The sequence below is a fragment of the Longimicrobiales bacterium genome (assembly GCA_035764935.1).
Taxonomy (GTDB): domain Bacteria; phylum Gemmatimonadota; class Gemmatimonadetes; order Longimicrobiales; family RSA9; genus DASTYK01.
Map to the genome: position 1 here is coordinate 1 of DASTYK010000034.1, position 57,294 is coordinate 57,294.

General features: G+C 68.5%; 50 protein-coding genes (1 of these 50 only partly in view). 30 read left to right on the forward strand and 20 right to left on the reverse strand.

The annotated features are described in order from the left end of the window. Positions 1-100 precede the first annotated feature (100 nt). From VFU06_02440 to VFU06_02450, 3 genes are all read left to right on the forward strand, one after another. A complete protein-coding gene (locus VFU06_02440) occupies positions 101-697 on the forward strand; it encodes a hypothetical protein (protein ID HEU5208246.1) in 597 nt (198 codons plus the stop codon). Between the two features lie 370 nt (positions 698-1,067). After that, positions 1,068-1,694, forward strand: coding sequence for a porin family protein (locus VFU06_02445; protein ID HEU5208247.1), 627 nt, complete (start codon positions 1,068-1,070; stop codon positions 1,692-1,694). Positions 1,695-1,766: 72 nt separating this feature from the next. After that, positions 1,767-2,405, forward strand: coding sequence for a hypothetical protein (locus VFU06_02450; protein HEU5208248.1), 639 nt, complete (start codon positions 1,767-1,769; stop codon positions 2,403-2,405). 11 nt (positions 2,406-2,416) lie between these two features. On the opposite strand, the gene VFU06_02455 is transcribed toward VFU06_02450, so the two are convergent. The 4 genes from VFU06_02455 to VFU06_02470 form a co-directional block, all read right to left on the reverse strand. Continuing rightward, on the reverse strand, positions 2,417-3,256 hold the full coding sequence (locus tag VFU06_02455) for a glycerophosphodiester phosphodiesterase (GenBank protein ID HEU5208249.1): 840 nt from the start codon (positions 3,254-3,256) through the stop codon (positions 2,417-2,419). 143 nt (positions 3,257-3,399) lie between these two features. Continuing rightward, positions 3,400-6,603: an efflux RND transporter permease subunit gene (locus VFU06_02460; GenBank protein HEU5208250.1), complete on the reverse strand. Its 3,204-nt coding sequence runs from the start codon at positions 6,601-6,603 to the stop codon at positions 3,400-3,402. Next, positions 6,600-7,733 (reverse strand): efflux RND transporter periplasmic adaptor subunit, encoded by a 1,134-nt coding sequence (locus tag VFU06_02465; GenBank protein ID HEU5208251.1) that lies wholly within the window; start codon positions 7,731-7,733, stop codon positions 6,600-6,602. Before VFU06_02465 ends, VFU06_02460 begins: the two co-directional genes overlap by 4 nt. Continuing rightward, entirely contained in the window at positions 7,730-9,043 is a 1,314-nt protein-coding gene (locus VFU06_02470) for a TolC family protein (protein HEU5208252.1), read from the reverse strand. Before VFU06_02470 ends, VFU06_02465 begins: the two co-directional genes overlap by 4 nt. Before the next feature lie 241 nt (positions 9,044-9,284). Between VFU06_02470 and VFU06_02475 the strand changes: the two genes are divergently transcribed. The 4 genes from VFU06_02475 (at position 9,285) to VFU06_02490 (ending at position 14,989) form a co-directional block, all read left to right on the forward strand. Further along, on the forward strand, positions 9,285-10,754 hold the full coding sequence (locus VFU06_02475) for an ATP-binding protein (GenBank protein ID HEU5208253.1): 1,470 nt from the start codon (positions 9,285-9,287) through the stop codon (positions 10,752-10,754). Further along, entirely contained in the window at positions 10,751-12,142 is a 1,392-nt protein-coding gene (locus VFU06_02480) for a sigma-54 dependent transcriptional regulator (protein ID HEU5208254.1), read from the forward strand. The genes VFU06_02475 and VFU06_02480 overlap by 4 nt, the downstream gene beginning before the upstream one ends. Before the next feature lie 280 nt (positions 12,143-12,422). Further along, positions 12,423-12,845: a universal stress protein gene (locus VFU06_02485; GenBank protein ID HEU5208255.1), complete on the forward strand. Its 423-nt coding sequence runs from the start codon at positions 12,423-12,425 to the stop codon at positions 12,843-12,845. A 170-nt stretch (positions 12,846-13,015) separates the two neighbouring features. After that, a complete protein-coding gene (locus VFU06_02490; GenBank protein ID HEU5208256.1) occupies positions 13,016-14,989 on the forward strand; it encodes a transglycosylase SLT domain-containing protein in 1,974 nt (657 codons plus the stop codon). A gap of 206 nt (positions 14,990-15,195) precedes the next feature. On the opposite strand, the gene VFU06_02495 is transcribed toward VFU06_02490, so the two are convergent. From VFU06_02495 to VFU06_02515, 5 genes are all read right to left on the reverse strand, one after another. After that, entirely contained in the window at positions 15,196-18,453 is a 3,258-nt protein-coding gene (locus VFU06_02495) for an efflux RND transporter permease subunit (protein HEU5208257.1), read from the reverse strand. After that, positions 18,450-19,607 (reverse strand): efflux RND transporter periplasmic adaptor subunit, encoded by a 1,158-nt coding sequence (locus VFU06_02500; GenBank protein ID HEU5208258.1) that lies wholly within the window; start codon positions 19,605-19,607, stop codon positions 18,450-18,452. Before VFU06_02500 ends, VFU06_02495 begins: the two co-directional genes overlap by 4 nt. A 35-nt stretch (positions 19,608-19,642) precedes the next feature. After that, positions 19,643-21,118, reverse strand: coding sequence for a TolC family protein (locus VFU06_02505; protein HEU5208259.1), 1,476 nt, complete (start codon positions 21,116-21,118; stop codon positions 19,643-19,645). Further along, complete coding sequence (locus tag VFU06_02510; GenBank protein ID HEU5208260.1) at positions 21,115-21,588, reverse strand: hypothetical protein; 474 nt, start codon at positions 21,586-21,588, stop codon at positions 21,115-21,117. Before VFU06_02510 ends, VFU06_02505 begins: the two co-directional genes overlap by 4 nt. 203 nt (positions 21,589-21,791) lie before the next feature. Beyond that, positions 21,792-22,313 carry a hypothetical protein gene (locus VFU06_02515; GenBank protein ID HEU5208261.1) on the reverse strand — a complete coding sequence of 174 codons (522 nt, stop codon included), beginning with the start codon at positions 22,311-22,313 and terminating at the stop codon, positions 21,792-21,794. 188 nt (positions 22,314-22,501) lie between these two features. Between VFU06_02515 and VFU06_02520 the strand changes: the two genes are divergently transcribed. Both VFU06_02520 and VFU06_02525 read left to right on the forward strand, forming a co-directional pair. Further along, positions 22,502-23,746: a hypothetical protein gene (locus VFU06_02520; GenBank protein HEU5208262.1), complete on the forward strand. Its 1,245-nt coding sequence runs from the start codon at positions 22,502-22,504 to the stop codon at positions 23,744-23,746. 45 nt (positions 23,747-23,791) lie between these two features. Then, complete coding sequence (locus tag VFU06_02525; GenBank protein HEU5208263.1) at positions 23,792-24,172, forward strand: VOC family protein; 381 nt, start codon at positions 23,792-23,794, stop codon at positions 24,170-24,172. Positions 24,173-24,197: 25 nt separating this feature from the next. Here VFU06_02525 and VFU06_02530 read toward each other — a convergent pair whose 3' ends face one another. Continuing rightward, a complete protein-coding gene (locus tag VFU06_02530) occupies positions 24,198-25,784 on the reverse strand; it encodes an amidohydrolase (protein HEU5208264.1) in 1,587 nt (528 codons plus the stop codon). A gap of 198 nt (positions 25,785-25,982) precedes the next feature. On the opposite strand from VFU06_02530, the gene VFU06_02535 reads away from it, so the two are divergent. The 8 genes from VFU06_02535 (at position 25,983) to VFU06_02570 (ending at position 32,665) form a co-directional block, all read left to right on the forward strand. Beyond that, positions 25,983-26,369, forward strand: a complete 387-nt coding sequence (locus VFU06_02535; protein ID HEU5208265.1) for a TonB-dependent receptor plug domain-containing protein — start codon at positions 25,983-25,985, stop codon at positions 26,367-26,369. 127 nt (positions 26,370-26,496) lie between these two features. Then, positions 26,497-27,057, forward strand: coding sequence for a sigma-70 family RNA polymerase sigma factor (locus tag VFU06_02540; GenBank protein ID HEU5208266.1), 561 nt, complete (start codon positions 26,497-26,499; stop codon positions 27,055-27,057). Then, positions 27,057-27,410 (forward strand): hypothetical protein, encoded by a 354-nt coding sequence (locus VFU06_02545; GenBank protein ID HEU5208267.1) that lies wholly within the window; start codon positions 27,057-27,059, stop codon positions 27,408-27,410. The genes VFU06_02540 and VFU06_02545 overlap by 1 nt, the downstream gene beginning before the upstream one ends. Then, positions 27,407-27,838, forward strand: coding sequence for a hypothetical protein (locus tag VFU06_02550; protein ID HEU5208268.1), 432 nt, complete (start codon positions 27,407-27,409; stop codon positions 27,836-27,838). Before VFU06_02545 ends, VFU06_02550 begins: the two co-directional genes overlap by 4 nt. A 1-nt stretch (position 27,839) precedes the next feature. Continuing rightward, positions 27,840-29,207, forward strand: coding sequence for a TolC family protein (locus tag VFU06_02555; GenBank protein ID HEU5208269.1), 1,368 nt, complete (start codon positions 27,840-27,842; stop codon positions 29,205-29,207). Then, a complete protein-coding gene (locus VFU06_02560) occupies positions 29,204-29,947 on the forward strand; it encodes an ABC transporter ATP-binding protein (GenBank protein ID HEU5208270.1) in 744 nt (247 codons plus the stop codon). The genes VFU06_02555 and VFU06_02560 overlap by 4 nt, the downstream gene beginning before the upstream one ends. Beyond that, the gene (locus VFU06_02565; GenBank protein HEU5208271.1) at positions 29,944-31,449 is read left to right on the forward strand and encodes an efflux RND transporter periplasmic adaptor subunit; all 1,506 of its coding nucleotides are present in this window, start codon (positions 29,944-29,946) and stop codon (positions 31,447-31,449) included. The genes VFU06_02560 and VFU06_02565 overlap by 4 nt, the downstream gene beginning before the upstream one ends. Positions 31,450-31,456: 7 nt before the next feature. Further along, a complete protein-coding gene (locus VFU06_02570; protein ID HEU5208272.1) occupies positions 31,457-32,665 on the forward strand; it encodes an ABC transporter permease in 1,209 nt (402 codons plus the stop codon). Between the two features lie 39 nt (positions 32,666-32,704). Here VFU06_02570 and VFU06_02575 read toward each other — a convergent pair whose 3' ends face one another. Further along, on the reverse strand, positions 32,705-33,952 hold the full coding sequence (locus tag VFU06_02575) for a sialidase family protein (GenBank protein HEU5208273.1): 1,248 nt from the start codon (positions 33,950-33,952) through the stop codon (positions 32,705-32,707). A 155-nt stretch (positions 33,953-34,107) separates the two neighbouring features. On the opposite strand from VFU06_02575, the gene VFU06_02580 reads away from it, so the two are divergent. Then, positions 34,108-34,719 carry a hypothetical protein gene (locus VFU06_02580; GenBank protein ID HEU5208274.1) on the forward strand — a complete coding sequence of 204 codons (612 nt, stop codon included), beginning with the start codon at positions 34,108-34,110 and terminating at the stop codon, positions 34,717-34,719. 102 nt (positions 34,720-34,821) lie between these two features. Here the strand turns inward: VFU06_02580 and VFU06_02585 are convergent, their stop codons facing one another. Both VFU06_02585 and VFU06_02590 read right to left on the reverse strand, forming a co-directional pair. Continuing rightward, positions 34,822-36,108, reverse strand: coding sequence for a tetratricopeptide repeat protein (locus VFU06_02585; GenBank protein HEU5208275.1), 1,287 nt, complete (start codon positions 36,106-36,108; stop codon positions 34,822-34,824). Positions 36,109-36,269: 161 nt separating this feature from the next. Further along, positions 36,270-37,631, reverse strand: coding sequence for an MFS transporter (locus VFU06_02590; protein HEU5208276.1), 1,362 nt, complete (start codon positions 37,629-37,631; stop codon positions 36,270-36,272). A gap of 303 nt (positions 37,632-37,934) precedes the next feature. Between VFU06_02590 and VFU06_02595 the strand changes: the two genes are divergently transcribed. The 5 genes from VFU06_02595 to VFU06_02615 all read left to right on the forward strand — a co-directional run bounded on the left by VFU06_02595 (position 37,935) and on the right by VFU06_02615 (position 42,720). Further along, the gene (locus VFU06_02595) at positions 37,935-39,029 is read left to right on the forward strand and encodes a DUF5715 family protein (protein HEU5208277.1); all 1,095 of its coding nucleotides are present in this window, start codon (positions 37,935-37,937) and stop codon (positions 39,027-39,029) included. A 152-nt stretch (positions 39,030-39,181) separates the two neighbouring features. Beyond that, positions 39,182-39,673: a ferritin-like domain-containing protein gene (locus VFU06_02600; GenBank protein ID HEU5208278.1), complete on the forward strand. Its 492-nt coding sequence runs from the start codon at positions 39,182-39,184 to the stop codon at positions 39,671-39,673. Positions 39,674-39,818: 145 nt separating this feature from the next. Next, positions 39,819-40,955 (forward strand): polysaccharide deacetylase family protein, encoded by a 1,137-nt coding sequence (locus VFU06_02605; protein HEU5208279.1) that lies wholly within the window; start codon positions 39,819-39,821, stop codon positions 40,953-40,955. Further along, on the forward strand, positions 40,955-42,235 hold the full coding sequence (locus VFU06_02610; protein HEU5208280.1) for an NAD(P)/FAD-dependent oxidoreductase: 1,281 nt from the start codon (positions 40,955-40,957) through the stop codon (positions 42,233-42,235). Before VFU06_02605 ends, VFU06_02610 begins: the two co-directional genes overlap by 1 nt. After that, entirely contained in the window at positions 42,232-42,720 is a 489-nt protein-coding gene (locus VFU06_02615; GenBank protein ID HEU5208281.1) for a DUF456 domain-containing protein, read from the forward strand. Before VFU06_02610 ends, VFU06_02615 begins: the two co-directional genes overlap by 4 nt. A gap of 39 nt (positions 42,721-42,759) precedes the next feature. Here VFU06_02615 and VFU06_02620 read toward each other — a convergent pair whose 3' ends face one another. Then, a complete protein-coding gene (locus VFU06_02620; GenBank protein HEU5208282.1) occupies positions 42,760-43,257 on the reverse strand; it encodes a nuclear transport factor 2 family protein in 498 nt (165 codons plus the stop codon). 220 nt (positions 43,258-43,477) lie between these two features. On the opposite strand from VFU06_02620, the gene VFU06_02625 reads away from it, so the two are divergent. Next, the gene (locus tag VFU06_02625) at positions 43,478-45,733 is read left to right on the forward strand and encodes a GGDEF and EAL domain-containing protein (GenBank protein ID HEU5208283.1); all 2,256 of its coding nucleotides are present in this window, start codon (positions 43,478-43,480) and stop codon (positions 45,731-45,733) included. Here the strand turns inward: VFU06_02625 and VFU06_02630 are convergent. Together VFU06_02630 and VFU06_02635 are read right to left on the reverse strand one after the other, a co-directional pair. Next, on the reverse strand, positions 45,705-46,343 hold the full coding sequence (locus VFU06_02630; protein HEU5208284.1) for a hypothetical protein: 639 nt from the start codon (positions 46,341-46,343) through the stop codon (positions 45,705-45,707). The genes VFU06_02625 and VFU06_02630 overlap by 29 nt on opposite strands. A 31-nt stretch (positions 46,344-46,374) precedes the next feature. Then, a complete protein-coding gene (locus VFU06_02635) occupies positions 46,375-47,676 on the reverse strand; it encodes a DNA polymerase ligase N-terminal domain-containing protein (protein HEU5208285.1) in 1,302 nt (433 codons plus the stop codon). 185 nt (positions 47,677-47,861) lie between these two features. On the opposite strand from VFU06_02635, the gene VFU06_02640 reads away from it, so the two are divergent. Genes VFU06_02640 through asd form a run of 3 tightly spaced genes read left to right on the forward strand, consistent with a single transcriptional unit; the run spans position 47,862 to position 51,154 of the window. Then, positions 47,862-48,779: a tetratricopeptide repeat protein gene (locus VFU06_02640; GenBank protein ID HEU5208286.1), complete on the forward strand. Its 918-nt coding sequence runs from the start codon at positions 47,862-47,864 to the stop codon at positions 48,777-48,779. Further along, positions 48,766-50,247 carry a glycosyltransferase gene (locus tag VFU06_02645; protein HEU5208287.1) on the forward strand — a complete coding sequence of 494 codons (1,482 nt, stop codon included), beginning with the start codon at positions 48,766-48,768 and terminating at the stop codon, positions 50,245-50,247. The genes VFU06_02640 and VFU06_02645 overlap by 14 nt, the downstream gene beginning before the upstream one ends. Continuing rightward, positions 50,240-51,154: an archaetidylserine decarboxylase gene (asd, locus tag VFU06_02650; GenBank protein HEU5208288.1), complete on the forward strand. Its 915-nt coding sequence runs from the start codon at positions 50,240-50,242 to the stop codon at positions 51,152-51,154. Before VFU06_02645 ends, asd begins: the two co-directional genes overlap by 8 nt. 1 nt (position 51,155) lies before the next feature. On the opposite strand, the gene VFU06_02655 is transcribed toward asd, so the two are convergent. Then, a complete protein-coding gene (locus tag VFU06_02655; protein HEU5208289.1) occupies positions 51,156-51,836 on the reverse strand; it encodes a 4'-phosphopantetheinyl transferase superfamily protein in 681 nt (226 codons plus the stop codon). 238 nt (positions 51,837-52,074) lie between these two features. On the opposite strand from VFU06_02655, the gene VFU06_02660 reads away from it, so the two are divergent. Both VFU06_02660 and murB read left to right on the forward strand, forming a co-directional pair. After that, positions 52,075-52,611: an SWIB/MDM2 domain-containing protein gene (locus tag VFU06_02660; GenBank protein ID HEU5208290.1), complete on the forward strand. Its 537-nt coding sequence runs from the start codon at positions 52,075-52,077 to the stop codon at positions 52,609-52,611. Positions 52,612-52,770: 159 nt separating this feature from the next. Further along, positions 52,771-53,706: a UDP-N-acetylmuramate dehydrogenase gene (gene murB / locus VFU06_02665; GenBank protein HEU5208291.1), complete on the forward strand. Its 936-nt coding sequence runs from the start codon at positions 52,771-52,773 to the stop codon at positions 53,704-53,706. A gap of 4 nt (positions 53,707-53,710) precedes the next feature. Here murB and VFU06_02670 read toward each other — a convergent pair whose 3' ends face one another. Together VFU06_02670 and VFU06_02675 are read right to left on the reverse strand one after the other, a co-directional pair. Further along, entirely contained in the window at positions 53,711-53,968 is a 258-nt protein-coding gene (locus VFU06_02670) for a GlsB/YeaQ/YmgE family stress response membrane protein (GenBank protein ID HEU5208292.1), read from the reverse strand. A 135-nt stretch (positions 53,969-54,103) separates the two neighbouring features. Further along, positions 54,104-54,298 carry a hypothetical protein gene (locus tag VFU06_02675; GenBank protein HEU5208293.1) on the reverse strand — a complete coding sequence of 65 codons (195 nt, stop codon included), beginning with the start codon at positions 54,296-54,298 and terminating at the stop codon, positions 54,104-54,106. A 250-nt stretch (positions 54,299-54,548) separates the two neighbouring features. On the opposite strand from VFU06_02675, the gene VFU06_02680 reads away from it, so the two are divergent. Then, complete coding sequence (locus VFU06_02680) at positions 54,549-56,678, forward strand: penicillin acylase family protein (GenBank protein HEU5208294.1); 2,130 nt, start codon at positions 54,549-54,551, stop codon at positions 56,676-56,678. 27 nt (positions 56,679-56,705) lie between these two features. On the opposite strand, the gene VFU06_02685 is transcribed toward VFU06_02680, so the two are convergent. Continuing rightward, positions 56,706-57,294, reverse strand: partial view of an SIMPL domain-containing protein gene (locus tag VFU06_02685; GenBank protein HEU5208295.1) — the 3' portion only. It continues 167 nt past the right edge of the window; only the last 589 of its 756 coding nucleotides appear in the window; its start codon lies off the right edge, out of view; its stop codon occupies positions 56,706-56,708.

The following is a 57,294-nucleotide window of genomic DNA, read 5'->3' on the forward strand; positions in this document are numbered from 1 at the left end:
CGAACACGCTGCGCGTGATCTTCGCCGTCGTCCTCGTGCTGCTCGGCATCCACTACCTGCGCGGCTACCGGCGCGCGGTGCGCGCGCGCGCGGCGCTGCCATGACCGCGCTCACGCTGGCCCGGCTGGTCATCGGCATCGCGCTGCTGGTGCTGGGCGCGGAGCTGCTCGTGCGGGGCGCCAGCCGGCTCGCGCGCATGCTCGGCATCACGCCGCTCATCATCGGCCTCACCGTCGTCGCGTTCGGCACGAGCGCGCCCGAGCTCGCGGTGTCGATGAGCGCCGCCTTCTCCGGCCAGGCCGACATTACGATGGGCAACGTGGTCGGCAGCAACATCTTCAACATCCTCTTCGTGCTCGGCATCACCAGCGTGCTGTCTCCGGAGACGCTGCGGGTCGCGACGTCCGCGCTCACCTTCGACCTGCCGTTCATGATCGCAGTCGCGGTGGCGTGCCTGCCTATCTTCTTCACTGGCTACACGATTGACCGCTGGGAAGGCTTCGTGTTCCTGCTCTTCTACGTCGCCTACACCGTGTACCTGGTGCTCCACGGCATCGCCCACGATGCCGCGCCCGTGCTCGGCCACGTGATGCTGCTCTACGTCGTGCCCCTCACCACCCTGACGCTGGTTCTCGTCGCATGGCGCGAGTGGTACAGCCACCGTGCCGGCAGCAGACGCGTCCCATTCGACCGGTAACGATCCGTTAGAGTTTTCCACGGCTGAAACAAAAGTTCTGTTCGTGAGGTACCTCGTGCGGCACTGCAGGGAGCAGGGCGTGCGCGCGACGCCACGTTCCCGCACGGTGCAGGGGCCGGCATTCCGCGATTTGTCGCGATTGCCGTAAGTCGCAGGAAACGCGTGACTAACGCCATTCGAACAGCATGGCGGAAATCCGCGGGCGGTTTATCTTGGTCGCGCTTTGCGTACTGCGACGCGAGTGCAGCCGTGGCATCGGATCGGAAGTTGCCACGGGGCCGGCGTCACGCGAAGCGAAGGGCAGTCGGTTGTGGGGATGTGCAGCTGTGCGCACGCACCGCTGCACGGGAAAACAGCGAACGAGGTAACAATGCGTAAGCTCTTTGCGGTGGCGGCAGTCGCTGCCACGCTGGTCGCTGCGGATGACGCCGCGGCGCAGTCGTTCCAGTTCGGCCCGGTCGCGGGCGTGAGCATCGCGAACGTCTCGGGCGATGACGCGGGTGACACGGATTCCCGCACCGGCTTCTTCGGCGGTGCGCAGGTGGTCTGGCAGGCGCCGGGCTCCCTTTTCGGCTTCGAGACGGGTGCCGTGTACGTGCAGAAGGGCGCCAAGTTCTCGGACACGGACGGCGAAGGCACGATCGAGCTCGACTACATCACGGTCCCGCTGCTGCTTCGTGTCGCCCCCCCGATGGGCGCATCGTCGTTCACGCCGGTCTTCGGACTCGGTGGCGAGGCAGGCTTCGAGGTCGGCTGCTCGGCATCGGGTGAGGCCGAGGGTGTGGAAATCGACGTCGATTGTGAAGAATTCGGTCTGGAGACGAAGTCGTTCGATTTCGGACTGGCAGCATCGGTCGGTGTGGACTTCCCGATCGGTCGCATGACCCTGGCGCCGTTTGCGAAGTACACGCTCGGCCTGACGAGCATCGATGACTCGGAGTCCGAGGACGACGTCAAGAACAGCGGCTTCCTCGTTGGCGCTGCGCTGCGGTTCTGATCGCAGGCAGCATACACGTCACGGCGCGGGGCAGGGTGTCCCGCGCCGTGTCACTATCACAGAGAGAAAGACATGAAGGCAGTCAAGGTGATCGCGCTGGCCGCGGCCGGCGTTCTCGTTTCGGCAGGCTCGGCATCGGCGCAGGCGTACTTCGGCGCTCCGATCGGTGATGCGGGCTTCGCGGTCCGTGCGGAAGTCGGCCTGCCGGACGGCAGCAAGACGTATGACCTGGTTCTCGATGCCAACCTCATGGGCCCGATCTCGTTCCAGCTCTTCGGCGGCCTGTGGGACATCGATGACGTGGAGGACAACGGCGGTCGCTTCGGCGGCAAGCTCGGTTACGAGCTGCCGGTGACGGGCTTCTCCGTCGGCCCGTTCGTCGGTGCGGAGTACACGACGTTCAGCGCGGGCGAGGGTGATGAGGAAGTCTCGACGTCCCTGCTGACGATCCCCGTCGGCATCGGCATCGGCACCACGCTGGCTGTTGGCCCCACGGCTGACGTCGCGCTGTTCGCACAGCCTGCCTACTACTACATGAAGGCTGACGTCGAGATGCTGGGTGCCGAGTTCGACGAGTCGACGAACGAGTTCGGCGCAGAGGCGGGTGCGCGCCTGGGCTTCGGCCGCTTCCTGGTCGGCGGCTCGGTCGAGTTCACGACTGTCGAGGATTCGGACGCGGTGTTCTCGCTGACGGCGGGCGTGCGCTTCTAGTCCGGCGCCGTTCAGTCAGTTGCAGTCTGGCGGCGTGCGGCTTCGGCCGCACGCCGTACTGCTTCCAGCCCCCGCAGCTCGTTGTCCGGCCGCAGCCGCAGCAGCCGGTCCGTGAAGTTGGTGAACATCCCGTCCACGCGTGCCTCGGTCATCCGCCGCATGTCCGCTTCCTCGTCTACCGTATAGGGGTGCACGTGCAGCCCGTGGCGATGCGCGGCTCCCACCACCAGCCGGTCCACGTCCGTGAACGCAGGACCGACTCCGACCGCGTACTCGGCAACGCGCGGCAGCATCTCCTCGAGTGCGCCGCTCTCCGTCCCTTCCGGAATGAGCTGAACGAGCGGCAGCGCAGGGTCGCGCCGATGAATCAGCCGCAGGCTGCGTTCACTGAACGACTGGATGACGACGCGCCACTCCGCGCGTGCAGCGTCGCGCAGGTCGAACCTGTCGAGCAGGTCGAGCAGTGCCGCCTCCATGCCGGGTGCGGACTCGGGGGTCTTCGTCTCGATGTAGAAGGCGGCTCGATCACGGTAGCGCGCGAGCACCTGCTCCAGCGTCGGGATCCGCTGGCCGGTGTAATCGGTGCGCGCCCGTGAAGGGAACGTGTCGTTGAACCAGGTGCCGACGTCGCACGGCTCCAGCTCATGCCAGGAGTGGTCGATGACGCGGCCGCTGCAGCCCTGCGCGGTGCGGTCGAGGGTGTCGTCGTGCATGCAGACGAGCACGCCGTCGCGGGTCATCTGCAGGTCCTGCTCGAGGAAGTCGCAGCCGAGCTGGAGCGCGAGGTCGTAGGCGGCGAGCGTGTGCTCGGGCGCGTGGCCGGAAGCACCGCGGTGGGCGATGACGAGCATGCGGCCAAGCTATGCATGCTGCCGGGGCAGGGACAGTACGGCAGACGGCGGTTGACGCGCCGCAACGCCGCTGCACACGTGCAGGCGCCGCGTCCTCCACCACACTTCTCAGCTGGCGGCTGACGGCCCGAGCCCCCTGGCCGTCAGTCGCCGTGTGCCTCGACCGGCTCGCGTACCGGCTCGGCGCGTGGCTCGCCGCGACCGCCCGTCAGGAACGTCATGGCCCGTTCGGCTGCGCCGTTCAGGATCACGTAGGCGCCGGGCACCACGAACAGCGTGAGCAGCGTCGAGACCATCATGCCGCCGACCACGGAGATCGCGAGCGGCTGCATCATCTCCGATCCCTGGCCGATTCCGAGGGCGAGCGGGAACATGCCGATGACCGTGGTGAGGGTGGTCATGAGGATCGGGCGCAGGCGTACTGCGCCCGCGTCGATCACCGCCTGCTCGCGGGTGAGGCCCCTTTCGACCCGCGCATTCTCGGTGTACTCCACCAGCAGAATCGCGTTGTTCACCACGATCCCGGCCAGCAGGATGACGCCGAGCAGCACAGGCGCGCTCATGGGCAGCTGCGTGACCCAGAGTGCAACGCCGACGCCGATCAGCGACAGCGGGATCGCCAGCAGGATCACGAGCGGGTTGATGAAGCTCTCGTACTGCACCGCCATGACGACGAAGACGAGGAAGATTGCGAGCCCGACAACGATCGCCAGCTGGCGGTTGTTCTCCGCAATCGCCTCCTCCTCGCCGCCGAAGACGATCGAGTAGCCTTCGGGCACGTCCAGTGTCGCGATGCGCGCGCGGATCGAGTCGTTCACCGCGCTGATGGATGCGACCTCATTGATCACGTCGCCGGTCACGCGGAAGATCCGGTTCTGGTTCTCCCGGTTGATCGTGGTCGGGCCGAGCGACGAGCGCACGGTCGCGACGTCGCGCACGTAGATCGGTGCGCCGCGTGCGCCGCCGGGGAACAGCGCGATGGAGTTGATGTCCTCCGGGCTGGTGAAGCGCTCGCGCGGGAACATCACGCGCAGGTCGTACTCCTGGTTGCCGCTCGTGAAGCGGGTGGCGACCGTGCCGTCCAGGGCGGTGCGCAGCGTCTGCCCGACGGTTGCGACGTTCAGGCCGAGGTACGATGCGCGCTCACGGTCCAGCTCGATGGTGAGCTGCGGGCTCGCCTCGTCGGCGGACGCCTCCATGTTCTCGAGCCCCGGGATCCCGCGGGACAGCAGGGCGATCTCCTCGCCCAGCCGCTGCAGTGTGCCGAGCTCGTCGCCCTGGATGATGATGGCGACGTCGGAGCCCGACGTGTTCGTGCGCAGTCCGCGGATCCGCGGGGGGCGCACGAAGACGCGCGCACCGGGGAAGCCGCGTTCATCGATCCGCGCCTGGAGCATCTGCACCCATTCCTGCGCGCTCATGTCGCGCTGGTCAGAGCCCGCGAGCACGATGTCGATGCTGCCGCGGCCGGCGTTCTCGCTCGTCGAGCCGCCGAACAGGAAGCCGCCGGCGACCGCGAAGACGCTCTCCACGTGCGGCATCCCGTTGATCATCTCCTCGACTTCGAGCGCGATGCGGTTCGTCTCCTCCGCGGATGCGCCGGGTGAGAGCCGGACGAACACGCCGACGTTGCCGTCGTCGACCTGCGGCAGGAACTCGTTGCCGAGGTTGCGCGTCAGCAGGAACGCACCGGCCAGCCCTGCGACGGCGGCCCCGAGCACGTACCAGCGTTTCGCGAGCACCCGCGGCCCGACCTTGCGGTACCATGTCCGCGCGCGGGAGATGCCGTTGTCGAAGGCGACGAGCGGCTTCCACTCGTCGGCGCCGCTCTGGAAACGCACCTTGGCAAGCTGCGCCGCGAGCATCGGGACCAGCGTGAGCGCGACCGTCAGCGACGCAAAGATCGCGAACGAGATGGTCAGGATCAGCTCGCGGAAGATCAGTGCAGCCAGTCCGCTGATCAGCAGGAACGGGACGACCGCGGCAAGGTTCGTCGCGGTGGATGCAATGACGGCGCTGCGCACCTCGTTGGCGCCGACGTGTGCGGCCTCCTCGGGATCCTCGATGCCCTCCTCCCGGCGCCGGAAGATGTTCTCGAGCATCACGATCGAGTTGTCGATCAGCAGGCCGACACCGAGGGCGAGACCGCCCAGCGAGATGATGTTGAGCGTCAGGTTGCTCAGGCCCATCATCACGAACGTCGCCAGCATGGCGAGCGGGATTGCCGTACCGATGATGAACGTCTTGCGCAGTGAGCCCAGGAACAGGAACACGACGATCATCGCCAGCACTGCACCCGTCAGTGCGGCATCCCGGACCGAGCTGACCGACGACTTGATGAACGAGGACTGGTCCTGGATGACCTGGTAGCGGATGTCGGCGGGGATGAAATGATCCCGCTGCAGCCGCTGCAGCGTCGCATCGACCTCCTCGGCAACGGAGACCGTATTCGCGTTCGGCTGCTTGCGCACGGACAGCTTCACGGCGGGCGTGCCGTCGAGGCGCGCCCACATGCGCTGCTCGACGTGCGTGTCGCGCACGTCCGCGACTTCCGTGAGCGGGATGCGCCCGCCGCCCGGCACGGTGAGCAGCACGTTCTGCACGTCGGCGATCGTGCGGAACTTGCCCGCGGTCTTGCCCACGACCTCGCGTGTCGGTGAGGCCACGCGGCCAGCGGCCACGTCCTGGTTCTCGGAGCGCAGCGCTTCGATCACCTGCGAGACGGTCAGGCCATAGGAGCGCAGCCGCTCCTGGTCCAGGACCACCTGGATCTCGCGGATCAGGCCGCCGGCAATATCGACCGACGCGACGCCCTCGATGGTGAGGAGCTGCGGGCGCAGCCGGTACTCGGCCCAGTCGCGCAGCGAGACCAGGTCGCGCGTCGGAGAAGAGAATGCGACCTCGTAGATCGGTGACTGCGACGGGTCGAACTTGAAGATCGTGGGCGGGTCCGCTTCCTCGGGCAGCCGGCCGCGCGCACGCTCCAGGTTCTTGGCGGCATCCTGCAGCGCGAAGTCGATGTCCGTTCCGTACGCGAAGTGCAGGTTCACACCGACGCGCCCCTCCTGGACGTCCGTCTCGATGCGGACCAGGTCCTCCGTCGTCGCGAGTGCTGCCTCCAGCGGCTTCGCGACGGTCTCTTCCAGCACCTGCGGCTCGACGCCGCGGTTGGAGACGTTCACACGGATGTTCGGGTAGACGATCGTCGGCAGCAGGTCGAGCGGCAGGCGCGCGAGGAAGAACACCCCGAGCACCACGATCACGCTGCACAGCATCAGGGTGCCGATCGGCCGAACGATCGCGAGACTCGAGATGCCGCGGTGATGCGGCTTTTCCTTGATGCTCATGTGTCGCTCTGCGGTGCCTGTGCCGATGAAGCAGGAGCCGGAAGCGTGTTGTTGACGCGGACGGCCGCGCCGTCGCGCAGCATGTTGCTGCCGGCCGTGACAATGACTTCGCTGCCGTCGAGGCCGGACAGGATCTCGACACGGCCACTCGACGTGAGGCCGGTCTCGACGGTGCGGCGGATCGCGCGGTCGTTCTCGACGACGAAGACAGCCTGTGAACCCTGCCCACCCATGAGTGCACTCGCGGGCACGAGCAGCACATCCTCCTGCGCGCTCAGCCGGAACGTGACCCGGGCCAGGAAGCCGGGGCGCGCAACACGTGCGCTGGCCTCGTCGAAGGCGACTTCGACCGGCACGAGTCGCGTGTCCGGATTGGCCGACGGGAAGACCCGGCGGATGCGGCCGGACAGTGTGCGTCCGGGATAGGCGTCGAGCATGATCTGCACTGCGTCGCCCACGCGCAGCTCGACCACGTCCAGCTCGGAGACGCCGACGCGCACGACCATCGTCGAGATGTCCGCCACTTCGAACAGCCGCGTCTGGTTGCTGACGACGTCGCCCGCTTCGACCAGCTTCGCGGTCACCACGCCGCTCACGGGCGCATTCACCGTCGTATAGCCGAGACGCGTGCGCAGCTGATCGACGCTCGCCTGTGCGGCTGCGTATGCCGCACGGTCACGCTCGTACTCCGGCAGCGTGATGACCTTGCGGTCGCGCAGCTGCTCGGCGCGCTCGTAGGCGCTCCGCGCAACCTGGAGCTGCGCCTCGGCCGACAGGAGCTGCGCACTCAGCTCGCGGTCATCGATGCGCGCGAGTACCTGGCCGCGCCGCACCAGGCTGCCCTCCTCGGCGTTCACGGAGAGCAGTGCACCCGGAACCTGCGCGTTGACACCCACACTCCGGATCGGCTCGACCACCCCGGAAACGCTCACGGACCGGGCAATCGAGCCGCGCTCGACGCTTGCAACCTCGACCGGCGTGACCGCATCCGGGCCACCACGGCCGCGCATCTGTGCCTGCGCACCGGGTCCCTCGTCGTTGCCGCCACACGCGGCGCTCAGCAGTGCAAGCCCCAGCACACCGGCACGGGCTCCCGCCCGTGCGCGCTTCTCCGCCGCTCTACCGCTCACCTTGCCTCCGTTATCGTCTCACCCAGCACCGCCTCGAGCTGTGCGACGGCGGTGCCGAGATCCTGTCGTGTGCGAACGGCCGCGATCTCGGCGTCCGTCAGTGCAACCTGCGACGTCTGCAGATCCAGAATCGTCGCCGCGCCGATCTGGTAGCGCTCCTCCTGGACACGCAGGTCCTCACGTGCAAGCTCGACCGCCCGATCCGCGATCGTGACACGCCGCTCCGCCGCCCGGACCTCGCTGGCCGCTGCGTCGACTGCTGCACGCACCGCGATCTGCGTGTCACGCGCCCGTGCCTCGGCGACCCGCCGGTTCGCGTTCGCCCGCTGAACCGCTGCCTCGCGGCCAAAATTGTTGAACAGCGGCATGCTCGCCGTCAGGCGCAGGTTCCACGACTGCTCGTCCGGCGGAAAGTCGAAGGAGAACCAGTCGTACCCGCCGGTCAGTCGCAGGGTCGGCGCGTACGCCAGCAGCGACTCCAGCCGGTCCGCCGAGCGGCTGTCCAGCTCCGCCTCCGCCGCAAGCACGTCCGGGGACGCGAGCATCGCTCGCCGGATCAGCTCCTCGGCGGCCGGCAGCGTCGGCGCTTCCGTGGGCAGCGCAAGCGGCTCCGCCGCGACCGGCTCGGCCACGCCGATCAGCCGCCCGAGCTGCAGCATGCCGCTCCGCAGCGCGGTCTGCGCATCGATCAGCGCCAGCTCCGCATTGCCGACCTCGAGCTCCGCGCGCAGAACGTCTGACTGCGTTGCCGTGCCCACCTCGAGCCGCGTCTGCGCGAAGGAGAGCTGCTGGCGCGCACGCTGGAGCCGCTGGTCGGCCGAGCGCACGATGTCCCCGGCGGCCGCCGTCTCGTAGAACGCCTGCGTCGTGACCAGCGTCGTTGCGAACCACTCTGCGCGCCGGTTGGCCTCCGCCGCGTCCACGTCCGCGCCCGCGCCCCGCAGCTGGGCGACCCGCCGGCCCCCGGTGAAGATGTCATAGCCCGCCTGCAGTGCGGCAGAATAGTTCTGCGAGACCAGTCGACCGGTCGACTGGTCGAAGCGCTCGTTGCTGGAGTTCGAGAACGAGCCGTTCGCCGTCAGACTCGGCAGCAGCGAGCCCCGCGTCTGCAGCTGGTTGGCCTCCGCGATGTCCACCGCACCCTGTGCGGCGATCATCGAGGGCGCCGTCGCACGCGCAAGCTCCAGCGCCTCCCGCAGCGTGACCGTGCGCGCCGCCACCGGCGCATCCTGCGCCGCGGCTGGAACTGCAAAGAACAGAAAGGCGAGCGCCACGCCCATGCCGCGACGTCGCCGGGATCCGAAAGCCATCGGAACACCACAGAGTCAGAATGAGTCATGCGGGATAGACCCGCCCAATTTACGACGCGCGAGGGCGCACGAGCGTTGGGCGGGACGGACCATGAATCCATGCGGACGGGAGCGGAAAAACGCGGGTCCAGTATCCGGCACGGTGGGAGGGCCGGCTCCCCTACCTGGCGCCACCCGGCCGACAGCAGCCACCCGTGAAATCGCAGGCACCGGTGGCTACCTTCCGGTCGTGCGACAGGGGATGCGACTCGGGACGCGGCTGCTGCTGCCGCTGCTGGCGACGGTGGTCGCCGTCATGGCGTTCGGAACCTGGCAGTCTCAGCGTCAGCGCGAGAAGACGCTGACGGAGGAGGCGCGCCGGGAAACCAACGCGTATGCCGTCGCGCTCGGCCTCGCGCTGGAAGCGGCCGCGCTGAGCGGCAGTGATCCGGAAATGCAGGCGATCATCGACCGGATCACCCAGGAGCCCACGATCTACGGCGTCGTGGTCTACGACACCGCCGCCCGCGTCCGCCTCGTGTCCCAGACCGTCGACACGCTCCGCACCGCGCCGCTGCAATCCGTTCAGACCGTGCTGGCGACCGGCAGCCGGGAGGTGCTCCTGCGCGACTTCGAGGGCGAGCGCGTCTACTCCGTCGTGCGCGCGCTGCGCCAGGACGGCGAGATCGTCGGCGCCATCGAGGTCGCCCAGACCCTCGCATTCGTGGAAGCCGAGAAGCAGCAGACCCGCGAGCGCTATATCCTGAGCACCGCGCTGCTCGCCGTCGCGATGACCATCCTGATCCTGTGGTTGGTCCAGCGGCTCGTGGCCCGGCCGCTGGACCGCCTGGTCACGGGCGTGCGTGCGCTCGGCAGTGGCGAGCTCGCCCACCGCATCGACCGGAGTGTCGGGCCCGGGGAGCTGGGGGTCCTGGCTCGCGAGTTCAACGACATGGCCGACCGGCTCGAGGCTGCCCGCGGCCGTATCGAGCGGGAGGCGGAAGAGCGGCTCGCACTGGAGCGGCGGCTCCGGGAGACGGAGAAGATGGCAGCCCTCGGAACGCTCGCTGCCGGCCTCGCCCACGAGATCGCCGCGCCGCTGCACGTGATCCGCGGGCGCGCCGAGATGCTGCTCAAGCGCGAGCAGGAGTCCGGTGCGGAGCGGAACCTGCGCATCATCAGCGCACAGATCGAGCGCATCACCCACATCGTGCGCAACCTGCTCGACTACGCGCGACGGCGTGAACCGCACATGGAGACCGTTCCGGTCGCGCGGCTGCTCGACGACCTCCTCGAGTTCCTGGCCGCGGAGATCAGCGCCGACGGCGTGGACGTACAGCGGACCGGGAGCGCGGACGTGGCGGTATATGGCGATGCAGACCTGCTGCACCAGGTGTTCATCAACCTGCTGCTCAATGCGCTGCAGGCCCTGCGAGGACAGGACGCACCACGACTCCGGCTGGATGTGTCGACCAGTGCCACCGCCAGCGTGACGATCGACGTCGAGGACAATGCTGGCGGCATCGAGGAGCACATGCTCGAGGCGATCTTCGATCCGTTCGTAACGACCAAGGCGGCCGAAACCGGTACCGGCCTGGGACTGGCCGTGGCGCGCAGCATCATCGAGGAGCACGGCGGCCGGATCGAGGCGTTCAACCGTGAGCACGACGGCGTGCGCGGCGCCGTCTTCCGCGTGACGCTCCCCGCAGCACCGGCCCAGGAGGCAGCGTGAGCGAGCAGCCGGGCATCGGACGAGTCGTGGGTGACCAGCCTGCCGCGCGCGCGGCGTCGACCGACGCGTCCGGCGAGCACATCATCATCGTCGAGGATGACCGTGAGCTGAGGCAGTATCTCGGTGAAGTGGTAGCCGACGCGGGATACGAGGTGACGACGTTCGCGACCGCAGACGACGCGCTCGCCGCGCTCACCGCCCAGGAGGAAGCCGACCTCGTCATCACCGACCTCGTGCTGCCGGGCATGCGCGGGCAGCAGCTGCTGCGCGAAGTGCGTGCGCACCGCCCCGAGCTGAACATCATCATCATCACCGCATTCGGTGCGATCGATTCCGCGATCGAGCTCGTCAAGGCGGGCGCACACGACTACCTGACCAAGCCCTTCGGCTCCGAGGAGCTGCTGCTGGCGATCGAGCGTGCGCTCGAGGAGAGCAGCCTCCGGCGGGAGGTAGCCCGGGCACGACGTGGACGCCCCGAGACGCCACCCGGGTTCGTCGGCGCGAGCCGCGCCATGCAGGAGGTGTACGCGCTGATCACGCGCTCGGCCAACTCCGATCTTCCCGTGCTCGTCACCGGCGAGAGCGGCACCGGAAAGGAGCTCGTCGCGCGCGGGCTGCACCACGCCTCCGGCCGCAAGGCCTTCGTCGCCGTGAACTGCGCGGCACTGCCCGAGAACCTGCTGGAGTCCGAGCTGTTCGGGCACGTGCGCGGCGCGTTCAGCGGCGCTGACCGCGACAAGCCTGGCCTGTTCGAGGCCGCCGACGGTGGCACCCTCTTCCTCGACGAGATCGCCGAGCTGCCCGGGCCGCTGCAGCCCAAGCTGCTGCGCGCTCTCGAAGCAGGGGAGGTGCGGCGCGTCGGCGCGACCACACCCCGCAGCGTCGACGTGCGCATCGTCGCCGCAACCAACCGCGACATCGAGCAGCGCGTCGACGACGGCCTGTTCCGCGCGGACCTCTTCTGGCGCCTCAACGTGCTGCACATACACATGCCGCCGCTCCGCGAACACCCCGCCGACATCCCGCTCCTCGCCGAGCACTTCGCCGCCGGCCGTACCATCACGCCCGCCGCCATGGCGCTGCTCAGCGCCCACGCCTGGCCCGGCAACGTCCGCGAGCTGCGAAATACCATCGAACGCGCCGCAGCCCTGTCCATGACAGGGGAGATCCACCCCGACGACCTGCCGCAGCGCGTCCAGGACGCGGCGAGCACCGCCTCTCGCGTCGCCCAGGCCTCACGACGACAGCTCTCGTTGCGCGAGCTCGAGCGCGATTACATCCTCGAGGTCCTGCGCTCCACCGGCGGCAACAAGTCCCGGGCGGCCGAGATCCTGGGACTCGACCGCAAGACGCTGTACAGGAAGCTGGAGGAGTACTCGGAGGAGTAAGCGCGCCGCCCGACAGCTGGACAACGCCGACGGCCCGACGGCCCCGACGGCCCCGACGGCCCCATCCGTTCCGCCCCTTCCCGCCCCACCCCTGTGGCATGGCGCCACACCCGGATTCCCGCCGTTCACGCGGAAAACTGCTCATGGTGTGGCGAAATGCCGCATTCGGCTCCTGGCATCGATTTTCGTAAGTCACTGTCGGACCGCCAGTTACGCAGTGGTCCGACCGTTGCCTTGGAAATGCAGAGCAACGCGCGCGACGTAGACGCGGAGGGGGGACGTGGACGAGGGATGCGTACTCGTCGGGACCGATTTCTCGCCGGGAGCGGCGGCCGCGCTCGAAGAAGCGCGCCGTCTCGCCGCCCGGTTGGGTTGTCCGGTGCACGTCGTCCACGTGGTCGAGTCGGAAGCGCCGCAGGACTGGCGGCCGACGGGCAGGGAGCAGGGCTGGCTCAGCGAAGCCGAGCTGGATGAGGCCTCGCTGCACGTGCGCTTCGGCGCCGCGTGGGCGGAGCTGGCGCGCTACGCGGATCGGTGCCGCCCGGCGATGCTGGTGGTTGGAAGCCATGGGGCGTCCGGATACCAGCCAGTGTCGGTCGGGACGACGGCGGAGCGGTTGACACTCAATGCCCGGCACTCGGTGCTGCTGGTCGGACCGCGGCACAGTGCGTCACGAAGGCCGGCGGAAGCGGGTCGTTCGTGAGTGGGCGTCGCAGGAAAAAGGGGACAAGCCGGAACCGGCGGGCCTCGGTCGGAACAGCGGGATCGTACGCGATCCGTGTCGTTCTGCCGGCCCTCGCTCTGGGAATCGGGTTGGGAGGCTCGCGCGTCATACCTCCGAGTGACGAAGCGGCCTTTCGCACCGAGGCACCGTTGGCTCCGGTCCACCTGGACAGGTACCTCCTCACAACCAGTGATCGTGCGGATCGCGACAGTGCGCTGGCAGTGCTGCGCGCGGCGATTCGTGCGCGTGACGCGGGCGAGCTGAAGCAGGCGACGTCCCGGTTCGAGCACGCGGCCAGGGTGTTGCCTGCGTTCGCGGACTGGGCTCGCCTGCTGGCCGCGGATGCGGCGGGGCGCGACGGGTCGGTTTCCGCTGTCCAGCGGCTCCTTGGCGAGACCGATGCAGCGCTCGCGCGCGACCGTGGCTGGCGCTCGCTGGTGCGTGCGCACCGTGTCGCGAAAGACATTTCCGGCGCCGCGGCAGCGGCCGCCGCCGCGCAGCCGTTGCCGGCCGGTGAGCGCGTCGATGCGGTCGTCATGCGCGGAGAGCTGCTCCTGCTCGCGGGCAATGATGCGGGTGCGCGGGAGGCATTCCGCCTGGCAGCGGACAGTTTCCCGGGCGCAACGCGCACCGTGGACGCCATGCGTGCGCTGTCCGCCATGAGCGGGCTGACACTCGACGACCGGCGGCGCATCGGCGTTGTCTACCTGCGCCACGGCAACCTCGATCGCGGGCTGAGCAACCTGGACGCGTACCTCGAAGGTCGTGGCGGTACGCCCGATACCCGCAATGCGCTGCGGCTCGAGATCGGACGTACGCTGTTCGCGCGGCGGGAGAACCGGAGTGCGGAGCAGCGCATGCTGCGCCTCGCCGCGCTGCAGGTGGCACCGGAGCTGGCTGCGGAGGCGCTGCTGATTGCCGGTCGTGCGCAGTACCGCGACGGCCGCGAGACCAGGGCGCAGGCGACCCTGGCGAATGCGATCGAACGGGTGAACGGCGTTGGACCGGTCGCGGCGGAAGCGCTGTTCGTGCTCGGGGACATCGCGCACGACGACGGGCGCGCCGCTGCCGCACGCGAGTTCTACCGGCGTTCTGCAGCAGCAGACCCCGCGTCGCCACGAGGGCACGAGGCGGCCGTCAGGTACGGTGCGCTGCACTACCTGGCCGGTGACGCTGCAGCGGCGGCCAGCGCGTTCAGCGAGACGCCGGGCAGCGGCACGCGCAGGCAGCGGCTCGACTTCTGGGCTGCGCTGTCGCATCGCGCCACGGGCGACAGCACGACCGCGCAACGCCTGCTGGACGGGGTGCTGCGGCTCAACCCGCTTTCTTACTACGGCATGCGGGCGGCCGAGCTGTTGAGTGCTCCGACGCCGGACATCGCCAGCGCAACGCCCGATGATGAGCACACACCGCTGCGGGTTCGCAACGCGCTGCTTCGCTACGATCTGCTGACCGAGCTGGGGCTGACCGATGCGGCATCCTACGAGCTGGACCGACTGCAGGAGCTGTATGCGCAGCAAAGCGGCGTGCTGTACGGGATGGCGGAGGCATTGCACGAGCGCGGCGAGCACCTGCGTGCGGTCCTGATCGGGCGTGCGATCGAGCGCAACCTCGAGAGCAGCGGCCGCCGGCCTGACGCGCGCCTGCTGCGCATCATCAACCCGTTCCCGTTCCGCGACCTGATCGAGCGGGAAGCGAAGCGGCACGACCTCGACCCGTACTTCGTCGTCGCGCTGATGCGGCAGGAGTCGCTGTTCAATCCGAAGGCGAAGAGCGGACCGGGCGCCGTCGGGCTGATGCAGGTCATGCCGCGCACCGGCAAGGCCGTTGCCGCGCGCCTCGGCATCCGCAACTTCCGCGAAGAGATGCTGACCGATCCGGAAACCAACATCCGCATCGGCACCGCGATCCTTGCCGACCACCTCCGCAGCTACGGCGGCCGCGTCGAGGACGTGCTCATCGCCTACAACGCCGGCGCCGGCCGGCTCGGCCGCTGGCGTGCCTTCCCCGAGCGCTCCGACCGCGACCTGTTCATCGAGCGGATCCCGTACGATGAAACGCGGGACTACGTCCGGATCGTGCGGACGAATACGTACGTGTATCGGACGCTGTACGACGATTGAACGGCGGGTTTTGGGTGGTAAGGGGGCGGGAGACGCCGCTCGCTCCGCTCGCGCGTGGGTGGCGGACAAACCGGGTAACAACGACGGGCGGCGGGCGCCCCCGCCCACCGCCCGCCGTTCATCCCGAAGTGTCCACCACCCCGGCGTGCGCAGAATGCGCACGCCTCCCACCACCCACCGCCCACAACCCGCAGTTCAGAGCAGTCTCAGTCGCCGCCCCACACCGGCTCCGGCGCGAGCCCCGCGTGCTCCTGCTCCTGGTGGATCTGGCGCTCCCGCTCCTCCGACATGATCCGTCGCTTCAGCCACTGGCCGAAATCGTCGAAGTAGGTGTACGCGACGGGAATCACGATCAGCGTGAGCAGTGTCGACGTGATCAGGCCGCCGATCACGGCGCGCGCCATCGGTGCGCGGAAGCCGCCGCCCTGGCCGAGTGCGAGCGCGATCGGGGCCATGCCGAAGATCATGGCCGCCGTGGTCATGATGATCGGGCGGAGTCGCACGCGACCCGCCTCGACGAGGGCCGTGTAGCGATCCGCGCCGAGCCCGCGCCGCTCGTTCGCATTGTCGACGAGCAGGATCGCGTTCTTGGTCACGAGACCCATCAGCATGATCACGCCGATCATCGACATCATGTTCAGCGTATCGTTCGTGAGCAGCAGCGCGAGCAGCACACCCACGAGCGACAGCGGCAGCGCGAGCATGATTGCGAACGGCTGCGTGAGCGACTCGAACTGCGACGCGAGGATGAGGAAGATCAGGATGATCGCGAGCAGGATCGCTTCGAGCACGTAGCCGACCGTCTCCTCGAGCTGCTCGGTCTCGCCGCCGAGGCGTACCTGGTAGCCGGGGTTCTGCTCACCGATCTCGGCGGTCGCCTCGCGGACCAGCGACGAGGCCTCGGCAACGGACAGGTCTGGCAGCAGTGATGCACTGACCGTCGCCACGCGGGCGAGGTCGATGCGATCGATCTGCGCCGGCGCCGTGCCGCGCTGGATCAGGGCGATCTGACCGAGCGGGACCGTTGCGGCGGCGCCGAGGTCCGAGCGCGTGGTCGTCGCGATCGGCAGCGCCTCCAGGTTCTCGGCGGAGGCGCGCTGGTCGGGGGCGACCTGCACGACGACGTCGCGCTCCTCACCCGACGGGTCCTGCCAGGTCGTTGCGACCTGGCCGGCAAGCAGCGGCTGCACGGTCGCGGCGATCTGACCGATATCCAGGCCGAGTTCGCTCGCCAGGTCGCGGTTCACGTCGATCCGGTACTCCGGTCGCGGCTGGCCGAGCGACTGATCGATGTCGACCACCCCGGCGATCTGCGCCATGCGCTCCGCGACTTCGTTCGACAGTCGCTGCAGCTCGTCGACGTCAGGGCCGGTGATCTGCACCTGCAGCGGCTTCTGGGCCATGTTGTCCGCCGACATGACGCCGATCGTCACGCCGAAGACAGGCTGCAGGGCCTCACGCGCGGTCACCATCAGCTCCTGCTGGCTGCGATCCCGCTGGTCGAGGTCCGTCAGCGCCACGTAGATGTTGCCGGATGTGACCGTACCCGTGGCACCCGCACCGATCGTCGTGTAGAGGTACTCGACCTCCTCGAACTGCTCCAGCACGTCGATCATCTGCCGCGCCTTGGACTCCGTGTAGGCAAGCGAGCTGCCCTCCGGCGTCTCGAACGTCACCGCGAATGCACCCTCGTCCGACTCCGGCATGAAGCCGCCGCCGATGAACGGGAAGAGCAGGAACGCACCGACGAACGACGCGGCAGCGATGCCGAGCGTCGACTTCCGGTGATTGAGCGCCCACTCGATGACGCCGCGGTACCGATCCGCCTGCCGGTCGAACCAGCGGTTGAAGCGGGCGATCAGGCGCGACAGCGGGTTCTTCGACTCGCCTGCCGTCTGCGGCTCGACACCCCACCAGGCGGACAGCATCGGAGTCAGTGTGAACGATACGAACAGCGACACGAGCACTGCCCAGGCGACGGTCATGCCGAACTGGTAGAAGAACCGGCCGATGATGCCGCCCATGAACGCAACGGGCACGAACACCGCCACGATCGACAGCGTCGTGGCCATGACCGCCAGGAAGATCTCCCGCGTGCCGACGGCTGCCGCAGTGAAGTGGTCCTCGCCCATCTCGCGGTGTCGCACGATGTTCTCGATCACCACGATCGCGTCGTCGATCAGGATCCCGATCGAGAGCGACAGCCCCATCAGGGTGAGCACGTTCAGCGTGAAGCCGAGAGCGTTCATCAGGATGAAGGCCGAGATCACCGATACCGGCAGCGCCATGGACGTGATCACCGTCGCCTTCCAGTCGTTCAGGAAGAGCATGACGACGACGATGGTCAGGATCGCGCCCAGGATCAGCTCGAAGATCACGTCTTCCACGGAGTGGCGGATGACCTCCGAGTTGTCGCGCACGAGGATCAGCTCGACGCCGGCGGGCAGCGCCGACTGCAGCTCTGCCATGACCTCCTTCACCTCGTCCGCAACCGCGACCGTGTTGGCGCCCGAGATCTTGACCACGTCGAGCGACACTGCACGCCGGCCATTGACGAGGGCGATCGAGCGCTCCTCCTCGGTGCCGTCGACCACGCGCGCCACCTGGCTCAACCGGATGGGCAGACCATCGCGCGTTGCGACGATCACGTTCTCGAACTCGCGTGCGTCCTGGATGCGACCCGTCACACGCACGAGCTCCTCGGATACGCCACGCTCGACGCGGCCGGCCGGGATCTCCATGTTCTGCCGCTGCAGTGCGGCGATCACCTCGGACGTCGAGATGCCGTAGGCGTCGAGCTGCGTCGGGTCGACGAACACGCGCACTTCGCGCAGCAGTCCGCCCGCGACATCGACGTTGCCCACGCCGGACACGGTTTCGATCGCACGCCGCACATCCTCGTCCGCGAGGCGCGTGAGATCGGGGACGCTCAGGTTGTTGGACGCGAGTGCCAGCGACAGGATCGGCTGGGCCGAGAAGTCGAACTTGCTGACCACCGGCTCCTCGATGCCCTGCGGCAGGTCACGGCGGATCCCCTCGATGCGGGACCGGATGTCCTGCGCCGCCTGGTCGTTGTCGCGACCGAGCTCGAACTCGACGATGATCAGCGATGCACCCTCGAGCGAGTTGGACGTGATCCGGTCCACGCCTTCGACGGGGTTGAACGCTTCCTCCATCGGACGCGTGACTTCGCGCTCGATCGTCTCGGGGCTCGCTCCCGGATAGATCGTCTGCACGGCGACGACCGGAATCTCGACATCCGGGAACTGGTCGATCGGCAGACGGTTGTAGCTGAAGAGGCCCAGCACGATCAGGCCGAGCATCAGCATCAGCGTGAAGATCGGACGCCGGATGGAAACGCCGCTCAACCCGCCGCCCACGGCGGCGTGCCGTTCCTGCGCCGGGTCGATGCGACCGCCCGGACTGTGCGGCGCCGCGTCGCGCGGCGCGTCGTCGTGACTCATCGTGCCCCCTCAGGCTCCGCTTCCGCCTCGGTTGGACTCGCCGCCGGCACTCCGCTGATCCGGACCTGCGCACCCGCGCGCGCCGCGCCGGGCGCGATCAGCACCTGCTCGCCCGGCTCGAGCCCCGACACGATTCCGACCGACCCACGCGCCACGTCCGTGCTGCCGGCATTGACCGGACGCTGTTCGAGCACGCCGTCCGCGATCACCCATACGAACGTCGCACCGCCCTGCTCACGCAGTGCTGACGAGGGGATCACCACGACACTGTCCTGCCCGCCGGTCACGATGCGGCCGGTCGCGTACAGGCCACCGACAAGGGTGCGGCCCGGGTTCGGCATGCGCAGATACACGCCGACGCGGCGCGTCGATGGGTCCGCAACCGGTTCCACGCGCTCGACCTCGCCCACGAACACCTGTCCGGGGTAGGCATCGGTCGTGAACTCGACCGGCTGGCCGCGCTGCACGCGCGAGGCCTCGCGCACCGGGATCTGCCCGGCAAGCTCCAGTGCCGTCGTGTTCACGACCTGGAAGAGCGCCTGCCCCGGATTCACCGCCTCTCCGACGTTCACCATGCGCGAGCTGACTTCACCCGCAAAGGGTGCCGTGATCGTCGCCTGCCGTGCCGACTCCGAGGCGCTGGCCGACTGCGCCTGCGCTGCGGCGAGCTGGCCGCGCGCGGCTTCCAGCGCCGCCTGCGCCGCCTGGAAATCGATCTGCGAAATCGCCCCCGCCTCGTACAGCTTGCGCGACGACTCGAAGCGCTGCTGTGCGAGCGCGACGTTAGCCTCGGCAGCGGCAACCTGTGCACGCGCTCCCGCAGCCGAGCTGCGAATCCCCTGCGCGTCCAGCACCGCCATCACCTGGCCGGCAGCCACGGCATCGCCGCGATCCACGCGGATCGACGAGACCAGCCCCGGCACCTGCGCGCGCACCTCTGCAACACGGTAGGGGTTCAGCGTGCCGGTCAGGACGACGCTCTGCGCAACACTCTCGAGCTGCGCAGTCGCAACGTCGGTCGGCTGCAGCACCACGACGTCCGAAGCGTCCACCGTCGCCTGCGCCTGCTGGTCCGATCCGCCGCACGCCGCGACGCCCAGGACGAACGCGAGCAGGGCGGCACTGCGGATGGATTGACTGTTCTCTATGGTCACGTGTCGTTCCGTTGTCGTTGTCAGATCCACGATGATCAGCGCACCAGTTCCGTCGCCGGCCGGCCGAGCGCACGCAGCGCAGTCGCCAGCGCGAGCTGGTAGTCGTGGTAGGCTGTTACTTCGTTCAGGCGTGCCTGCTGCAGGGCAAGCCGCGCATCGGACACATCCAGCTGCGTGGCGAGCCCCTCACGGAAGCGCAGCTCCGTGAGCTCGTAGACCCGCTGCGCCTGTGACACCGTGGTGCCAGCAGCTTCCAGCTGCAGCCGCGCCCGCTCGAGCTCACGCAATGCACTGTCGTACTCGAGGCGAACACCCTCCTCGAGCTGGGCCGCCTGCAGCTCCGCCTGGCGGACCTGCGCGTTCGCCGCATCGACCTCCGCCTTGCGACGCATCCCCTGGAACAGCGGCCAGCTCACCGCAAACCCAACGTTCCAGTCGTCTCGCCAGTCATTCGCGCCGGGGAGAAAACCCGTCGGAAACGCCTGGCGCGCCATGTTCCCCTGCAGGTACACGGCTGGCAGGAACGACGAGCGCGCGATGTCCGCCTGCTCCTCCATCATCGCCACGTTGGCACGCGCGGCACGCACACTCGCACGTCGGTCCAGCACGGACGCCGCTTCCGTGAGCGTCGGCAGATCCACCGCACCGACCGCAAGCGCACCGGGACCACTGAGCGGCGTCGTCAGCCGCACTTCCGTCTCGGCGGGAACGTTCACCAGCCGCTTCAGGTTCGCCACCGCCAGGTCGCGCCCGTTGTTCGCCTGCGCGAGCTGCGGGCGCAGGTTCTCCAGCTCGACCTCCGCACGCAGCACGTCCAGCTCCGACGCAACGCCCGCGTCGAACTGGAGGCGGACCTGCGCAAGGTGCGCCTCCGCCAGCTCCACGCTCGCCGCAACGATCTCCGCCGTCTGCTCCGCCAGCGTCGCGTCCAGGTACGCCTGCGCCACCTGCAGCGTCACGTCGGACACCGCCTCCTCGTACGACGCCCGCGCAGCGTCGGACGCACGCCGCGCGAGCTGCACGCCCGAAACCGCTGCCGGGGCGAACAGCGCCTGCTGCAGCGTCGCCGCCGCGTTCCACGTGTGCTCCTGGCCGAACGGCAGCCCGCTGAACAGGCTGCCCAGCGACTGGAACGCCGCGTTGGGCACGTTCTCCTCCAGGTACCGCAGCCGCTCCGCCGTCGACGCCGTGCTGTCCGGCTCGAAGCGAAGGCTGTCCGGAATCTCGAAGCCGCCCCCCTGGAAAACCGATCGCAGCGTGCGCGTGTAGCCGAGCTGCGTGTTCACCTGCGGCAGCAGGTTCGAGCGCGCCGCGCCCACATCCGCCCGCGCACGATCCACCTGCGCCTGCGCGATGCGGACCTCCTCCGATCGCTCCAGCGACCGGTCCAGCGCCTCCTCCAGGCTCAGCCCGATCGTGTCCCGCGCTTCCTCGACCTGCGCGGATGCCGCACCCGGCATCGTCGCCAGCGTCAACACCGCGGCCACCGCCAGCCACTTCCCAGCACTCATATATCCCCCCGCGATCCGCTCGACGCGATCGCATCACTGTCGTCGCGCAGCCGGCGGATCGTCTCCGTCATCAGCTCAAAGGATCGCTGGAACACCCGCAACCGCTCACGCACTTCCTCCTGCTCGGCCGCTTCCGTTTCCAGCCCCTGCTCGAACGCCTCACGGAACCGGCCGAGCCGCTCCAGGCGCATCTCGATCATGCGACGCTGCGTGTCCTCCGACACCTCGTAGTAGTCACGCCGGTCGCCCGGCCGCGTCACACGACTGATCACGTGCAGCCCCTCCAGCATGCGCGCATTCGCGCTCACACTGGCCTTGCTCACACGCAATTCCTCCGCAATCTCGTCCAGCGACAACGCGCCCGGGGTCAGCAGCAGCAACCCAAAAAGCCGGCCCGCGATCCGCGGACCGGCCTCCGCCTCGAACAGCTGCCCCATCCGTTCGACGAACTGCTCCGCCTTTGCTTCCATTCGCAGCCAGCCATCCGTTCCGTTGCAGGTGCCGCGAAGGATAGGCCATTCAGATCGTACAGTCAATACTGTACGACGTAAAATGAGACGCGCGGACAACCGGCGCCGCGGGCCGGCGGATGTCGATTCAGAAAGGGGGCGCCGTTACGCCAGGAGGAGGCCGGCGGCCGGTCCCGGCCGGCCGGAGCCAGCCGGACGCCGGCTCAGAAGGGGTTCACCACCACGCCCAGGTGGATGTAGGCGCTGCGCATGTCGATCTCGAAGGCGCGGGAGCTGACCACGCCACGTGCATAGACCGACAGGTTTTCGGAGATTCCGCGTGCGGCGAGGGTCGCGAGGGACCAGGCGCCGGAGTACTCGCTGTCGGTTTCATCCGGCTCCGGGCCGGGGACCACGCGCTCGTAGAGATCCAGACCGCCGCCCAGGAACCAGCCGTAGTTGCTGCTGCCGAGCACCCGGTACAGCAGGTGCAGCCCGCCGCCATGGCAGCCCTCATCGCCGCAGCGCTCCAGCCGGCTGGCGCCCGGGCCTTCCTCCCACTGCACGTAGTGGATCCCGGCGATGGTGCGTTCGCCGGTCGGCAGGTACAGACCGACGCCCCACGACAGAGCCTCCTCGTCGCGCTGCCCGAGCCACGAGCCGCCGCCCTCCAGGGCGATGCCCTGGCCGCTGACGGCGGCAGGAAACAGCGCGAGAACGCCCGCGAGTATCAGAGAACGGTACATACTGACTCCGTTTTTTCGTCGCTGGTACTGCTCTGCAGCGCCCGTCCCCCTGTACCTGCGAGTTCGGGCGCCGCCATGCTACGTCCGGTCCGGTCGCCGACGCAACGCATTCGTTCCAGCCCGACGCTCGTGACGCACGCGTGCGCGTCGACGTATACTGGAAACGGCCCCTCGTGGAGGGCATTCCGATGCGAACACGCCCGCTCGCCGTGATCGCCGTACTTGCCGCAGTCCTCGGCAGCGCGCTGCTGATGCTGTCGCCGCAGGCGCTGGACACGTTGCAGTGGGAGCATGCAGCCGTCGGGCAGCGCCCGCAGCGCGATACGACGTTCGGCGCGCGCATCGTCCGCCTGTCGGAGGAGGGCGGGTACTTCGACACCGACAATCTGATTTCCAACGAGCGTTCCTACCTGCACGTCGCGCCAGCCCTGCGTGCGCGCGCCGGGGGCGGTGCATACATCGGGGTCGGTCCCGATCAGAATTTCGCGTATATCGCGCTGCTGCGGCCCGAAATCGCCTTTGTCGTCGACATCCGCCGCGACAACGTGCTGCAGCACCTGCTGTTCAAGGCGCTGTTCGAGCGCTCCGAGAACCGTGCGGCATACCTCGCGGGACTGACCGGGCGCATGGCACCAGGGCATCGTGCGGAATCACGCGTCCCGGACGACAGCACCGAATCAGCCACGGCACGTGGTGAGCTGCCGGCCGCCACGGCCCGCGGCGCAGCACCTCCTGCGGGCGGTACGCTGCGTGACATCGTCGCATGGATCGACGGCAGCCCGGTGGATCCCGAGGAGCTTGCACGCGTTCAGCGCGACGTGCGTGCCCGTATCAGCAGGTACGGATACCCACTGACCGAGACCGACTACGCGGTCATCGAGCGTATTCACGAGACGTTCGCGCGTGAGGGCCTGTCACTGCGTTTCAGCAGCCATGGCAGAGCCCCGCAGTCACACTACCCGACCTGGCGTGACCTGCTGCTGGAGACCGACCGGTCAGGCGCGCCGGCAGGCGCGTTCTCAGACGAAGAGTCCTACGCGTTTCTGCGCAGGATGCAGCAGGAGGACCGCATCATCCCGGTCGTGGGCGACTTCGCGGGCACGCACGCCCTGCGCGCCATTGCAGAAGACCTGAAAGCCGACGGTTTGCAGGTGAAGGCGTTCTATACCTCGAACGTCGAGTACTACCTGTTCCGCGATGGCGGCTTCGAGCGTTTCGTCGAGAATGCGGCCAGTCTCCCGTGGCACGCCGACGCCCTCATCATCCGCTCCGTCTTCCGCGGTGGTTCTCCGTCTCTCGCCGCGCACACCGTTCCCGGGTACGGCAGCATCCAGGTGGCACAGCCGGCGCGCAGCTTTCTGGAACGGAGTCGCAGGCCAGGCTACACTGCATACAGCGAGCTGACCGCCCATGACGTGCTCCCTCCGCAGTAACCGTGCAGCTCGAACCGGAGTCCATCCCTGCATAGTGGAGACGACATGCCGAACGTGAAGATCGAAGGCCTGGCCCAGATCGCGCTGAGCGTTGCCGACGCCCGTCGTGCGAGGGCCTTTTACCAGGACAAGCTCGGTCTCCGGCTGCTTTTCGAGGCCCCACCCGGTCTGGCCTTTTTCGAGTGCAGCGGCATTCGTCTCATGCTTGCCGAGCCGGAGACGCCTTCCGAAGGCCACGCCTCATCCGTGCTCTACTTCCGCGTTCCCGCGATCGCTGACGCGTACGCGTCACTGCAGCAGCAGGACGTGCAGTTCGAGAGCGAGCCTCACGTCGTGCATCGCGCCGACGACCATGATCTGTGGATGGCCTTTTTCCACGACGGCGAAGGCAACATGCACGCGCTGATGGAGGAGCGCCGGCGCTGATGGAGAGCGCCGGCGCTGACGGACGTCAGGGTCGCCGGACCGTCGGGTACTCCACTCCCAGCTGCTCCAGATACGTCTCGTACTTTGACGGGTCGTAGCGCAGCGGCTCGAGCTGATCCCTGTAGCCGGCCATCCGTTCGGTGTTGAGGTGCACGGGCGGCGGCGTATCCAGCGGGATGAGCGACTCCCACTGGTAGTCCTTCGTCTGCACTTCCTCGAACCAGCGCTGTGTCTCCTGCCGCAGCTGTTCATCGACGAGGAGGTCGACGGCAGTGCGTGCGACGACGCGCGCGCCGTAGTTGGAGCCCTTGTGCGCGATCGGCGTGGCCATGGCGATGCCGCTCGACCAGTGGTGGCCGGTCATGCCCGGTATGTTCGCGGGGTAGCGCAGTCGCACGGTCGGGACGACCCATGACACCTCGGCGATGTCGTCGCTGCCGCCGCCCATGCCCTGGTCGGCTTCCCGCAGTGAATCGGGCACGCTCGTGTGCAGCCCGACGGTGTCGCGCTCCAGCTCCCGTTGGGCCGCCTTTGCCAGGGCGATGTCCGCTGCGCTCCACTCGGGCATTCCGACGGCGACGATGTTGGCGTGCATCGCTTCCGCGAGCGGCTTGCTGTAGTTCTGCGGCCAGGCGGCGCCGAGCACGCGCTCGGTCATTTCCGTCGACGTCATTGCAGCGGCCGCGTTCGCCATGGTCCGACCGAGCTCGTGCAGCTCACGGATGCGCGGGTAGTCCAGCTCCCGGAAGTAGTACCAGACGCTCGCCTCGGAGGGCACGACGTTGGGCTGGCTGCCGCCGTTCGCGATGATGTAGTGCGAGCGCTGGTGCAGACGCAGGTGCTCGCGGCGGAAGTTCCAGCCGACGTTCATCAGCTCCACCGCGTCGAGTGCGCTCCGGCCGGCCCACGGAGAGCCCGCGCTGTGTGCGGAGCGGCCGCTGAAGGTGAACATCGTCGACACGAGGCCGGACCCGCTGATGCCCCACGTCGTCGACATGTTGCTCGAGACGTGCGTAGACAGCATGAAGTCCATGTCCTCGAACATCCCGGCGTTCACCATGTAGGTGCGGCTCGCGACCAGCTCCTCGGCGACACCGGGGATCACGCGGATCTCGCCCGGGATGTCGTGCTTCTTCATGATCCGGCTGGTCGCGATGGCGGCGACGAGGTCCACCGCCGGGGCGCTGTTGTGTCCCTCGCCGTGACCCGGACCACCCTCGATCAGCGGTTCGTGCCAGGGGATGCCCGGCTTCTGCGAGGTCTCGGGCAATCCGTCGATGTCGCCCATGATCCCGATCACGGGCCCGCCGTTCCCGTGGCGGAATGTCGCCACGTAGCACGTCGGCATGCCGGCACAGCCGCGTTCGATCGTGAAGCCTTCGCGCTCGAGGATGCCCGTCAGGTAGTCGGCCGTCTCCAGCTCCTGGAAGCCGAGCTCACCCAGCGAGAACACCATGTCGACGATCTCCTGCGACAGCTTCTCCATGCCCGCAACTTCGTTCGCGACCTCACGTTTGAGCGCGTCCGCGGAGGGGCGCTGTGCGTGGGCGGCCGGACTGCTGGCGGCGAGCAGGAGCAGGGCTGCGGCTGTGCTGCGGCGGTGCAGGCGCATGAGTGTCTCCGGCGTGCTGAGCGGCGGCGGCGACGCGCTGCAGCGCGCGGTGCCGTTCGCCTGGATGTGGTGGAAGGGAACCGTACATCGGAAGCATGGTGCGCCGCAACGCGCGGGCCGACTGCCGCGGGCACATTCTTGTTGCGGCGGACGCGACCGCAGTCGTATCATCGCGGAAACCCCTACCGGAGGCATCCGATGATGCGGCGGATACCCTACCTCGTGCTGCTCGCCCTGTTCGTCGGGGCCTGCGCCTCGAGCGGCAGCCCCCGTTCGCTCAGCTCGCGCAACGTGATCACTCAGCAGGAGATCGAGTCGGTCAACGTCAGCACCGCCTACGAGGTGGTGCAGCAGCTGCGACCGCACTTCCTGCAGGGCCGCGGTCAGACGTCCATCCAGGACCCGGGCTCGAGCATGCCGGTGGTGTACGTGAATGGTGTCCGCTACGGCAGCCCGGACGTACTGCGGGGCATGCGCAGCATGGACCTGCGCGAGATCCGCTTCCTGAGCGCCAGCGATGCGACCACGCGTTACGGCACCGGTCACGTGGGCGGTGTCATCGAAGTGACCACCCGCGGAACCTGACCCTCCCGCTTACCCGCACCGGGGCAGACACTGGAACGCCCCGGCCCGCCCCGGTGTCTGACGCTGGCTGCGGCGTACCTTCCCGCCGCGCTCGATTCCAACGTTCAACAGGGCTGGCGCGTCGATAATGCAGGCCAAGACGGAAGGCGATGCCGGACTGGTCGCTCGCGCCCGCGCCGGTGACGGCTCCGCGTTCGAGGAGCTCGTCCGCCGGCATCTCGGCGCCGCCCACGCCGTCGCCGTTGCCGTGCTCCGCGATCCGGCGGACGCGGACGACGTCTGCCAGGATTCATTCGTCGCCGCGCTGCAGCAGCTCGACAGGCTTGCCGAGCCACACCGATTCGGCGCCTGGCTGCTCCGGATCGTGCGGAACCGCGCGCTGAGCGCGCTGCGCAAGCAGCGCGTGCGCGCTGCGGCACCGCTCGAGTGGGCGGTGGATGCGGCCGGCACCGACAACCCGGGGCGTGACGCCGAGCGTGCGGCGCTGCGTGACCGCCTTTCCGCCGCGCTCGATACGCTGCCCGAGCATCAGCGTCAGATCGTGCTCCTGCACGATCTCGAGGAGTGGAAGCATCGCGAGATCGGTGAGCTGCTGGGGATGCCGGAGGGCACGGTGCGCCACCATCTCTTTCAGGCACGCCGCGCACTGCGCGTGCGGCTGCTGCCGGAACAGGAAAAGGAGGGCTGATGGAGCCCGATCGGATTGATCTGAGCGCCCTTTCGCTGGACGCCGACCGCTTCGAAGCACGGGTCCGCGCGATCATGAGGGCTGCGGCGCCGGAGCTCGCGCGCCGCGCCAGTCGCGACGGCGTGCTCGTCGTGCTGGGCCAGTGGTGGCGGCCTGCCCTCGCCGCGGCCGCGGTGGTCGGCGTGCTCGCGACCGGCGCACTGCTGCAGGCGGTCCGCGATACGGCACCCTCGGCGAGCCAGGGCGTGGCGCACCAGCTCGGTGTGGCCGAGCCGGCACTTCAATGGATCGACGAGGAGCGCGACCCGACCGTCGGCGATCTGGAGATGGCATTGATCGGAGATGCACGATGATGGTCGCGAACGGAGCCGGCAGGCTGCGTTTTGCCGGAGCGCTGCTGCTCGCTGCGACCTTTGCGGTGGGCGGGCTCGGCGGATACTCGGTTGCACAGCTCGCCGGGCGCGGCGATACCGCGCAGGCGGATGAGCCCGAGTGTGAGGACCACGATCGCAACCGCAGCAACTACTACGAGAGCCTCGGCGTGGACCCATCCCAGAAGGAGCGCATCGACGCCATTCTGGGAGCGCGCAAGCAGCAGATGGATCTCTTCTGGGCGGAGAACGGTCCGCGCATGGAGCAGATCGTGGACTCGGCGCGGGCCGAGATCCGCAACGTACTCACGCCTGAGCAGCGGGCAGAGGCTGATCGTCGGCGCGCGGAGCGTCGTGCCAAGCGCGAACGACAGGAAGAGGCCTGCAAGAAGCTGCAGGAGAAGCAGTAGCATGACCCCCACTTCGTGCGCCGCGATGTCGCGGCGCGCGCTGGTCGCCCTGGTGGCGGCCGGCACTCTCGGCGCCGCTGGCTCCGCCGCGGCGCAGCAGCCTCCGCCCCAGACCACATCCCGGCAGCCGACGTCGCCGGCAACGCAGGAGCCGACCGTGACCCTCGCGCAGGCGGTCGAGCTGGCGCAGCAGCACAGTCCGGCTCTTGCGCAGCGGCTCGGCGCCGTCACGACGTCGCGCTCGGCGGAGCGCGTCCAGATCGGCTCGTTCCTGCCGAACCTGTCGTTCAGCTCGGGTGCGTCGCTCGCGAGCACGGAGCGCTTCAATCCCCAGACGAACACGACCGTCAGCGGATCCAGCGACAGCTACAGCGCGGGCCTCTCGGCGTCGGTCGATCTGTTCACTGCGGGACGGCGCGGTGCGCAGTTGCGCCAGGCGCGCGCCAGCACCGATGCGGCACTCGCGTCGGTCATCGAGCAGCGCTTTGCCGTGGCGCTCCAGGCCAAGCAGTCGTTTTTCGACGTTCGTCGCGCCGATGAGTTGATCCGCGTGGCGGAGGCGCGCGTCACGCGCGCGCAGCAGTCGGAGGAAGCCGCGCAGCGTCGCATGCAGGTGGGCTCCGGCACGCGCTCGGACGTGCTTCGCGCGCGGCTCGAGGCGAACCAGGCTCGCCAGGCCCTGCTGCAGGCGCAGTCGCAGCGTCGCGCCGCGACGTACGCGCTCGGCGCCGTCATCGGCGCGGACGGTCCGGTGGCAGCGCAACCAGGCGAGGAGCCCGGCCCGGCGGATCTCGCGCTCTCGGATGCGGAGCTCGTCGAGCTGGTCGAGCAGCAGTCGCCGGCGGTGCAGACGGCGGAAGCGGATGTTGCCGCCAGTGATGCGGGCCTGCGCTCGGCGCGCACGCAGTATTTCCCGACGCTGCGCGCGAGCGGGGGATACGACTGGTTCAACCAGGACGCCTCCTTCAACGGCGGCCGCACGAGCTGGAGCACGCGCCTTTCCCTGTCCTACCCGCTCTTCAACGGCTTCGGCCGCGAGGACGCGGTGCAGCGGGCGAGCGTGCAGGCGAACGTCAGTCGCATCCAGCTCGACGCGTCCCGCCGGCAGGCCCGCGCGGACCTCGAGGGCGTGCTCACCAGCCTGCGGCTCGCCGAGGAGCAGATCGTGCTCGCGGCCGAGGCCGTCGATGTTGCGGCCGAGGATCTCCGGGTGGTGGAGGAGCGCTACCGTCTCGGTGCGGCGACCAGCATCGATCTGCTGCAGTCGCAGACCGCGCTGGTCGAAGCGGAGCAGGCGCTGGTCAACGCGCGCTACGATTACCTGATCGCGCGTGCGCAGCTGGAAGCCCTGGTCGGGAGGGAGCTGTGAGCACCGCCGCCGGTCAGGCCGACGAGGTCATCCGCATCGATCGGCTCACCAAGGACTACATCCTCGGCGCCGAGACCGTGCACGCGCTGCGTGGCGTCGACCTCGTGGTGCACCGCAACGAGTACATCGCGATCATGGGCCCGTCGGGCTCCGGCAAGTCCACGCTGATGAACCTGATCGGCTGCCTGGACACGCCGAGCGGCGGCGAGTACTGGCTGAACGGCCAGGCCGTCTCGCAGCTCACCGACGACGATCTCGCCCGGATCCGCAACCGCGAGATCGGGTTCGTCTTCCAGACGTTCAACCTGCTCCCTCGCGCGACGGCCCTGCACAACGTCGAGCTGCCTCTCGTCTACGCGGGTGTGGGCGCAAAGGACCGGCGCGAGCGAGCCGCGCGGATGCTGGAGCGCGTCGGCCTCGGCGACCGCATGACGCACCGCCCGAGCGAGCTGTCCGGCGGACAGCGGCAGCGTGTCGCGATCGCGCGGGCGCTGATCAATGATCCCGCGATCCTCCTGGCGGACGAGCCGACGGGCAACCTCGACTCGCAGACCGGCGCGGAGATCATGGCGCTGTTCGAAACGCTGCACGAGCAGGGGCAGACGATCGTGCTCGTCACGCACGAGCTCGACATCGCCCAGCACGCGCGGCGGCAGATCTTCCTGAAGGATGGTGTCATCGAGCGCGACGAGCGGAGCTGGGCTCCGCCCGTCGCTGAGTCAACCGGAGGCGTTCTGTGATCGAGCGGGTGAATGGTGCCGTGCGCGCGGCGGCGCTGCCGCTGTTCGGTTGCGTGCTCCTGGCATGCAATGGCACCGAGGCGAGCGAGGGTGGCGTGAGCAGTGTGACGGAGGCCGCGCCGGTCACGCGCGGTGACCTGACCGTCACGGCGGAAGCGGCCGGCCAGATCGAACCGATCCGGCTGGTCGAGGTGAAGTCCAAGGCGTCCGGTGAGATCAGGGAGATCCTCATCGAGACCGGTGATGTCGTGCAGGCAGGCCAGCTCCTGGTCCGGATCGACCCACGCGACGTCCGCAACGCGTACGACCAGGCGGATGCCGACCTCGAGGTGGCGCGTGCGCGACTCGCTACCTCAGAGGCGCAGCGCAAGCGCGCCGAGGAGCTGCGTGCCGCCAACGTGGTCACGGAACAGGAATACGAGGCCGCGGCACTCGACGAGGCGAATGCGAGGGCGCAGTTCATCAAGGCGCAGACGAACCTGCAGCTCGCGCGCGAGCGGCTCAACGACGTGACCATCCGCGCACCCATCAACGGGACCGTCATCGCCGAAACGATCGAGATCGGGCAGATCATCGCGTCCGCCAGCCAGAACATTTCGGGTGGCACCACGCTGCTGACCATGGCGGATCTGAACGAGATGCAGGTGCGCGCGCTGGTCGACGAGACCGACCTCGGTCGCATCCGGCCCGGGCTGAACGTGGTCGTGCGCGTGGAAGCGTACCCGGACCGCGCCTTCAATGGGCAGGTGCTGAAGATCGAGCCGCAGGCCGTGATCGAGCAGAACGTCACGATGTTCCCCGTGCTCGTGCGACTCGACAATCGCGAGGGCCTGCTCAAGCCGGGCATGAACGCGGACGTGGAGGTGCGTATCGCAGATCGCTCCGGCGTCCTGCTCGTGCCCAATTCGGCCATTGTCGGACCGCGCGACCTGGCTGCCGCCGCAGAAGTGCTCGGTCTCGATGTGGATGCGGTACGGCAGCAGATGCGCGGCGGCGCAGCGCCGAACGGATCCCGCGCCGACAACGCGCAGCCAGCAACCCCCGCCGCAACGCAGCAGCGCGAGCGCGGCGCGCAGTCGGCCACGGATCCAGCAGCTTCGCCCACGGCCGGCAGCGCCGATGCGGACGAGTGTTCCGCACTGCTCGAGAAGATGCGCGCAGCCGGCGGACCGCAGGTGCTGACCGAGGCCGAACGCACACAGCTGCGTGCCTGCCGCGGTCGCTCGGGCGGCGCGATGGCGCAGACCGGACGCGGCAGCACCGGTGACGTGCGTCCCGGCTTCGTGTTCGTTTCGACACCCGGTGGCATCGAGGCGCGGCGCGTGATGCTCGGCGTCAACGACTGGGACAACACGGAAGTCGTCAGCGGCCTCGAGGAGGGTGACAGCGTGATCCTCATGTCCGTCGCGCGGCTGCAGGCGCAGCAGGCGGAATTCGAGAATCGAGTGCGCGAGCGGACGAGCGGTCCGTTTCCCGGCGGCTCGGGCGGCCCCCGGCGTTGAGGCAGCCATGCTGATCGGCGAAACGATCGGGGTCGCACTCTCGGCGATCCGCGCGAACAAGATGCGCTCGTTCCTGACCATGCTCGGCGTGATCATCGGCATTGCAGCGGTGATCACCATGGTCGCGCTCGGCGAAGGTGCGCAGCGCCAGGTGGAAGGTCAGCTCGCCTCCCTCGGTGCGAACGTGCTGACGGTCCGGCCCGGGCAGCAGATGTTCGGCGGCATCGATCGGGGCGAGAATCGCATGACGCAGGACGACGCGACCTCTCTGCTCACCGAGCCGCGCAGCATTCGCTCCGTCTCGCCCGAGATGCAGCGCCGTCAGCAGATCGCGTTCGAGGGCGCGAATGCGAGCAACACGGTGCTCGGCATCTGGCCCGCCTACTTCGAGATCCAGAACCACGCGCTCGCGCGCGGCCGTCTCTTTTCGGTCGGCGAGGAGCGCGGGCGCCGGCGCGTCGCAGTGGTGGGTGCCCGGGTCGGTGAACGACTGAACATCGCAACGGACGCGCTGCTCGGTCGCACCCTCCGCATCCGCGGCATCCCGTTCGAGGTCATCGGCATCCTCGCCGAAAAGGGCGAGCAGGGCTGGATGAATCCGGACGAGACCATCTACGTGCCGCTCTCCACCGCCCAGTTCCGGCTGTTCGGTGATGATCGCGTGAGCAGTATCCTGGTGCAGGCGACGAGCGAGTCCGCGATGAATGCCGCGGTCGCGGAGATCGACGCAAAGCTCCGTCGCGAGCACCGCATCCAGCCGGGCGAGCCCAGCGATTTCACGGTGCGCAACCAGACGACGCTGCTGTCCACGCTCAGCGAGGCAACCCAGACCTTCACGATGCTGCTCGCCGGCATCGCCGCGATCTCTCTGCTCGTCGGCGGCATCGGCATCATGAACATCATGCTGGTGTCCGTCACGGAGCGCACGCGGGAGATCGGCGTGCGGAAGGCACTCGGCGCACGGCGTCGCGACATCATGCTCCAGTTTCTCGTCGAGGCGCTCGTGCTCTGCCTGGCTGGCGGGGCGCTGGGTATCGCCCTCGGCGTGGGCGCTGCCCGTATGACGGAACGGCTGCTTGCCTGGAACGTGGCCGTTGCGCCGGCCGCAGTGATGCTGGCGTTCGGCTTCGCCGGAGCGGTCGGCGTGTTCTTCGGAATATGGCCGGCTCGCCGCGCGGCACGCCTGGATCCCATCATCGCCCTGCGCTACGAATAGCTCAGGGCGTTCGAAAGGCGTGCGTGAGACCCGTTGCGCTCAGCGCCCGCCGGTCGCCGCGGGCAGCTCGACGCGGGCGGTGTGCACCACCGTGGAAGCTCCGTCCGCCGCGGCCGCGCCACCTGCGGCGGTCCACGCCAGGACCACGTCCGAGCCGGAGAACGCCATGCGGGGGAAACCGCTTGCCCGCTCGGCGCCCGTGCGGCTCACCGTGAGCGGCCGCGACATCCCGCCCCCGGGGACAACGTGCCGCAGGCGCACTTCGGCCGCGCCCTCCACCCGTTCCAGCCAGCTCACGATCGCACTCCCGTCCTCCGCCATGAGCAGGTCGACACGGCCTGCGGGCGCGCCGTCGTCCACGCGCACGGGCGCGCTGAACGTACGGCCGCCATCACTCGAAAACGCGACATTGACGCGCGGCTCCTCCTGGGCTGCGGTGAACCACGCGATGGCGACGCTGCTTCCCCGTGCGTCCGCCTGTGGCCCGTTCACGGGGCAGGCATCGATCTGCCAGCCGTCGTCGTGCAGCGTCACGGGCTGACCCCACGCACTGTCCTCGAGGGTGGCCACGCCGATGTCGCGCAGCTCCTGTTCGGAGCGGTCGCGGTAGAACACCAGCAAACGTCCGTCGCTCTGCACCACGCTGGTCTGGCAGCAGTCGCAGACGCGCGCGTCGATCTCGTGCTCGCCGCCCAGCGAGCCGTCCGGCGCTACCACCGCGTGCCGCAGCGTCATGACCTCGTCCCCCGCCGCGTAGCGGCGGCCGTCGAGCCACACCGCGCCGACGTTCCCGGCGCCGGCGTCGTACAGGCTCACGAACCCGTGCTCGGCGGGCGTGCTGTCGTGCGGCGTCACGGGCGTGCTCCACGTTTCGCCGCCATCCGTCGAGCGCGCGATGCGCACGCCGTAGGCGTAGGTGCCGGCGCCGTTGCGCTGCAGCCAGTGCGCGACCAGTGAGCCGTCGCCGAGCTGGATCATGGACGGGAAGTCGGCCCAGTTGACGAACCAGTCCGCACCGCTCGCGATGGTGCGCGGCGGCGACCAGGTGCCGTCCTCGAGAACCGAGAAGCGCAGCATCCAGGCGCTGTCGGACGGCTCGAGCCATGACAGGTGCACCCGTCCATCCGGCCCCGTGCTGAGGTTCGGCTCCGCACTGCCCGGTGCTGCAGGCGTGGTCAGCACAACCGGCCCGGCCAGCGGCGGCGGCGCATCTGCGGCTCCGCGTTCACAGGCGGCTGACGTGACACAGGCAGCGAGGGCAGGGAACAGAACGGGAAAGCGTCGCATGTGGGACGTCCGGGCCGGGGGAGCGGGAGGTGCCATCTGCTGGTTCAGGTTACACGCCGACGCTGCTCAGGCACAAGGCGAGGGAACGCGGCGTGCATCCGACGCGTACCCCTGCAGCGTCTCCGGTGAGGCGCAGCACCTTGAAGGGAGGAGATATGCGGATTCGACATGCCTCGCTGTTTGCCGTGCCGCTGCTCGCACTCGCGATGGCGACGCCGGTGCAGGCGCAGGGCCGGCTGACCGTTACCCCGCTGATCGGCGGGTACATTCCCGGCAACGACATCCACGACCTGCGGGAGGGCGCCGAGGAGGTCACAGTCGACAAGGAAGCGGCGCTCGGCCTGGGCCTCAATGTCGAGCTCGGCTGGCTGCGAGGCAGCCTGGCCTACGCGTCGGGCGCCACGGTCAATGTCGAGGACGTGAGCGACCCCGGCCTCGAGGGGGAGATCGGCGAGGGTAGCGTGCTTGCGGTCGCTGCCGACGTCGTGCTGCGCCCGCTGCCCCGGCTCATCGTCGTACAGCCGTACCTGCTGGCAGGCGCCGGCCTCAAGCGGACCGACTACGACTGGGAAACCGACGGAGCCGCGGACGCATTTCCGGAGGACCAGAGCGACTTCACCCTGCACGTCGGGGTCGGTGCCGACATCTCGCTCGGGCCGGTCGGACTCGTGGTCGAGGTGACGGACTTCATCTCGAACGAGGGCAACGACTCGTTCGGCAGGCACGACGCGTTCGGGATGCTGGGATTGAAGTTCGGACTGTTCTAGTCGGACGAGCAGCGTTCAACCACAGAGGGCCGGCGGGAGTTTCGATCTCCCGCCGGCCCTCTGCATTGCTCTGTGGTTGAACTCTATCAGAGTCCGGCGAAGCTATCCGCGGACCTCGTACTTCCAGCCCGCGATGTCGCCCTCCACCGGGATCGTTCCCTGGAACTCCACGGATGCGCCATCGGCCGGTGCAGTCACCGTGATGTCGCCCTCACCGATCGTCTGACCCTCCATGCCGATGAGCGTCATGTGGATCACGAGCGAAGCGCCCTCGGTCGCGCCGGCGTTCGTCAGCATTCCCGACACCACTGCACCGGCATCGCCGGTCCGGATCGCGAGCTGATCGAGGTAGACCGGCAGCGCCTCGCGCTGCGTGAGCAGCTCGAGCGCCTTGTCCTGACCCGCCTTCTGCGCCGCGGCATCGTCGGACAGCAGCCCGTTCATGCGGTGCGCGCGCGCGGCGATGATGTACAGCATCTCGTTGTTGGGATCGATCTGCTGCACGCTCTCGACTGCCGCAATGACCTGCGGATACATCGGCCGCAGCTCGTTCTCGAGCCGCTCCACGTCGGCCGTCTGCTGCTTCGCGCGCGCGCTGTCGAGCTCCTCCTCGAGCGACTGCACGCTCGCGAACAGCGCCTGCACGTAGTTGTAACGGAAATCGCGCGAGTGCGGGTTCTGCTCGGCCGCAGCCTTGAACATCTCCGCTGCCTGCTCGTACTCCTCGGCCTGGAAGGCCTCGATCCCGGCCTGGCCGCTGAGCTGCGCGATGTTCATCTTCGCCATCTCCGCGTAGCTCGCCCACTGCGCCCTGGTCTCCTCGTTCACCTGCTCCAGCATGGGGCCGGTGACGATCGCGTGCGCCTTCTGCAGCGCCTCGACCGCCTTGGCGGTCTCCCCCGAGTTGGCGTACAGGCTGCCCAGGTTGAGGAACGCCTCGGGACGCTGGTCGTACAGCTCGTTCGCGGCCTCCAGCGCTGCGATCGCAGCAGCGTTGTCGCCCTGGTCCATCGCCGTCACGCCGGCATTGAACGCGTGGATCCACGCCTGCTCACGCTCGGCTGACAGCTCCGCCTCGTAGGCCGGGTACAGCTCCAGCGCCTTGTCGAATGCGGCGTCCGCCTCCGAGAACTGGCCCAGCGCGGCGTAGACGGCGCCGGCGAGGTACCACGTCTTGGCATGGTTGGGCTCCTCGGCCATGCCCTGCTCGAGCGCCGTGAGTGCCTGACGGTACATCTCCTGGCGCTCGGCATCGTCCTGGCGCGTCATGGCCAGCCCGATATGCTTCGTCGCCTCTTTGGTGTGCTTGTTGTCGTCCTGCGCCGACGCAGTCGCCGGCAGGAGCAGCAGCACGAGGGCTGACAGGAACAGCCCGCGGAACCGTGCCATGGTCCAGCCTCCTGGGTAATTCGTTGTTACTTCCGCGATCCGCGAGAACGCTGCGCGCTCGTGTGCGGCATGAAGGATAACCGCGCAGGGCCAACAGGTTCCGCAGATCCGGGGAGCACGTCAGCTTAGAGGCCGGACTACCGTGGCACAAGCAGGTCCGCCTACGCCGCCTCGCCCGAGGGGCCCTCCTCGCCGACGTCCGGCGTGGTGCTGTGGGTGGCGGCCTGGAGCCCGCGCGCGACCTCCGGCAGGATGCCCAGCCGCCGGTAGATCGGCCGCACCTGCTCACGCAGGGCGGGAAGCCGCAGCCGGAACAGAAAGGCGGCAAGGATGGCGCAGGTGCCGCCGACCGCGATGGTGAGTGGCGCTCCGATCCGGCTCGCCGCCACACCCGCAATCAGGCTGCCGAGCGGGGTCATGCCCAGGAACGCCATGCTGTAGAGGCTCATGATCCGGCCGCGCTTGTCGTCGTCCACCAGCGTCTGCAGCACGGTATTGCTCGACGCCATCTGCGTCATCATGCCGAAGCCCGCGAACACCAGGGCCAGCAGCGTGAGCGGCAGCGAGCGCGAAGCGGCCACACCGAGCAGCGCGGCGCCGAACAGGGTGGCGGCGCGCGCGATCACCCTGCCAAGACCGGCGACTGTGCTGCGCGCGGCAAGGAACAGTGCGCCGGACAGCGCACCGAGCCCCATCGCGGCCATCAGGAACCCGAGCGTGTCCGCACCGCCGCCCAGGACGTCCGTCGCGATCACGGGCAGCAGCACGGTAAATGGCACTGCCACCACGCTCACGGTCGCAACCATCAGCAGGATCGAGCGGATCGGCGCGAAGCCGAAGGCGTAGTCGAAGCCCTCGCGGATATGACTGAGCACGCTCACGGACGCGCGCACGCGCCTGACCGGCGTCAGCCGCATCAGCAGAAGCGAAGAGAGTACCGCGATGTAGCTCGCCGCGTTGATCGCGATCACCCAGCCCTCGCCCATGACCGCGATGGCCACACCCGCGATCGCCGGGCCGATCAGTCGGGCAAGGTTGAACATGGAGGAGTTCAGCGCGATCGCATTCGGCAGGTCGGCCCGCTCCCCCACCATTTCGAGCAGAAAGGCCTGCCGGCTGGGCGTGTCGAAGCCGATGATCGCGCCGAGCATCGTCATCAGCAGCAGGATGTGCCAGACCTCGACCGTACCCGACAGGACCAGCACCGCCAGCAGCGTCGCCTGCACCATGGCCGCCGTCTGCGTCGCAATCACCAGCCGGTGCTTGTTGACCCGGTCGGCCAGCGCACCTGCGAACGGCGCCAGCACGAAGGCCGGCGCCTGTCCGAGAAAGCCGACGAGTCCCAGGTAGAAGGCGCTGCCGGTCAGCCGGTACACGAGCCAGCTCACGGCAACCTGCTGCATCCAGGTCCCGATCACCGAAATCGACTGCCCGGCCGTGAACAGGCGGAAATTGCGATGGCGAAGCGCGCGCAGCGCGAAGCGGAGCTTGCTGCCGGATCCTGGTGTGTCCCCGTTCGACATTGCGACAAGCTTAGCAGAACCGCCACGCGCCGGCCATGCGTCCGCAGTCGCAACTCTGGACACGACGGAGAGTTAGCATTATTAATGGCAGAGGACGGCCGCGTGCGTGCACGCGGCGCCTTCCGAGGTGGTTCCCCCTGCCTCGACGTTGTTCCGAAGGACACGATCCCGACGGACCGTGTCCCGTGCGTATTTCAAACAGTTCGAGTCATGGCACGAGCCACCGCAGCCGTAGTGGGCCTTGTTCTGCTCACGCTCTCCGCGCCCGCGTCCGCGCAGTCGTTGCGTGGATCGCGTTCGTCCATGCAGAGGCAGAACGGAATCGCTCGCAACCACGACTACAGCTTCCTGCGCACGTCCTCCCAGGTGAACCGCTTCGTCGATCTCGGGCTGCTGGTGCGCCTGCCGGGCAACAGCGACTACGAGCTGGCACGGGTCTCGTACCCGTATGCGCGACCGGCCATCAAGCTCTTCGTCGAGCGGCTCGCCTCGCAGTACCACGCGGCGTGCGGCGAAAAGCTCGTCGTGACCAGCCTCACACGCCCCGAGGCAAGGCAGCCGCGCAATGCCTCCGACCTTTCGGTCCACCCGGCCGGCATGGCCGTGGACCTGCGCGTCAGCCGCCGGGCCGACTGCCGCAAGTGGCTGGAGTCGACGCTGCTGTCGCTGGAGAAGCAGGGCGTCATCGACGCCACGCGGGAGCGTTACCCGCCCCATTACCACGTTGCGGTCTTCCCCAACCCGTATGAGGGGTACGTCGCGACCCTGAACAGCCGCGCCACCGCGCGCCTGGCGAGCGCCGAGGCGCCGGCCGAGCCCGCCACCGGTGAGGCCGGGTCCGCGAGCGAGGCAAAGCCGACTGTGACGCTCGCCAGCGCCACATCGACCGATGATGTCCCATCCGGTCCCGCCGCCGCTGCCGAGGTCGTGACGACGAAGCCGTCCGGGAGCACGTCGGCAGAGTCCGTTACCGAAACCTACGAGGTCCGCCGAGGCGATACCCTGTGGGGCATCGCCCGCCGCTTCGGCGTCAGCGTCGACGCTCTGAAGGACGCAAACAAGCTCGGCAGCGCCCGGATCATGGCGGGCCAGAAGCTGAACGTGGCTGCCGCCACGCCGCTGTCCGCTCCGGCAAGCGAGGCGGCATCCGCGGCCGAGGCCGTTGTTGCGGTTGCTTCCGCGGACGACGTTCTCGACACAACTGCTCCGGCGCCTGAGGTCGCCCCACAGGTCGAGACCGCCGCGCCCGTCACGGTCGAGTACCGGGTCCGGCCGGGTGACACGCTGTGGGAGATCGCGCGCCGCCATGGCATTACCGTCGACGAGCTCAAGAGCGTGAACGGGCTGGCCGGGGCGCGCATCGTTGCGGGGCAGACGCTGGCGCTGCCGTCGCCCTGATCGTGACCGGACGCTGATGGCCCTCGAGCGCCGCGCACCGCGCGGCGCTTTTTTTTGCTGCGCTTTCTGCCGGGCCGGCCGGGGCCGGGCACCCTGATTGCATTGTGAACACCGCGAATCAGTCGGTCATCACGGCAGCAGGAGGTGTATCCATGGAATCCATGCAGAAGCTGTATCTCGAGGAACTGCGCGACGTGTACGACGCGGAAAAGCAGCTGGAGAAGGCGCTTCCGAAGATGGCGGAGAACGCGTCGCACAATCAGCTGCGCACCGCCTTCCAGGAGCACCTGGCGACGACGCAGGAGCAGGTGCGTCGCCTGGAGACGATCTTCGACAATCTCGGCGAGTCGCCGCGGGGCAAGTCGTGCAAGGGCATGAAGGGGCTGCTCGAGGAAGGCGAGGAGATCATGAAGCAGCCCGGTGATCCGGATGTGAAGGATGCGGCGATGATCTCCGCCGCGCAGCGCGTGGAGCATTACGAGATTGCCGCGTACGGCTCGCTGCGCACCTATGCCGAGGAGCTCGGCCTGAAGGACCACGCCGACCTGCTGCAGCGGACGCTGGACGAGGAGGGCAACACCGACAAGCGTCTGACCAAGCTGGCCGAAAGCCGCGTCAACAAGGACGCGACGATCGGCCGCTGAGCCGGGGCCGCGTCGCGCGACGCAGGCCTCATCGACGGCCGGAGCGGCGTACCCGCTCCGGCCGTTTCGCGCGCCAATTCCCTGCGAGCCCGTTCTGCGCGAGCTTACTGACAGGCACGAACCAGTCCGTGAAGAACTGAACATCATGCGCAGCATCGTTGCATCTCTGGTTGCTTCCGCCCTGATCGCGCTGCCCGCGTGCGGCGGCGGCGATTCATCCCCGCGCGACGCCGCGGCCGCTCCGCTCGTCGAAACCGACGACAGTGCCCGCGGCCGCGGCAGTGCCGCGGCCACACGTGATTCGGTCCTGGCCGACTCCGGTGCGGTCCCCGACTCCGTCGGCCGGTCGGCCGATGCACCGGCCGCCCGGACGTCGCGTGCAGTACACGAGGCGGACGCCGCACACGCTCATCGTACGCCCAACGAGCTCGGTCGCGTTCCGATCCTGGAGTACCACCTGATCGGGCCGGAGCCGTCACAGTGGACGGTCACACCGGCCGCGCTCCGCTCTCATCTCGAGCTGCTGTACGAGCGAGGCTATCGTCCGGTGAATCTGCGCGACCTCGTGGATGGCGAGCTCGATCTGCCGCGTGGTCTATCGCCCGTCGTGCTCACCTTCGACGACGCCTCGCCGAGCCAGTTCCGCTACGTGGAGCGCGACGACGGCACGCTCGACATCGATCCGGAGTCTGCGGTCGGCATTCTGCTCGAGTTCGCCCGCACGCACCCGGGCTGGGAGAACCGTGCGGTGTTCTGCATGCTGCCGGCGGCGGAAGCAGGCCGCTCGTTCTTCGGTGACAAGGGTATAGAAGGGCAGAAGTCGGAATGGCGTTTCCGCAAGGTTCGCTTTCTGGCCGAGCAGGGCTTCGAGCTGTGCAATCACACGCTCTGGCATGCGAACCTGGCGAAGTACGAGGACGCGTTCGTGCAGGAGCAGATCGCGCGCGGCGAGCTGGCGATCGATTCGGCAGTGGCAGGTTACGACGTCCGCAGCTTTGCGCTGCCACTGGGTGAATGGCCGAAGCGACGGGAGCTTGCGTCCCAGGGAAGCTGGACGGACCCGAAGACGGGTCGTACGCTGAGCTACTCGTACGACGCTGTTCTGCTGGTTGCGGGCGGGCCTGCACGCAGCCCGCACGACGCGGAGTTCGACCCGCTGCGGCTGCCGCGCTTCATCGTGTATGCGGAAGAGCTTCCGAAGCTGCTCGACCGACTCGACCGTGAGGGCAGCCGCTACGTCTCGGACGGTGATCCCTCGAGGGTAGCCAGACCGGAGGACTGATGAACTCAGCACTGCCGCACGTCGTGATCATCGGCGGTGGCTTCGCGGGTCTCTACTGCGCACGCGGCCTCGCCCGTGCCCCGGTGCGGGTCACCGTCGTCGACGCGCGCAACTTTCATCTGTTCCAGCCGCTGCTCTACCAGGTCGCGACCGCGTCGCTGTCGCCCGCGGACATTGCCATGCCTCTGCGGTACGTGCTGCGTGGCAGCGACAATACGCAGGTCTGGCTCGGCACGGTGACTGGCATCGATCCGGACGCACGCGCGGTCACGCTGCGCGAGGGCGGTGCGCTGCACTACGACTACCTGGTGCTCGCGACCGGTGCGACTCACGCCTACTTCGGTCATGACGAGTGGGCCGGGCGTGCACCGGGCCTGAAGACGGTCGACGACGCGACGGAGATCCGGCGTCGCTTCCTGGTCGCATTCGAAGCGGCGGAACGCGAGGGGGATCCGGCCGCGCGCCAACGCCTGCTCACCTTTGCGATCGTCGGTGCCGGCCCGACGGGCGTGGAGCTGGCCGGCGCGATGGCGGAGATCGCCCGACAGGTGATGCCGCGCGAGTTCCGCTCGATCGACACCAGGGACGCGCGCGTGCTGCTGCTGGAGGGTGGACCGCGTGTGCTGCCGACGTATGCGGAGCAATCCTCGGAAAGTGCGCGGCGACAGCTCGAACGACTGGGCGTCGAGGTGCGCACCGGCGCACTCGTCACGGGCATCACCGAGGAGTCGGTGCTGATCGGTGGGGAAGAGATTCCTGCGGGCAACGTGTTCTGGGCCGCTGGCGTGGCGGCATCGCCGCTTGGTGCAGAGCTCGGCGCGCCACTCGACCGGGCCGGCCGCGTGATCGTCGAGCCGGACTGCGGCGTGCCCGGCAGACCGGAGATCCTGGTGCTCGGCGACCTGGCGCACCTGGAGCAGGACGGCATGCCGGTGCCCGGCGTCGCGCCCGCCGCCATTCAGATGGGAAAGCACGCTGCGCGCGTGCTCCGCGCGGCAATCGAGGGTCGGCCGCGCCCTGTCTTCCGCTACCGTGACAAAGGCAGTCTTGCCACGATCGGCCGTGCACGTGCCGTTGCCGAGATCGCCGGCCTCCGGCTGAGCGGCTTCATCGCCTGGTTCGTCTGGGCCTTCGTGCACATCCTCTACCTGATCGGCTTCCGCAACCGTCTCGTCGTCATGATCGAGTGGGCCTGGTCGTATCTCTGGTTCAAGCGCGGCATCCGGCTGATTACGGGCAGCCCGGAGATCGAGCTTGCACGCGCGCGGGAGAGCGCATGAATCCGTGGGGGTTCGCAGGCGTGGCGGTGATGATCGGCTCGCTGTTCCTGACGCCGCTCGGCCTGCCCGGCAACTGGATCATGATCGCCGTACTGGCTGTCGGCGCGTTCTTCGGCGAGGTGGGCGTGCTCGTGCTGCTCGCGACGCTCGTCATCGCGCTCGTCGGTGAGCTCATCGAGTTCTGGATCGTGAAGCGCTACAACCTGCGCTACGGCGGATCCAGCAAGGCGTTCTGGGGCGCGCTGGCCGGCGGGCTGATCGGCACGTTCGTCGGGATCCCCGTGCCGGTCATCGGCTCCATCATCGCGGGCATCATCGGCTCGTTCGTCGGCGCCGTGCTCGTGACCATGGCCGAGGCCCGCACGCTCGGGGACGCGACGCGGGTCGGCTGGGGTGTCATGCTCGGACGCGTGTGGTCCGCGGTCGCGAAGACGGCGGCGGGCGTCACCATCCTCGCGCTCGGCGGCTGGGCACTGCTGTTCTGAGCAGGCGACGGTGCGGCGGTCGGATCGACCGCCGCGTCGTCACGATCCGGTCGGCGCCTGCCATTCCTGGTGTGTGCACCCCTCCCGTCGGCGCGAGTCTGCCAGGTGCACGATTTTCCACTCGCCATCCAGCTTCAGCATCTGGAACCCGTCGTACCCGCAGTGACTGAACCGGTCGCCGACGTGGAACGTGTAGTACGTCCACACGTGCGCCAGCGGCCCGTCGATGCGGATCTCGACATCATAGAGCGTCTCATTGAGCGCGGGGCCGCCCGCAGCACCGCCGATCACCTGGAAGAATTCGGACGGCGTGGTGTAGCTCAGGTTCCCCTCGCGGTCGACGCCTGCGAAGCGTGCGTCCGGCGCGAACAGGGGGCGCATTCCGGCGGTATCGTGTACCGCCATCGCTTCGAACAGTCTGTCGACCACGGCGCGCACCGCCTGCTCATCGGTCGTGCTCTGTGCACTCACCGGTGTTGTCATGCCCAGCGCCATCGCAAACGCGCCGAGGATCCATCGCCGTCTGGCTGCTGTCATCGATCCGTGCTCCCTCGCATGTGGTGGACGTCGATCGCCTCTTGCGGCCCGCGAATGTGTAAATCGCGGTCCGGCTGTGCGCTACCCGTGAGGGGCCAGCGGCGCCACGCACGTGACCGTTGCCGCGACGCGCAGCGGCGCCGTAGTTTTCGAGCTCTCTCCGGGCTGCCGCCTTCCTGCTCCACGAGGCCGGCCGCCCCGATCCTGATTTCTGACGAATGTGAATCCTTCGGCGTCGAACCTGCCGGGACCGGCCAGCCTGCCGAGGCTGTCCAGTTACGAGATCCGCACGTATCGCCTGCTGATGACGGTGACTTCCGTTCTCGTGCTGGCGCTGCAGCCGGTGTACGTGGCGACGGATCCGCTGGCGCGCGATCCCTGGCTGCTGCGTGCGCTCGCGGCCGTGGTCTGCCTGGTCGCGCTCGCCGCGAGCTTCCGGCTGCGAACGCCCGCACTGCGGCGGGTAGTGCTCGCCGCCTACAGTGCGGTCACCGCGTGGCTCCTCGTGCTGGTGGCGATCAACGCGTTCGCGTGGCAGTACGCGCTCACGCTGCTGGTCTTCGTTGCCGGCTTCACCGCAGGCGTGGCCGAGCGGCGGCTGCTCGCCTGGTACGGCATCGGCAGCGCCGCCGGGCTCGCGCTGGTCATCCTGCTGGTCGGGGAGCCGCGCATCGACCTGGCACCCTTTATCGCCGCGGTCGCCACACTCGCCCTGCTTTCGTTTACCGGCTTTGGCACGCGCATGCTGGTCGAGGAACGCCTGGTCGCCAGCAGGGAGCGCTTTGCCCTGGCCGCATGGGGCGCCAACGACGGGCTGTGGGACTGGAACGTGGTGCGCGGCGTCGTCTTCTACTCGACGCGCTGGAAGGCCTCGCTGGGCTACGCGCCGCAGGAGATCGGTCATTCACTGGATGACTGGCTCGGGCGCGTGCACCCCGACGACCGCGGCGCCGTCGACGCGACGCTTGCCGCGCTGCACGAGGGCGGCTCGCATTTCGAGGTGGAGTATCGCATGCGCCACGCTGATGGTACGTGGCGCCACATGGTCGGACGCGGGGCGGTAGCGCGCGACCGGCGCGGCAGGGTCGTGCGTGTGACCGGCTCGCAGGCGGACGTGACGTCGCGCAAGCGCGCGGAACAGCAGCTGCTGCACGATGCGATGCATGACACCCTCACAGGCCTGCCGAACCGTGCCCTGTTCCTGGATCGTCTCGAGCGTTTCCTGCATCACGCGCAGCGGCGTCCCTCCTTCCGTTTCGCGGTCCTGTTCATCGATCTCGACCGCTTCAAGGTCGTGAACGACAGTCTCGGCCACCCTGCCGGTGACAGCCTGCTGATCGACGTCGCCCGGCGTCTCGAGCTGCTGCTGCGCCCCGAAGACACCCTGGCGCGCCTCGGAGGCGACGAGTTCGCTGTGCTGGTCGACGACGTGCGCGATGGCGAAGCCGCCGTGCGGATCGCGGACCGGATCCAGCACGCGCTGGCCGAGCCGTTCCGCACGCGCGGCCAGCGCCTCTACGTGTCGGCCAGCATCGGCATCGCGCTCGGCGGCGCAGGCAACACCACTGACGCGCTGCTGCGCGATGCGGACACTGCGATGTACCGCGCCAAGCGGCAGCGCGCGCGCTACGCCATGTTCGATGAGGCGATGCACGCGGAAGCGGTGCTGCAGCTCGAGCTCGAGAGCGACATCCGCCACGCGATCGAGCGGCGCGAGTTCGTCACGCATTACCAGCCGCTGGTCCGGCTGGACACCGGCGAGCTCATCGGGTTCGAAGCGCTCGTGCGGTGGATGCATCCGGAGCGCGGGCTCCTGATGCCCGACGTGTTCGTGCCGCTCGCCGAGGAGACCGGCCTCATCTCCGACATCGGCCGCTGGGTGCTCGACGAATCGTGTACGCTGCTGCAGCGCTGGCAGGAGATGCTGCCGGAGGGCCAGCCGTTCGTGCTGAGCGTCAACGTCTCGGGCAAGCAGTTCCTGGATGAGCGTTTCGCGGACGAGGTGATCAGCGTCCTGCGCGAGCGGCAGGTCCCCCACAGCGCACTCAAGCTGGAGCTGACCGAGACGGCGATGATGGAGGACTCGGCCGCCGCCGCACGCGTGCTCGATCGGCTGCGCGCACACGGCGTATCCGTCTGGATCGATGACTTCGGGACCGGCTACTCGTCGCTTGCCTACCTGCAGCGGCTGCCGGTCGGCTCACTGAAGATTTCACGCCATTTCATGACGGGCCTGGCGAGCGGCGGCAGCGAGGCTGCACTCGTGCGTGCCATTGTCTCGCTTGCCGCGACGCTCGGCCTCGACACCATCGCGGAAGGCGTGGAGACCGAGGCGCAGCGGCGGATCCTGTGCGAGCTCGGCTGCCGCATCGGGCAGGGCTGGCTGTTTGCACCCGCCCTCGACGCCGAGGCGGCGACACGCATGCTGCAGCAGCCGCTGGCCGCGATCACTCCTCCGTCCAGCGACTGGCAGTAACGACAGGGCGCGCCCGCCCGTCCGGACCGGCCTCCAAGACATCTCGGCTGTCTGTACCATCCACCGGCGCCGCGCGCCGCCACGCGGCGTACAGCGCACCTGCCACTGCACAGGCGTAGACGAGGAGCCCCACCCCCCGTACCGCACGCGCGATCGTGCGATCGCGCTCGAGCAGTCCGACCTGCACCAGCAGAAACGTCCAGTCGTGGCCGGCCGGGTCACCGCCGAGCAGCGGAAGCTGCCGCGTCCGCGCGTCGCCGATGTACACGGCCGCGTCCGTGAGAGCGAACGCCAGCCAGAGCCCAACGATCGCCGTCGCATAGCGGTCATTGCGCCGCCAGAAGTAGGCGATGAATACGACCGGAAACAGCACCTGGAAGAGGGTGCCACCCAGCACCATGACGTATTCGCCGAACGGCATGAAGAGGACGTGGCCCGCCTCGTGGGTGGCGAGGATGACGTCGCGCAGGAAGACGTAGTGGAAGGGGTCCAGCACCGGTCGGCCCACGTACCAGGCCGCGAACAGCGCGAATGCGATCATCGCGTTGCGCTGCACGAGCAGCTCCGCGCGCCCGTGGCGGCCGATGTCGGCGGCGTCGCCTGGTGTCATGCTGGAAAGAACCGGTCGATGCCGTCCGGCGTCAAGGCTGGAGCCGCTGCTCCAGCCACGTCGCGGATTTCCGACCCGGGGTATACGGCCCGTCGTGTGCACGTGCGCGCACCGCACTCCAGCCGTGCTCACGGGCGAGCTCGCGCACCTCGTCCAGTTGCCCGGTGACCTCGACCAGCTCCACGTCCGGCACACGCCGCCGGCCGAACAGCGCATCGAGCGCTGCGCGGCGCTCCTGCCACGGCGCGTCCAGCAGTGCGTCGCCTCCGCTGAGCAGCAGGTCCCAGGCGTGGTACGTGGCGCCCTCCGCATCCGAGCTCACCGCGCCATCCAGCACGAATGACGTGCGCGCCCGTTTCGCCAGTGCCTGCAGTGCTTCCGTGATCTGCGGCCAGCCGCCCCGCGGATGCCCGGCGCTGTCGACCAGCGTCGCTGCATCCGGCGTCACGTACGCGAGTACACGCGTTCCGTCGGGTGCCGGCTCGAACGACCACCCGTCGCGTGCCGACAGCCGCTTGCGCTGTGTGGGCTGCATCGGCTCGATCGCGAGCGCGGCCAGGTCCGTCGATGGAGCGGGCGGGCCGCTGCCCCGGCTCCTGCGCGTCGCGCTGCCCGATCCGCGGTCCGAGTGCCACACCGCCGAGTCGCCGCGCGCGATCTCGTCCATGGTCCTGCCGCTGTCCACGGAGGTGTCGATGTCCGCAGCAATGTCGTAACCGCGGCGTGCCACGGCATCGCGATGCTTGATCAGCAGCCACTTCGGTTTCGGGCCGCTGTCCGTACGGACGAGTGCATAGGAGCCGCGCAGTCGCTCCCCCTCGAACGTGATGCTCAGCTTGCCCTGCTTCATCTCACGGCGGAGCGCGGCCTCGTGGTCCGTGTTGCCGGCCTCATCGGGGAAGTACGTGCCGCGGTCCCAGAGCATCACAGTCCCGCCACCGTACTCATCCTCCGGGATGATGCCTTCGAAGGTGTTGTAGGCGATCGGATGATCCTCGACCTGCATGGCGAGTCGCTTCGCCGCCGGGTCCAGGCTCGGCCCCTTCGGCACGGCCCAGCTCTTCATCACACCATCCAGCTCGAGACGCAGGTCGAAATGCAGGCTCGTCGCTGCGTGCTTCTGGATGACGAACCTGAGGTGGCCACGGGCGCCCGGTGCGCGCTCCACGGGCGTATCCGGCGCCGTGTCGCTCGGTTCCGGTGTCACGTCGAAGTCGCGCTTGCGGCGGTACTCGGTGAGCTGTCTGCTCGCCTTGCCGTCCGGCTTTTCCGTCCGCTTCCGGGTCGGCCGCTTGCCGCTCGTCCGCCTGGTGGTCTTTCTGCCTGTTGTCATATCGCCTCCGCAGGGCGAGTACGGTCGCAAGAAGCGGGCACGCCAGTGTGCGCGAGCGCGCCGTCGCACCGGCGATGATCCACGACTCACAGGCTCGTGCGCGGTGTGCGCGGCGGACCTGATCTTGCCGGGCAGCGCGCGGCGGGCAAACATCAGCGGACCCATCACTCGACGGAGGCACGCTCATGATGCGATGGCTGGCAGCGGCGGGCATGATCGTGCTCGGCAGCGGGGCCGCGAATGCGCAGGAGCCGGAGGCACGCTCCCTCACGGGTTCCGCGCTGTATGCGCCGGAGCTCGCGCCGGCCACGCGTGCGCGGCTGGAGGCCGACCTGGCGCGCGCGCAGGCGGAGTACGACGCCGCACCCGATGATGCGGACGCGATCATCTGGCTCGGTCGCCGCCTGGCGTACCTGGGGCGCTACCGCGATGCCATCGAGGTCTTCTCGCGGGGCGTGGATCTGCACCCCGACGACGCCCGCATGTACCGGCACCGCGGCCACCGCTACATCACGGTGCGCAGACTGGACGATGCGATCCGTGATCTCGAGCGCGCGGCGGGGCTGACTCGTGGGCGGCCGGACGAGGTGGAGCCCGATGGCGCACCGAACCGCTACAACATCCCGACCAGCACGCTGCAGTCGAACATCTGGTACCACCTCGCGCTTGCCCACTACCTGAAGCACGACTTCGAGCGGGCGCTGCCGGCGTGGCGGCAGGCGGTCGCCGTTTCCACGAACGAAGACATGCTCGTGGCAAGCGCCGACTGGCTGTACATGACACTGCGGCGACTGGGCCGGGACGCCGAGGCAGCCGCCGTGCTCGAGCGCATCACGCCGGACATGCGCATCCTCGAAAACGATGCGTACCACCAGCGGCTGCTGATGTACAAAGGACTGGTCCGGCCGGACGCGCTGCTGTCCGTCGATACGGACGATGCCGTGCAGCTTGCGACGTACGGCTATGGCGTCGCGAACTGGCACCTGTACAACGGCGACGAGGAGCGGGCGCGACAGATCCTGGAACGCATACTGGCCGGTCCGAACTGGGCGGCGTTCGGCTACATCGCCGCGGAGGCGGAGCTGGCGAGTGCGAATCGTTGAGATCCCCTCGCTTCCGGGGCTGGACGAGCACGCGGCCGTCGCACACCTGACGGGGGCGGTCTCGGCGCTGCGGGCCGCCGCGGTGCGCGCACTGCCTGCGCTGCGCGGCCGCACCCTGTGGATGGTCAACTCGACCGAGCACGGTGGCGGCGTCGCCGAAATGCTGCCCGGAATGGTCACACTGCTGCGCGAGCTGGACCTCGACGTGCAGTGGGCCGTGATCGAGTCGCCCGACCCTCACTTCTTCGAGTTCACCAAGCGCATCCACAACCTGATCCACGACGCGGGCGAGCCCGTGATCACCCCCGAGGACGTTGCGCTGTACGAGGCGGTGAACCGGCGGAACGCGGATGAGCTGCTGCGCCGGGTGAAGCCCGGCGACATCGTCGCGCTCCACGATCCGCAGCCGCTGCCGATGGCCCCGCTGCTCCGGGAGGGCGCTGACGTCCACCTGGTCTGGCGCTGCCACATCGGACTCGACGAGCGCACGGCGCGTACGGAAGCCGCGTGGCAGCTGCTGCAGCGCTACACTCCGGCGTGCGACCGCGTGATCTTTTCCGCGCCTGAATACGTGCCGGACAGCATGGCGACGCGTGCGGCGATCGTGCATCCCGCGATCGATCCGCTCGCGCCCAAGAACGCGGAGCTGAGCCTGCATGCGCTCGTCTGTATCCTGGCGAGCAGCGGCCTGTCCAGTGCGGGGCCGATCGTGCCGCCGCCATACGAGCACCAGGTGCAGCGCATCGCCTTCGACGGGACGCCGATCAGGGCCTCCCGGATGGGTGAGGTCGGCCTGCTCACGCGGCCGATCGTGCTGCAGGTCTCGCGCTGGGATCGACTCAAGGGATTCCTCCCGCTGATGCAGGCGTTCGTGCGGATGAAGGCACTGGCCACGTCGGAAACGGGACGCGCCCGCCGACGTGCACTGCTCACGCGGCTTGTGCTCGCGGGGCCCGCGGTCGGGGCGGTCGCCGATGATCCGGAGGCGCGCGACGTTCTCGACGCGCTGGTGCGCGCCTACGTCGAGCTGCCCCCCGCAACGCAGGAGGACATTGCCATTCTCCTGCTGCCGATGGAGTCGCGCGCGGAAAACGCGCTCATCGTCAATGCACTGCAGCGTGCGTCGTCGATCGTCGCCCAGAACTCGCTGCGGGAGGGGTTCGGCCTGACGATCGCCGAGGCGATGTGGAAGCGGATCCCGGTGCTCACCAGTGCTGCCGCTGTCGGACCCCGCACGCAGATCGCCGATGGCGAGCACGGCCGGCTCGTGCAGGACCCGGAGGACGTGGCCGAGCTCGCCGACGTGCTGAGCCACATGCTGCAGCAGCCCGACGAGCGGGCACGCTGGGCCAGGAACGCGCAGCGTCGCGCGCATGACGAATTCATGATCTTCACGCAGCTCCGGCGCTGGATCGACCTGTGTCGCGAGGTGGTCGAAGACAGCGCCCGTGTGGCGGGACATGCCTGAGGAGCCGGTACCGGACGTATCGCCGGAGCTTCCGGCGTTTCACTGGCGCGCCACGCTGGGGCTGCTGCGTCGCCTGCCGCAGGGTGCGCTCTCACGTGCGTTCGGCCGCGTTGCAGACCTGCCGATTCCGCCACGCCTGCGACCCGCTGTGCTCGGCGCGTTCGCCCGTGGAACCGGCATCGACATCGACGAGGCCGAGCTTCCGCTCGTGGAGTATCCAACCATCAACCGCTTCTTCGTGCGCCGGCTCCGGCCCGGGGCACGCGCATGGCCCGCCGCCAGCGGCGTCGCCGCCTCACCCGTCGACGGTGTTGTTGGCCAGTCTGGCAGAATCCGCAGCGGAACGCTGCTCCAGGCCAAGGGCCGCACCTACACGGTGCATGATCTCCTCGCCGATGCAGACGACGCCAGGCGCTATGACGACGGCTCCTTTCTGACACTGTACCTGAGCCCCCGGCACTACCACCGCATCCATGCACCGTGCAGCGGCGCGATCGGTCGCGCCCGCTATGTGCCGGGCGCGCTGCTGCCGGTCAATGCGCCCGCCGTCATGCACGTGGACCGGCTGTTCCCCAGGAACGAGCGCCTGCTGTGTACCATCGACGGCTCCCTCGGCCGCGTCGTCGTCGTTGCTGTCGGTGCGTACAACGTGGGGCGCATCTCGGCGGCGTTCGATCCGGCCTGGAACGGGGGTGAGCACGGGTGGGTGACGAACCGCGGCAGGCGCGCGATCGAGGAGCGGCACTATGACCCGGCGGTACGCGTGGAGCGCGGCGACGAGATCATGGCGTTTCATCTCGGCTCCACCATCGTCCTGCTGTTCGAGCGCAGTGTCCGGCTGGAGCCGCGTGCCGCCGGCGATGCGATCGCGCTGGGAAGCCCGATCGCGCAGGTGAGCACGCCCTAGGCTACGGCGCCTGCAGCAGTCGTATCCTGCGTGGCCCGCCGTGCACCACGAGACAGGCGTAATAGCCGTCCGGACTCGGCAGTGGCGCTACCTGCCATCCCGCGCTCTCGTGAGGGCGCGGCGGCCACACGAAGGGGAGCGGATCGGGAGAGCGCAGCAGCCCGCTGCCGATCGCCTTCACGTATGCCTCACGCTGCGTCCATGCCCAGATGAACGCCCTGTCGCGCTCCTCGTGCGGAATGCGTTCGAGCGCCTCGGCCGATGCCGGCGCCAGCACGCGACGGGCGATGCGCTCCTGCCTCGGCACACGTCGCAGTCGTTCGACGTCCACGCCGACGGGGGCCTCCCGGGCAAAGGCGAGCAGCGCGAGATCACCGGCGTGCGCCACGCTGAAGTGCAGCCACTCCTCGCTGCGCAGATGCGGCTTTCCCATGTCCCCATAGTCGAAACCGACGTGGGCAGGTGCGCAGCCGAGGTAGCCAGCCAGTCGTGAGCGCAGTGCATTGCGCGTCACGACGAAGCGCGAGCGCGCCGGCTCCACGAGCGTCCGCGCCCGGTCGACCTCGTCGTGCGAGAGCGATGCCGCCCCGTGCGGCCAGTGCGATCCGGCCTCCGCACTGTCCCCTGCAGAGAGGGGTGCGGCCTCCTCTGCAGAGGGTACGCGCACGAGCCAGACGTGCACGGCGCCCTCCTCCAGGGGAGGCGTTTGCCGCGCCGTCTGCCATGCATCGGGAGGGGTGCTGCTGCGCTCGTCGCTCACACGGTCCCTCGTCGTCCGGTTTTCCCTCTGGGAACCACCCGCTCACCAGAGCGGAGGTGGCGCAATTTTGTTGTTGCGTACCAGAGGGAAGCTAAGCATTTTTGTGCCCACCAGAGAGATGCATCGCCACAGCTCTCACTCACCCAACCAGGAGATGTACATGGCGACGAGGAAAGCCGCGAAGAAGGCGGCGAAGAAGACCGCCAAGCGGCCGGCCAAGAAGACGGCTAAGAAGGCAGCGAAGAAGACCGCCAAGCGCGGTGCTGCCAAGACCGCAAAGCGCGGCGCAGCGAAGAAGACGACGCGTCGCAGTGCAGCGAAGAAGTCGACGGCCCGTCGTGGCGCAGCAAAGAAGACTGCGCGCAAGGCGGCCAAGAAGTCGACCGCGAAGAAGAGCGCTCGCAAGGCGACGAAGAAGTCTGCTGCCAAGAAGAGCGGTCGGAAGCGCGCACCGAACCCGGCGTTCATGAAGCCGATGACGCCGAGCTCGGAGCTGGCCGCAGTGGTTGGTGACTCGCCCATGCCGCGGACCGAGGTCACGAAGAAGGTCTGGGCGTACATCAAGCGCAACGGGCTGCAGGATGCCCGCGAGCGTCGGATGATCAACGCCGACGACAAGCTGAAGAAGGTCTTCGGCGGCAAGAACAAGGTCTCGATGTTCGAGATGACCGCGCTCGTCAACAAGCATCTCAAGTAGACAGCTGCTTGTGCCGTTGCAGGAAGGGCGTGTCCGCACGGGCACGCCCTTTCTTCATTCGACCGTGCGTGGCACGGGTCGTGACGTTCACCGGTAGCGGGCAGCCTCGACCGGCTGTCGGTTCACCGGCAACACGATGTCGATCTGAGGATCCGGGAGATGACCAGGCAGGAAGCGTTCATTGCACGCGTCGGCGCGGACCGTATCGAACGGGACGTGCGACTGGCGCCATACACCACGTTCCGCATCGGCGGGACCGCGGACCTGTTCTACCGCGCACAGACCGCTGACGAGCTGGCCACTGCAGTGCTGGCCGCACGCGAGCTGGAGCTGCCGCATTTTCTGCTCGGCACCGGCGCGAACATCCTCGTGGGCGATCGCGGCTTTCGTGGTGTCGTGATCCGCAACGAAGTCAGCGGGATCGATTTCATCGACGACGTGCGCGTTCGTGCGGGCGCCGGTGTGCACACGTTTCCCGACCTGATCGTAGCGACCGTCGCGCGCGGGCTCGGCGGGCTGCAGCACTACGTCGGCATCCCCAGCACGGTCGGCGGTGCTCTCTGGCAGAACCTGCACTTCCTCTCACCGCCACCTGAGCGAGAGCGCACCTGCTTCATCGAGGAGGTGCTCGAGTCGGCGGAGATCCTGACGGAGGAGGGGGAGCGGCGCACGGTCGACAACGCGTATTTCCGCTTCGGCTACGACTACAGCATCCTGCACGACCGCAGGGACATCGTGCTGAGCGCGACATTCCGCCTGGAGCCGGCCGATCCGGAGCAGCTGCGCTGGAACATGCGGGAGAACCTGCAGTGGCGCGACGACCGCCACCCCGACCTGTGGCTCTACCCGAGCGCGGGGTCGATCTTCCAGAAGATCGAGGGTGTGGGGGCGGGACGCCTGATCGACCAGGTCGGGCTCAAGGGGCGCGTGCTCGGCAATGCCGGCATCTTCCACAAGCACGCAAACATCATCGTCAACTTCGGCGGTGCGACTGCCGCCGAGGTGCGGGGTCTCATCGACCTCGCCCGGACGACAGTCGCACGTGAGCTCGGCTACGAGCTTCGTACCGAAATCGGGTTCATCGGCGAATTCTGAAGCGTTACACCGTCGTGGAACGGGCCGCGAACTTCCGGTACAGCCAGAGCACCAGCAGTGCGCCCAGGATCGAGCCGATGATGCCGGTCGGACCGAAGCCCCGCTCGCCCGAGAACAGGCCGAGGATGAAGCCGCCGACGATCGAGCCGATGATACCGATGATGATGGTGACGATGATGCCGCCGGGGTCCTTGCCGGGCATGATGAGCTTGGCGATCGCTCCCGCAATCAGGCCGATCAGAATCATCCACAGGATGCTCATGGGACTCCCTTTCCGAGCAGGTTGAACTGACTTACGCCGTTCGGGCGCCAGTGGAATGCAAACGGGGTGCCCGGCATGGAGAACGGCCGCCCGCGCTCGATGCGCGAGCGGCCGTTGTCGTTCGTGCGCCGCGGTTTAGACCTGTTCGGGCCGTTCGCGGAACGACCTGACGATTCGCATCACGATCCAGCCGATCAGGAGGATCGGCAGGACCTTGAAGAACAGGAAGCCGAACAGCGCGGCAACGAACCCGAACACTCCGAACAGCAGCTTGACGGTGATCAGTCCGATCACGGCAAGCACGCCGCCGGTCAACAGCCTGGAACCCATGGACCCCCTCCGGTCGAGTGTGCTCAGGTCCCTACGGCCGGGCATGCTCCCCGGATTCACCGGGTGCAGGGCGCTGGCCCCGAGGCGCTCCATCGGGTACGTTCGCGCCCCTGCGTCGGCGCCTGCATGCCGACCAGCCGCCGACGGGCGGTTGCGTCAGCAATTGGCGCGCAGGCGCACCTTGCGGCGCCGGGCACATGGTTCCGGGCGACGCGTGGAGCCGCACCAGGATTCCGACCGGAGGTCTCGTTTGCGCAGTGTCCGCCTGATCCTGCCCGCTCTCGTGCTGCCCGCTCTCGTGCTGCTGAATGCCTGCACGGCACTCCAGCGGCTGACCGGTGGTGGCGCACCTCCCGAGACAGGGCAGTACACCATCCAGCGCGACGCGTGGGGCGTGCCGCACATCCACGGGGCCACCGACGCCGCAGTGGCGTTCGGTCTCGGGTACGCGCAGGCAGAAGACGACTTCCGCCAGCTGGAGGAAGACGTCATGCATGCGATCGGCCGTGCGGCCAACCTGTACGGCGACGCGGCGCTGATGAACGACCTGGTCGTGGCCGCGTTCGAGATCCCGCGCCTCGCGCGCGCGGAGTACGCCCGTGAGCCGGAAGAGCGGCGTCGCGTGTGGGATGCATTCGTCGCGGGCATCAACCACTACCTGGCGACCCATCCGGACGTGCGGCCGCGCCTGATCGGCAGGTTCGAGCCCTGGCACCTGTTCGCTCTTGCGCGCGCGGTCCCCGTGGGCACGACCATCGACGGCGTCACGCTCGGAAACATCGACGCGGGTGCGCCTGTTCTCCCCGGCGCAGCAACAACGCTGGCGCGCTACGACACGACGTCCCAGGATCCCACAGCAGGCGGCAGCAACGCCTCGATTGCGCTGGCAATCGCGCCTGCAGCGACGCGCAACGGCCAGGCTCTGCTGCTGCACAGCCTCGACCGCTCATTCAACAACCCGGGCAGGCCCTACGAGGCCCACCTCCGCAGCGAGGAGGGCTGGCAGGTGAGCGGGTATGCGACGCTGGGCACGCCGGTGATCCGCGCCGGACACACCCGGCACCACGCCTGGGCGCATACCGAGAGCGCGAGCGACACACGCGACGCGTGGCTGCTTCGGTTCGATCATCCGACCGACTCGCTCGCCTGGCGCTGGAATGGGGAGTGGCGCCAGGCCGAGCTCTTCACCGACACGATTGCCGTGAACACCACGACGGGCGTGGTGCGCCGGCCGTACACGTTCCTGCGCACGGAGTACGGACCCGTGGTCGCGCGCGTCGACGGGAGCAGCGCGGTCGCGGTGCAGATCGCACGGATGCAGGAGGGCGGCGCACTGCAGCAGTGGTATGCCATGAACCGTGCGACGTCGCTGGAGGAGTTCCGTGGCGCACTCGCGCATACCGCGCTGGTCGGGCTCAATACGCTGTATGCCGACGCGTCAGGCAGCATCTACTACGTGCACGGCAGCGCGGTGCCGCGCCGTCACGAGGGGGTCGATCCATCGAACGCGCTGGACGGCAGCAGTGCGGCGAGCGCATGGGACGGCTATCACAGACTCGAGGAGCTGCCGGAACTGCTCAACCCCGCGAGCGGCTGGATTCAGAGTGCGGGTGGCACACCTTTCCTCGCGACAGCCGCGGGATACAACGTGGATCGTGATCGGTACCGCCCGTACCTGGCACCCGAAGGCGACGCGCCGCGCGCGCTCCGCGCACGCCGAATTCTTTCCGGCAATGACGCCTGGACCCTGGAAGAGCTCGAAGCTGTCGCGTTCGATGTCGAGGTCGCGACCGCGGAGACAGCGATCCGGCGCCTGGTCGACGAGTACGAACAGCGAGGCGCAGTGGACCCGTGGGGCGTACTGCCCCTGGATGACGTGATGCATCGGCTGCGTGAATGGGACAGGCAGGGGCGAATCGACTCACCGGAGATGACCTGGTTCGTCACCTGGCAGGAGCGACTGCGCAGTGAGACGGCCCGGCAGGATCGAGAGTGGCCGCTCACGGACGCACTGCTCTGGGCACTGGAGCGCATCGAGCGACGCTGGGGCGACACGGCCGTCCCCTGGGGCACGCTCAACCGTCTCGCGCGCCCCGGCGCCCCGCGACCGGACAGCGCTGCGGTGGCATTGCCTGGGGGACCGGCGTGGACGGGCTCACTGTTCGGAGCCGCACCGGGTGCGCCGGGCTATGGGGACCTGCGCACCCTGGCGTCCGGTATCGCATGGAGCAGCGTCGTCGAGCTGGGCCCGCCGGCGCACTCGCGCAGTGTGGTGATCTTCGGGCAGAGCGGACAACCGGACTCGCCCCACGTTTTCGACCAGGCCAGCCTGCTGGCGGAGGGCAGGATGAAGCCCGCGGCGGATTCGACGGCCTGGTAGGGCCGCCGGGTCCGCTGCGAGGAGTGGTCAGTCCAGCACGAACGTGCTGTGCACCGTGACGGTGATCTGCTTCTGTCGCGTGCCCGTGTTGTACATGCCGTATGCGGACACCTCGTTCGCATACGGCTCGTTGATCTGGAAGACTCCGGCCCGCGCGCTCACGATCGAGCCGACCTCCCGTTCGGCACTGCCCGCGATCTCGCTGGCACGGCGATGGGCGTCTCTGGTTGCGGCGGCGAGCAGGTCGTGCTTCAGCGAGTCCAGCCCGGAGTAGAAGTACTCGAGCTGTGAGCCCTGCATGACGACGCCGTCCCCGAGCAGCGTGCCCGGGTCCATGGCCCACCTCTCCACACCATCCACGTCCGAAGAGATCACGACGATTCCCTGGATGACCTGGTAGGAGTTGATGGTTCCGGTCTGGTTGTAGATCGGGTTCGCACTGACCGGTTGTGTGCTGACGGCACTGTCCGGAATGCCGGCGCCACTCAGCTGCGCACGCACACGCTCGACATCGCCTCGCAGCTGCGCGTACCCGCTCGGCAGCACCGCCGCGTCCACCGTGCGTGCCAGCGTGATCTGCCACTTGATGACGTCGGAGGTGAACCGCTCGCTGGCA

Bases quoted from the DNA above. Each gene is read 5' to 3' on its own strand.
- VFU06_02450 (HEU5208248.1), top strand. From the start codon at position 1,767: ATGAAGGCAGTCAAGGTGATCGCGCTGGCCGCGGCCGGCGTTCTCGTT.
- VFU06_02600 (HEU5208278.1), top strand. From the start codon at position 39,182: ATGGAATCCATGCAGAAGCTGTATCTCGAGGAACTGCGCGACGTGTAC.
- VFU06_02455 (HEU5208249.1), bottom strand. From the start codon at position 3,256: ATGCTCGTCATCGCCCACCGCGGTGCTTCCGGCCACGCGCCCGAGCAC.
- VFU06_02545 (HEU5208267.1), top strand. From the start codon at position 27,057: ATGGAGCCCGATCGGATTGATCTGAGCGCCCTTTCGCTGGACGCCGAC.
- VFU06_02580 (HEU5208274.1), top strand. From the start codon at position 34,108: ATGCGGATTCGACATGCCTCGCTGTTTGCCGTGCCGCTGCTCGCACTC.
- VFU06_02475 (HEU5208253.1), top strand. From the start codon at position 9,285: ATGCGACTCGGGACGCGGCTGCTGCTGCCGCTGCTGGCGACGGTGGTC.
- VFU06_02675 (HEU5208293.1), bottom strand. From the start codon at position 54,298: ATGGGTTCCAGGCTGTTGACCGGCGGCGTGCTTGCCGTGATCGGACTG.
- VFU06_02605 (HEU5208279.1), top strand. From the start codon at position 39,819: ATGCGCAGCATCGTTGCATCTCTGGTTGCTTCCGCCCTGATCGCGCTG.
- VFU06_02460 (HEU5208250.1), bottom strand. From the start codon at position 6,603: ATGAGCATCAAGGAAAAGCCGCATCACCGCGGCATCTCGAGTCTCGCG.
- asd (HEU5208288.1), top strand. From the start codon at position 50,240: ATGCCTGAGGAGCCGGTACCGGACGTATCGCCGGAGCTTCCGGCGTTT.
- VFU06_02615 (HEU5208281.1), top strand. From the start codon at position 42,232: ATGAATCCGTGGGGGTTCGCAGGCGTGGCGGTGATGATCGGCTCGCTG.
- VFU06_02525 (HEU5208263.1), top strand. From the start codon at position 23,792: ATGCCGAACGTGAAGATCGAAGGCCTGGCCCAGATCGCGCTGAGCGTT.
- VFU06_02640 (HEU5208286.1), top strand. From the start codon at position 47,862: ATGATGCGATGGCTGGCAGCGGCGGGCATGATCGTGCTCGGCAGCGGG.
- murB (HEU5208291.1), top strand. From the start codon at position 52,771: ATGACCAGGCAGGAAGCGTTCATTGCACGCGTCGGCGCGGACCGTATC.
- VFU06_02505 (HEU5208259.1), bottom strand. From the start codon at position 21,118: ATGAGTGCTGGGAAGTGGCTGGCGGTGGCCGCGGTGTTGACGCTGGCG.
- VFU06_02595 (HEU5208277.1), top strand. From the start codon at position 37,935: ATGCAGAGGCAGAACGGAATCGCTCGCAACCACGACTACAGCTTCCTG.
- VFU06_02570 (HEU5208272.1), top strand. From the start codon at position 31,457: ATGCTGATCGGCGAAACGATCGGGGTCGCACTCTCGGCGATCCGCGCG.
- VFU06_02630 (HEU5208284.1), bottom strand. From the start codon at position 46,343: ATGACACCAGGCGACGCCGCCGACATCGGCCGCCACGGGCGCGCGGAG.
- VFU06_02540 (HEU5208266.1), top strand. From the start codon at position 26,497: ATGCAGGCCAAGACGGAAGGCGATGCCGGACTGGTCGCTCGCGCCCGC.
- VFU06_02470 (HEU5208252.1), bottom strand. From the start codon at position 9,043: ATGGCTTTCGGATCCCGGCGACGTCGCGGCATGGGCGTGGCGCTCGCC.
- VFU06_02660 (HEU5208290.1), top strand. From the start codon at position 52,075: ATGGCGACGAGGAAAGCCGCGAAGAAGGCGGCGAAGAAGACCGCCAAG.
- VFU06_02535 (HEU5208265.1), top strand. From the start codon at position 25,983: ATGATGCGGCGGATACCCTACCTCGTGCTGCTCGCCCTGTTCGTCGGG.
- VFU06_02635 (HEU5208285.1), bottom strand. From the start codon at position 47,676: ATGACAACAGGCAGAAAGACCACCAGGCGGACGAGCGGCAAGCGGCCG.
- VFU06_02555 (HEU5208269.1), top strand. From the start codon at position 27,840: ATGACCCCCACTTCGTGCGCCGCGATGTCGCGGCGCGCGCTGGTCGCC.
- VFU06_02495 (HEU5208257.1), bottom strand. From the start codon at position 18,453: ATGAGTCACGACGACGCGCCGCGCGACGCGGCGCCGCACAGTCCGGGC.
- VFU06_02670 (HEU5208292.1), bottom strand. From the start codon at position 53,968: ATGAGCATCCTGTGGATGATTCTGATCGGCCTGATTGCGGGAGCGATC.
- VFU06_02585 (HEU5208275.1), bottom strand. From the start codon at position 36,108: ATGGCACGGTTCCGCGGGCTGTTCCTGTCAGCCCTCGTGCTGCTGCTC.
- VFU06_02590 (HEU5208276.1), bottom strand. From the start codon at position 37,631: ATGTCGAACGGGGACACACCAGGATCCGGCAGCAAGCTCCGCTTCGCG.
- VFU06_02445 (HEU5208247.1), top strand. From the start codon at position 1,068: ATGCGTAAGCTCTTTGCGGTGGCGGCAGTCGCTGCCACGCTGGTCGCT.
- VFU06_02530 (HEU5208264.1), bottom strand. From the start codon at position 25,784: ATGCGCCTGCACCGCCGCAGCACAGCCGCAGCCCTGCTCCTGCTCGCC.
- VFU06_02520 (HEU5208262.1), top strand. From the start codon at position 22,502: ATGCGAACACGCCCGCTCGCCGTGATCGCCGTACTTGCCGCAGTCCTC.
- VFU06_02510 (HEU5208260.1), bottom strand. From the start codon at position 21,588: ATGGAAGCAAAGGCGGAGCAGTTCGTCGAACGGATGGGGCAGCTGTTC.
- VFU06_02610 (HEU5208280.1), top strand. From the start codon at position 40,955: ATGAACTCAGCACTGCCGCACGTCGTGATCATCGGCGGTGGCTTCGCG.
- VFU06_02440 (HEU5208246.1), top strand. From the start codon at position 101: ATGACCGCGCTCACGCTGGCCCGGCTGGTCATCGGCATCGCGCTGCTG.
- VFU06_02620 (HEU5208282.1), bottom strand. From the start codon at position 43,257: ATGACAGCAGCCAGACGGCGATGGATCCTCGGCGCGTTTGCGATGGCG.
- VFU06_02575 (HEU5208273.1), bottom strand. From the start codon at position 33,952: ATGCGACGCTTTCCCGTTCTGTTCCCTGCCCTCGCTGCCTGTGTCACG.
- VFU06_02515 (HEU5208261.1), bottom strand. From the start codon at position 22,313: ATGTACCGTTCTCTGATACTCGCGGGCGTTCTCGCGCTGTTTCCTGCC.
- VFU06_02550 (HEU5208268.1), top strand. From the start codon at position 27,407: ATGATGGTCGCGAACGGAGCCGGCAGGCTGCGTTTTGCCGGAGCGCTG.